57 protein-coding genes and 5 pseudogenes (2 of these 62 cut by a window edge) are annotated in these 56,849 nt (G+C 69.8%); 35 read left to right on the plus strand and 27 right to left on the minus strand.

The genetic code is table 11. The annotated features are described in order from the left end of the window. From OG948_RS02040 to OG948_RS02050, 3 genes are all read right to left on the minus strand, one after another. Nucleotides 1–22 carry the beginning of an RNA polymerase sigma factor gene (locus OG948_RS02040; RefSeq protein WP_406293297.1) on the minus strand. It extends 578 nt beyond the left edge of the window, so the window shows 22 of its 600 coding nt (coding positions 1–22); its start codon is at nt 20–22; the stop codon falls past the left edge of the window. A gap of 5 nt (nt 23–27) precedes the next feature. Beyond that, complete coding sequence (locus OG948_RS02045; RefSeq protein WP_406293300.1) at nt 28–273, minus strand: hypothetical protein; 246 nt, start codon at nt 271–273, stop codon at nt 28–30. A gap of 404 nt (nt 274–677) precedes the next feature. Then, nucleotides 678–1,559 (minus strand): hypothetical protein, encoded by an 882-nt coding sequence (locus OG948_RS02050; RefSeq protein ID WP_406293303.1) that lies wholly within the window; start codon nt 1,557–1,559, stop codon nt 678–680. Nucleotides 1,560–2,082: 523 nt separating this feature from the next. Here OG948_RS02050 and OG948_RS02055 point away from each other — a divergent pair. From OG948_RS02055 to ltrA, 9 genes are all read left to right on the plus strand, one after another. Further along, nucleotides 2,083–2,526 carry a hypothetical protein gene (locus OG948_RS02055; RefSeq protein WP_406293304.1) on the plus strand — a complete coding sequence of 148 codons (444 nt, stop codon included), beginning with the start codon at nt 2,083–2,085 and terminating at the stop codon, nt 2,524–2,526. 215 nt (nt 2,527–2,741) lie between these two features. Next, the gene (locus OG948_RS02060) at nt 2,742–3,416 is read left to right on the plus strand and encodes a transporter substrate-binding domain-containing protein (protein ID WP_406293306.1); all 675 of its coding nucleotides are present in this window, start codon (nt 2,742–2,744) and stop codon (nt 3,414–3,416) included. Between the two features lie 986 nt (nt 3,417–4,402). Beyond that, the gene (htpX, locus tag OG948_RS02065; RefSeq protein WP_406293308.1) at nt 4,403–5,323 is read left to right on the plus strand and encodes a zinc metalloprotease HtpX; all 921 of its coding nucleotides are present in this window, start codon (nt 4,403–4,405) and stop codon (nt 5,321–5,323) included. Then, the gene (locus OG948_RS02070) at nt 5,323–5,883 is read left to right on the plus strand and encodes a hypothetical protein (protein WP_406293310.1); all 561 of its coding nucleotides are present in this window, start codon (nt 5,323–5,325) and stop codon (nt 5,881–5,883) included. The genes htpX and OG948_RS02070 overlap by 1 nt, the downstream gene beginning before the upstream one ends. 128 nt (nt 5,884–6,011) lie before the next feature. Beyond that, nucleotides 6,012–6,398 (plus strand): hypothetical protein, encoded by a 387-nt coding sequence (locus tag OG948_RS02075; RefSeq protein ID WP_406293311.1) that lies wholly within the window; start codon nt 6,012–6,014, stop codon nt 6,396–6,398. Nucleotides 6,399–6,878: 480 nt separating this feature from the next. Beyond that, on the plus strand, nt 6,879–7,403 hold the full coding sequence (locus OG948_RS02080; RefSeq protein WP_406293313.1) for a hypothetical protein: 525 nt from the start codon (nt 6,879–6,881) through the stop codon (nt 7,401–7,403). A gap of 704 nt (nt 7,404–8,107) precedes the next feature. Then, nucleotides 8,108–8,272, plus strand: a complete 165-nt coding sequence (locus tag OG948_RS02085; protein WP_331772767.1) for a hypothetical protein — start codon at nt 8,108–8,110, stop codon at nt 8,270–8,272. Between the two features lie 495 nt (nt 8,273–8,767). Then, nucleotides 8,768–10,519, plus strand: a complete 1,752-nt coding sequence (locus OG948_RS02090; protein ID WP_331772768.1) for a reverse transcriptase domain-containing protein — start codon at nt 8,768–8,770, stop codon at nt 10,517–10,519. 80 nt (nt 10,520–10,599) lie between these two features. Then, nucleotides 10,600–11,940, plus strand: a complete 1,341-nt coding sequence (gene ltrA / locus OG948_RS02095) for a group II intron reverse transcriptase/maturase (protein WP_406292930.1) — start codon at nt 10,600–10,602, stop codon at nt 11,938–11,940. A gap of 130 nt (nt 11,941–12,070) precedes the next feature. On the opposite strand, the pseudogene OG948_RS02100 reads toward ltrA, so the two are convergent. Together OG948_RS02100 and OG948_RS02105 are read right to left on the minus strand one after the other, a co-directional pair. Beyond that, nucleotides 12,071–12,184 (minus strand): annotated as a pseudogene (locus tag OG948_RS02100) (IS5/IS1182 family transposase); the annotation flags it as partial. A gap of 448 nt (nt 12,185–12,632) precedes the next feature. Continuing rightward, nucleotides 12,633–13,259, minus strand: a complete 627-nt coding sequence (locus OG948_RS02105; protein ID WP_406300164.1) for a TIGR03086 family metal-binding protein — start codon at nt 13,257–13,259, stop codon at nt 12,633–12,635. Nucleotides 13,260–14,019: 760 nt separating this feature from the next. Between OG948_RS02105 and OG948_RS02110 the strand changes: the two genes are divergently transcribed. After that, complete coding sequence (locus OG948_RS02110) at nt 14,020–14,607, plus strand: hypothetical protein (RefSeq protein ID WP_406293315.1); 588 nt, start codon at nt 14,020–14,022, stop codon at nt 14,605–14,607. Nucleotides 14,608–15,276: 669 nt separating this feature from the next. Then, a complete protein-coding gene (locus tag OG948_RS02115; protein ID WP_406293317.1) occupies nt 15,277–16,260 on the plus strand; it encodes an LLM class F420-dependent oxidoreductase in 984 nt (327 codons plus the stop codon). Between the two features lie 38 nt (nt 16,261–16,298). Here OG948_RS02115 and OG948_RS02120 read toward each other — a convergent pair whose 3' ends face one another. The 5 genes from OG948_RS02120 to OG948_RS02140 all read right to left on the minus strand — a co-directional run bounded on the left by OG948_RS02120 (nt 16,299) and on the right by OG948_RS02140 (nt 21,323). Next, nucleotides 16,299–17,372 carry an LLM class flavin-dependent oxidoreductase gene (locus tag OG948_RS02120; protein WP_406293319.1) on the minus strand — a complete coding sequence of 358 codons (1,074 nt, stop codon included), beginning with the start codon at nt 17,370–17,372 and terminating at the stop codon, nt 16,299–16,301. Beyond that, on the minus strand, nt 17,369–18,259 hold the full coding sequence (locus tag OG948_RS02125) for an ABC transporter permease (protein ID WP_406293322.1): 891 nt from the start codon (nt 18,257–18,259) through the stop codon (nt 17,369–17,371). The genes OG948_RS02120 and OG948_RS02125 overlap by 4 nt, the downstream gene beginning before the upstream one ends. A gap of 26 nt (nt 18,260–18,285) precedes the next feature. Beyond that, nucleotides 18,286–19,272 (minus strand): ABC transporter permease, encoded by a 987-nt coding sequence (locus tag OG948_RS02130; RefSeq protein ID WP_406293325.1) that lies wholly within the window; start codon nt 19,270–19,272, stop codon nt 18,286–18,288. Further along, nucleotides 19,269–20,903: an ABC transporter substrate-binding protein gene (locus tag OG948_RS02135; protein ID WP_406293328.1), complete on the minus strand. Its 1,635-nt coding sequence runs from the start codon at nt 20,901–20,903 to the stop codon at nt 19,269–19,271. Before OG948_RS02135 ends, OG948_RS02130 begins: the two co-directional genes overlap by 4 nt. A gap of 291 nt (nt 20,904–21,194) precedes the next feature. Continuing rightward, nucleotides 21,195–21,323: a hypothetical protein gene (locus OG948_RS02140; RefSeq protein ID WP_406293330.1), complete on the minus strand. Its 129-nt coding sequence runs from the start codon at nt 21,321–21,323 to the stop codon at nt 21,195–21,197. A gap of 253 nt (nt 21,324–21,576) precedes the next feature. Between OG948_RS02140 and OG948_RS02145 the strand changes: the two genes are divergently transcribed. The 16 genes and pseudogenes from OG948_RS02145 (at nt 21,577) to OG948_RS02220 (ending at nt 36,787) form a co-directional block, all read left to right on the plus strand. Continuing rightward, complete coding sequence (locus tag OG948_RS02145) at nt 21,577–22,401, plus strand: helix-turn-helix domain-containing protein (RefSeq protein WP_406293333.1); 825 nt, start codon at nt 21,577–21,579, stop codon at nt 22,399–22,401. A gap of 149 nt (nt 22,402–22,550) precedes the next feature. Next, a complete protein-coding gene (locus OG948_RS02150) occupies nt 22,551–23,321 on the plus strand; it encodes an alpha/beta fold hydrolase (protein ID WP_406293334.1) in 771 nt (256 codons plus the stop codon). Between the two features lie 139 nt (nt 23,322–23,460). Further along, complete coding sequence (locus OG948_RS02155; RefSeq protein ID WP_406293336.1) at nt 23,461–24,300, plus strand: IclR family transcriptional regulator C-terminal domain-containing protein; 840 nt, start codon at nt 23,461–23,463, stop codon at nt 24,298–24,300. Between the two features lie 31 nt (nt 24,301–24,331). Next, a complete protein-coding gene (locus OG948_RS02160) occupies nt 24,332–25,195 on the plus strand; it encodes an alpha/beta fold hydrolase (RefSeq protein WP_406293337.1) in 864 nt (287 codons plus the stop codon). A gap of 170 nt (nt 25,196–25,365) precedes the next feature. Then, nucleotides 25,366–26,148, plus strand: a complete 783-nt coding sequence (locus tag OG948_RS02165; RefSeq protein WP_406293339.1) for a sugar phosphate isomerase/epimerase family protein — start codon at nt 25,366–25,368, stop codon at nt 26,146–26,148. 77 nt (nt 26,149–26,225) lie between these two features. Continuing rightward, a complete protein-coding gene (locus tag OG948_RS02170; protein ID WP_406293341.1) occupies nt 26,226–26,837 on the plus strand; it encodes a nuclear transport factor 2 family protein in 612 nt (203 codons plus the stop codon). Continuing rightward, a pseudogene (locus tag OG948_RS02175) lies at nt 26,830–27,834 on the plus strand (maleylacetate reductase); the annotation flags it as partial. The gene OG948_RS02170 and the pseudogene OG948_RS02175, both read left to right, overlap by 8 nt. Before the next feature lie 109 nt (nt 27,835–27,943). Next, nucleotides 27,944–28,189, plus strand: a pseudogene (locus tag OG948_RS02180) (dioxygenase); the annotation flags it as partial. A gap of 108 nt (nt 28,190–28,297) precedes the next feature. Next, entirely contained in the window at nt 28,298–28,813 is a 516-nt protein-coding gene (locus OG948_RS02185) for a hypothetical protein (protein ID WP_406300165.1), read from the plus strand. Nucleotides 28,814–28,958: 145 nt separating this feature from the next. Next, on the plus strand, nt 28,959–30,665 hold the full coding sequence (locus OG948_RS02190) for an FAD-dependent oxidoreductase (protein ID WP_406300166.1): 1,707 nt from the start codon (nt 28,959–28,961) through the stop codon (nt 30,663–30,665). Continuing rightward, nucleotides 30,662–32,029: an amidase gene (locus tag OG948_RS02195; RefSeq protein WP_406293343.1), complete on the plus strand. Its 1,368-nt coding sequence runs from the start codon at nt 30,662–30,664 to the stop codon at nt 32,027–32,029. Before OG948_RS02190 ends, OG948_RS02195 begins: the two co-directional genes overlap by 4 nt. 47 nt (nt 32,030–32,076) lie before the next feature. After that, nucleotides 32,077–33,129, plus strand: coding sequence for an ABC transporter substrate-binding protein (locus OG948_RS02200; protein WP_406293345.1), 1,053 nt, complete (start codon nt 32,077–32,079; stop codon nt 33,127–33,129). Nucleotides 33,130–33,140: 11 nt separating this feature from the next. Beyond that, nucleotides 33,141–33,818, plus strand: coding sequence for a hypothetical protein (locus OG948_RS02205; RefSeq protein WP_406293347.1), 678 nt, complete (start codon nt 33,141–33,143; stop codon nt 33,816–33,818). Next, nucleotides 33,815–34,627: an SDR family NAD(P)-dependent oxidoreductase gene (locus OG948_RS02210; protein WP_406293349.1), complete on the plus strand. Its 813-nt coding sequence runs from the start codon at nt 33,815–33,817 to the stop codon at nt 34,625–34,627. The genes OG948_RS02205 and OG948_RS02210 overlap by 4 nt, the downstream gene beginning before the upstream one ends. A 94-nt stretch (nt 34,628–34,721) precedes the next feature. After that, nucleotides 34,722–35,660 carry an ATP-binding cassette domain-containing protein gene (locus OG948_RS02215; RefSeq protein WP_406293351.1) on the plus strand — a complete coding sequence of 313 codons (939 nt, stop codon included), beginning with the start codon at nt 34,722–34,724 and terminating at the stop codon, nt 35,658–35,660. Then, the gene (locus OG948_RS02220; RefSeq protein WP_406293353.1) at nt 35,657–36,787 is read left to right on the plus strand and encodes an ABC transporter permease; all 1,131 of its coding nucleotides are present in this window, start codon (nt 35,657–35,659) and stop codon (nt 36,785–36,787) included. Before OG948_RS02215 ends, OG948_RS02220 begins: the two co-directional genes overlap by 4 nt. Before the next feature lie 14 nt (nt 36,788–36,801). Here OG948_RS02220 and OG948_RS02225 read toward each other — a convergent pair whose 3' ends face one another. From OG948_RS02225 to OG948_RS02255, 7 genes are all read right to left on the minus strand, one after another. Next, the gene (locus tag OG948_RS02225; RefSeq protein WP_406300167.1) at nt 36,802–37,410 is read right to left on the minus strand and encodes a PHP domain-containing protein; all 609 of its coding nucleotides are present in this window, start codon (nt 37,408–37,410) and stop codon (nt 36,802–36,804) included. Between the two features lie 94 nt (nt 37,411–37,504). Continuing rightward, the gene (locus tag OG948_RS02230) at nt 37,505–37,717 is read right to left on the minus strand and encodes a hypothetical protein (RefSeq protein ID WP_406293354.1); all 213 of its coding nucleotides are present in this window, start codon (nt 37,715–37,717) and stop codon (nt 37,505–37,507) included. Further along, nucleotides 37,714–38,109, minus strand: coding sequence for a hypothetical protein (locus OG948_RS02235; protein WP_406293356.1), 396 nt, complete (start codon nt 38,107–38,109; stop codon nt 37,714–37,716). The genes OG948_RS02230 and OG948_RS02235 overlap by 4 nt, the downstream gene beginning before the upstream one ends. Further along, nucleotides 38,106–38,552 (minus strand): hypothetical protein, encoded by a 447-nt coding sequence (locus tag OG948_RS02240; RefSeq protein WP_331773002.1) that lies wholly within the window; start codon nt 38,550–38,552, stop codon nt 38,106–38,108. Before OG948_RS02240 ends, OG948_RS02235 begins: the two co-directional genes overlap by 4 nt. 224 nt (nt 38,553–38,776) lie before the next feature. Continuing rightward, nucleotides 38,777–39,664, minus strand: a complete 888-nt coding sequence (locus tag OG948_RS02245; protein ID WP_406293358.1) for a sigma-70 family RNA polymerase sigma factor — start codon at nt 39,662–39,664, stop codon at nt 38,777–38,779. Next, a complete protein-coding gene (locus OG948_RS02250; RefSeq protein ID WP_406293360.1) occupies nt 39,661–40,044 on the minus strand; it encodes a VOC family protein in 384 nt (127 codons plus the stop codon). Before OG948_RS02250 ends, OG948_RS02245 begins: the two co-directional genes overlap by 4 nt. Before the next feature lie 418 nt (nt 40,045–40,462). After that, on the minus strand, nt 40,463–40,597 hold the full coding sequence (locus OG948_RS02255) for a hypothetical protein (RefSeq protein ID WP_406293362.1): 135 nt from the start codon (nt 40,595–40,597) through the stop codon (nt 40,463–40,465). A gap of 548 nt (nt 40,598–41,145) precedes the next feature. Between OG948_RS02255 and OG948_RS02260 the strand changes: the two genes are divergently transcribed. Then, a complete protein-coding gene (locus OG948_RS02260) occupies nt 41,146–41,778 on the plus strand; it encodes an ATP-binding protein (RefSeq protein ID WP_406293364.1) in 633 nt (210 codons plus the stop codon). Between the two features lie 666 nt (nt 41,779–42,444). On the opposite strand, the gene OG948_RS02265 is transcribed toward OG948_RS02260, so the two are convergent. From OG948_RS02265 to OG948_RS02275, 3 genes are all read right to left on the minus strand, one after another. Next, nucleotides 42,445–42,711 (minus strand): hypothetical protein, encoded by a 267-nt coding sequence (locus tag OG948_RS02265; protein ID WP_406293365.1) that lies wholly within the window; start codon nt 42,709–42,711, stop codon nt 42,445–42,447. After that, nucleotides 42,704–44,596 (minus strand): transposase, encoded by a 1,893-nt coding sequence (locus OG948_RS02270; RefSeq protein WP_406293366.1) that lies wholly within the window; start codon nt 44,594–44,596, stop codon nt 42,704–42,706. Before OG948_RS02270 ends, OG948_RS02265 begins: the two co-directional genes overlap by 8 nt. 77 nt (nt 44,597–44,673) lie before the next feature. Next, nucleotides 44,674–45,741, minus strand: a complete 1,068-nt coding sequence (locus OG948_RS02275; protein WP_406293368.1) for a Kelch repeat-containing protein — start codon at nt 45,739–45,741, stop codon at nt 44,674–44,676. Nucleotides 45,742–45,946: 205 nt separating this feature from the next. Between OG948_RS02275 and OG948_RS02280 the strand changes: the two are divergent. Further along, a pseudogene (locus OG948_RS02280) lies at nt 45,947–46,054 on the plus strand (LysR family transcriptional regulator); the annotation flags it as partial. Between the two features lie 144 nt (nt 46,055–46,198). On the opposite strand, the gene OG948_RS02285 reads toward OG948_RS02280, so the two are convergent. Then, entirely contained in the window at nt 46,199–47,065 is an 867-nt protein-coding gene (locus tag OG948_RS02285) for a LysR family transcriptional regulator (RefSeq protein ID WP_406293370.1), read from the minus strand. Nucleotides 47,066–47,194: 129 nt separating this feature from the next. Here OG948_RS02285 and OG948_RS02290 point away from each other — a divergent pair. The 4 genes and pseudogenes from OG948_RS02290 to OG948_RS02305 form a co-directional block, all read left to right on the plus strand. After that, nucleotides 47,195–47,506 (plus strand): annotated as a pseudogene (locus tag OG948_RS02290) (protein-L-isoaspartate O-methyltransferase family protein); the annotation flags it as partial. A gap of 86 nt (nt 47,507–47,592) precedes the next feature. Further along, nucleotides 47,593–47,751: a hypothetical protein gene (locus tag OG948_RS02295; RefSeq protein WP_406300399.1), complete on the plus strand. Its 159-nt coding sequence runs from the start codon at nt 47,593–47,595 to the stop codon at nt 47,749–47,751. Nucleotides 47,752–47,762: 11 nt separating this feature from the next. Continuing rightward, nucleotides 47,763–48,017, plus strand: a complete 255-nt coding sequence (locus tag OG948_RS02300) for a hypothetical protein (RefSeq protein ID WP_406300400.1) — start codon at nt 47,763–47,765, stop codon at nt 48,015–48,017. 681 nt (nt 48,018–48,698) lie between these two features. Then, complete coding sequence (locus OG948_RS02305) at nt 48,699–49,160, plus strand: hypothetical protein (RefSeq protein WP_406293372.1); 462 nt, start codon at nt 48,699–48,701, stop codon at nt 49,158–49,160. Nucleotides 49,161–49,188: 28 nt separating this feature from the next. Here OG948_RS02305 and OG948_RS02310 read toward each other — a convergent pair whose 3' ends face one another. Genes OG948_RS02310 through OG948_RS02335 form a run of 6 tightly spaced genes read right to left on the minus strand, consistent with a single transcriptional unit; the run spans nt 49,189 to nt 55,798 of the window. Further along, nucleotides 49,189–49,743, minus strand: coding sequence for a helix-turn-helix domain-containing protein (locus tag OG948_RS02310; protein ID WP_406293373.1), 555 nt, complete (start codon nt 49,741–49,743; stop codon nt 49,189–49,191). Beyond that, nucleotides 49,744–50,358, minus strand: a complete 615-nt coding sequence (locus OG948_RS02315; protein ID WP_406293374.1) for a helix-turn-helix domain-containing protein — start codon at nt 50,356–50,358, stop codon at nt 49,744–49,746. Between the two features lie 11 nt (nt 50,359–50,369). Then, on the minus strand, nt 50,370–51,626 hold the full coding sequence (locus tag OG948_RS02320) for an amidohydrolase family protein (RefSeq protein WP_406293376.1): 1,257 nt from the start codon (nt 51,624–51,626) through the stop codon (nt 50,370–50,372). After that, nucleotides 51,623–53,341, minus strand: coding sequence for a hydantoinase B/oxoprolinase family protein (locus OG948_RS02325; RefSeq protein ID WP_406293378.1), 1,719 nt, complete (start codon nt 53,339–53,341; stop codon nt 51,623–51,625). The genes OG948_RS02320 and OG948_RS02325 overlap by 4 nt, the downstream gene beginning before the upstream one ends. Beyond that, nucleotides 53,338–55,392 carry a hydantoinase/oxoprolinase family protein gene (locus OG948_RS02330; protein WP_406293379.1) on the minus strand — a complete coding sequence of 685 codons (2,055 nt, stop codon included), beginning with the start codon at nt 55,390–55,392 and terminating at the stop codon, nt 53,338–53,340. The genes OG948_RS02325 and OG948_RS02330 overlap by 4 nt, the downstream gene beginning before the upstream one ends. Beyond that, nucleotides 55,385–55,798 (minus strand): antibiotic biosynthesis monooxygenase family protein, encoded by a 414-nt coding sequence (locus OG948_RS02335; RefSeq protein WP_406293381.1) that lies wholly within the window; start codon nt 55,796–55,798, stop codon nt 55,385–55,387. Before OG948_RS02335 ends, OG948_RS02330 begins: the two co-directional genes overlap by 8 nt. 311 nt (nt 55,799–56,109) lie before the next feature. Between OG948_RS02335 and OG948_RS02340 the strand changes: the two genes are divergently transcribed. Both OG948_RS02340 and OG948_RS02345 read left to right on the plus strand, forming a co-directional pair. Further along, nucleotides 56,110–56,508 (plus strand): hypothetical protein, encoded by a 399-nt coding sequence (locus OG948_RS02340; protein ID WP_406293383.1) that lies wholly within the window; start codon nt 56,110–56,112, stop codon nt 56,506–56,508. Beyond that, nucleotides 56,505–56,849, plus strand: the beginning of a protein-coding gene (locus OG948_RS02345) for a zinc-binding dehydrogenase (RefSeq protein ID WP_406293384.1). The gene runs 663 nt beyond the window's last position; the window shows 345 of its 1,008 coding nt (coding positions 1–345); its start codon is at nt 56,505–56,507; its stop codon lies off the right edge, out of view. The genes OG948_RS02340 and OG948_RS02345 overlap by 4 nt, the downstream gene beginning before the upstream one ends.

The raw sequence follows: 56,849 nt of genomic DNA on the forward strand, positions 1-56,849 counted from the left end.
GTCTCCGCCGCCCCCCGAACACGGGAATCAGCCGTCCACCACGACGGCCGCCACCGCCGCCACCGGCGCGCCCACAGGCGCGATCAACAACATCGACCCGTCCCCCCGACGCTCCAGCACCAACGTCCCCCCGGCCGCGGCCTGCGCCGCGACACCCCGAATCGCCCTCGCCCGGGTCAACTCGCAGACGACCGCCACGATCCCCCTCGCCACCACGAACAACACCGGCACCAGCACGTACACGACGCTCCCCGAAACGACCACCGTGACCACCCCGCTCCTCTCGACGGCGAAAATCGCTCGTCGACAAGAGGGATCCATCGTGGCGTCAAAACGTCCAAGTGATCGCCGGAACACCGAAATTGCCGGCTCCGTCGACGCGCTGCCGTCAACACCCCCGTGATCGCTGCGCACACGCTCCGGCGCTCGGCACCCTCCCCATCCGATCGCCGGATCACGCCCCACCCCGCCGGTCCAGCGGGCCGGCGTCGACCGCCGCGCGAGTCCCTACAACAGCTTCTCGATGGCGGAGTCCTCCCCCAGCTCACCGGCCTGCATATAACCCCGGAACACTGGGAAGTTCGCGACGGATCCGGGCCGATCGCGCAGCTACTCGGCGCGCTTGCCCTGCCCGCGGCCGGCGTTGATCAGCCTGGCGCGCAGAGTGACCGGTCAGGCTACGTCCAAGCTTGCGCGCTCGGCGGTACTGGAGACCGGTCGACACGCTCCGGCGGGTCCGTCGCCGGCAGGTCCACGCACGCGATGCCGCCGAGGCTGTGCCCGAGCAGCGTAACCGGGCCGTCGCCGGGCACGTCGTCCACCGACCGCGCGATGAGTTCGTGCAGCCCTTCGCCTCGCGCCTGGTATCGCAGGATGTCCCCCAGCATCGGGGTGATCCCGTCGATGTGCTTGCCGCGGCGTGCCCGCAGATACAGGGTGCCCAGGTTCTGCACCCATCCCGGGACCTTCTTGCGGATCGCGTCCAGGTCCCGCGCGACCGCCTCGAGCACCACGTTGCGACCGGCACCGGTCGGCGCCGGCACCTCCCCCAGGGACACGATCGCGCACGCGACCAACGCCCGCGCCACCACGTACCGGTGGGCGTGCGCGTCGATCTCCGCGGTCTTCGCCGCCGCCCGCAACTCCGCCGACGCCCGCACCCGCACGAGCGCCTCGTCGAACGCGGCCGAAAGCCCGTACCCGGTCAGCGTCTTCCGCAGTTCCGGCGACGGTTCCCACTGCCGGATCCCCCGCAGGAAAACCTGTTCGGCGGGTTCGGCACCGGGGCTCGCACGCCTCGTGGTCGCCTTCTGCAGACCCAGGAGCCGCAACTCCCGCCAGGGGTCGGTGTACAGCACCCGCCATATCGCCAGTTGCTCGTCCTCGGGATCCGCGGTCCCGCCGCCCGAGGTCTCGCAGCCCGGCACCGAGAGCCGGCTCGCCGGACGCGCGCCCTCCGCCTCCGCCCAATGGCAACCCCTGAACCGCACGTCCCGGAAGCGCCCCGCGAAGACCCCGGACAACACGCCCATGGTTTCGTCGAAACTCTTCGCCCTCACCCCGGTCCCCGTGCACGAACAACACCGAACGCGCCATGCGGACCTCCCCCAGGTCGGCGATCGCGCCACCGCACCGACCGCGGCACCGCCCCCTGATCGCTCCGCGATCGTAGAGTCACGGACCAGCCCGCGACGCCCGAAGACCCGAACTCGGCGGCCGAAAACAAACCCGCAGTTCACTTCGATCACCGAACACACCGGGCCCGATGGCCGCCCAGGACGGTGGCCGTGCACACCCTCGGCGGGTCCGAGAGCGTCGGCGCCGCGGCCCGGCGGTCCTTCGAGGCGCTCCCGACGCCCCACGGACGGACCCTCGGCGAGCCGAACCCGATTCGCGGCGGGCATTTTCACGAATTCCGCGCGGCAGACTTTCGGATCCCTCACGCTCGACACCACGGGTGACGATCCGGTTGACGCACGGCCGGCCGAGGCCGCGTTCGTGATCAGCACGACGAATGAAGCGGGCGAGCTCGAGAAACCGTCCGACCCGGCACGGGAACCCCCAGCACAGGAATCAACCTTCGTGGGGTCGGAACGGGCACGCGTGCTGACCACCGTGCTCTCCCTCACCTGCGCCGTGGCCGCCCTCGTGTGGACGCAGTACCTGCGCTCCCACGGCGAAGTCGACGTCACCGGCCGGGTCGCGGTCTCACCCTCGGGCCCAATCTCGAACGGCGGTCGCATCGACGTCGTCATCGACGGCGCACCGCGCCGCACCCATCTGCGGCTGACCCTCGCGATTGCCGACGCCGACCCCCGGACCCAGTCCTGCGTACCGGAGACCACGCTCGACCTGGTCCTGACCGGCCGAGGGCGCCCCGTCGTGGTGGAGCGCGTTGTCGGAGGCACCGCCGTCGAACTTCCGCTCGGGGGATTCCGCAGCGTCGTCGGCGCCACCGTGACGGTGCACGCCGACAAGGGCTGCGCCATGAACGTGTCCGTGGCGACCGCGATCCTGCACGACTGAGGGAGACGAACGAATCGGATGAACGGAAAGACCCTTCGACGCCGGCCCGCGGCCCTGCTGCTCGCCGCACTGATTCTCGTCGGCTGCTCCACCGATCCCTCGGACCCACGATTCCTCGGCAAATCCACGATCTCGGTGGGCATGCACAACGACCTTCCGGCGTCTCCCTCCTCGAGAACTACCGCCGATCCGGCACCGACTACCTCCTCGAGCAGATGATCGAGAAGGAGTTGCGGATCAAGTCGATCGTGCCCACGGAGGTGTCCTCCGCCGACCGGATCCCCAAACTGGTCGCCGGCAAGGTCGACATGATGGTCGGATCCTTCTCCATCACCGCCGCGCGCATGAAGGACATCGACTTCGTCGGCCCCTACCTCACCACCCGCCAGGGATTCCTGGTCGGCCGGGACGGCGCGAACGTCCGGTTCGTGTCGGACCTCAACGGCAAACGCGTGTGCACCTGGGAGGGAACCACCTCCGGAGACGCCCTGGACCAGTTGAGAAGTGCCAACATCGACGTCCTGACCGTCGCCGACGCAACCGGATGCGTGGAAGCACTGAAAGCCGGCCAGGTATCGGCGATCTCGACGGATCAAACCATCCTGTACGGCTTCGCCAACCTGAAATCCGCCGCCGGATTCCGCGTGGTCCCCGACCTGACCATCGGGGCCCCACAGCACTACGGCATCGGACTCCCGAAGGGACATCGCAGCGACTGCCGACACCTGAAGGAGATCGTCAAGTGCTACGTGGAAAGCAGCACCTGGATCGCGGACGTCCAACTCTCGCTGCCCCAGATACCCGCCCAGGACCCGGGCTGGATCAACCACTACAAGCCGAACTCCGCAGCCATCGACGCACGCTCGTGCCGCGACACCGCAAGCCCGTGACCCTGTCCGATATCCCGTGGGTTTGCGTCGGGCAGCGATTGCCGCAGCAGGGATCCGACCATGGGTCCAGCGGTCGCGTGCCCGCATTTCCACGTGGGGATCATGACGGTTCCTCGGGATTCCCGAAGAACCGTCATGATCCTTTCCGGCGGCCCGATGCCTTCACCCCACGCCGACATGGGACGACACGGCCGATCGGAGGGATGAACACCCAGGCGAACCCACGGGATTTCGCACAGTAGCGCCCGGCCGGGTAGTCCACGTCCGGGGTGAGGTGCGGGCGGCCGGTCTCCAGGTCGACCGTCCAGTCCCCGGAGGCGCCGGTTGGAATCAGCGGCGGCCCGTCACCGATTCCGCACTCGGTGCTCGGCCCCGTGGGCACCACGACCTCGATCGGTGTCGAGTCGTCCAGCCCCGTGACCCGGAGCGATAGACGACCGACGGTCAGCGGTTCCGGCGGCGCGTGCTCATAGCGGTAGACCATCGCTTCTGACGGCCCGAGGAGGCCGCATGGGCGGGCACCTTCCCGGGTACCGGGGCGGCGTGTCCGGGTCCGGGCGGTGTCTTCGCGCGTTCGCCCCACGCGCGAGCGGGTGACACGCCCCGACCCGGACCGCTTGCGCCGTTCGCCGCCCGGGACCGACGGCGGCCTCGAACCGGATCGATGATCTCCGCGGCCGATCCCGCCTGGACCGTCGTCCGCGAGTTGCCCGAGGACCGGGTCCGCTACGTCTTCCCGCCCCAGGGCGCCGAGGAGGGGCGGGGAGCCCAGACGTGTTCCACGACGCAATCCGCGCATCGTCGACGAGGTCGGCGCCACCCCGGCACTCCACTCCCTCGACGCGAACGCATCCGCGCCGCCTCTGCCGCCCCCGCTGCGCCCGCCGGCGAGGCAGAATCAAAGTAGGACCCGATTCGTCACCCTATCCACCCACCCGGGCCGCCCGCGAGGCCCGCCACCAGGTCCCCCCACGAGGGAGGAATCGATGACCAGGACCAGCGCCGGCACCCGATTCGGCACCGATCGCGGCTTGGTGGGCCGCATGCTCGCCACCATGTTCCTGCTCGGACTGCTCTATGTGGTCTTCGTGGGCGTGCTCGTGGTGATGCTCGGCCGGGCCTGGCCGCTCGCGGTCGTGCTGATCGGCGGTGTCTTCGTCGCACAGTTCTGGTTCAGCGACAAACTCGCGGCGTTCGCCATGGGCGCCCGCGAGGTCACCCCCGAGGAGCAGCCGGAACTGCACGGCGCGGTCGACCGGCTGTGCGCCCTCGCCGACATGCCCAAGCCGCGCGTGGCGGTCGCCGACTCGGATGTGCCCAACGCCTTCGCCACCGGCCGCAACCGGAGGAACACGGTCGTGTGCACCACCACCGGGCTGCTCCGCCGACTGGAGCCCGCCGAGTTGGACGGCGTCCTGGCGCACGAGCTCTCGCACGTCGCGCACAAGGACGTCGCGGTGATGACGATCGCATCCTTCCTCGGCGTCCTGGCCGGGCTGCTCACCCGCGTCGGCGTACAGTTCGGCCTCTTCGGCGGGATGCGCCGCGACCAGAACACCGCGGTCCTGATGCTGGTGGTGACCGCGGTGAGCGTGGTGGTGTACACGCTGAGCTTCGTCCTCATCCGGACCCTGTCGCGCTACCGCGAGCTGTGTGCCGACCGTTCGGCCGCGCTGCTCACCGGTCGACCCTCCGCGCTCGCCTCCGCACTGACCAAGATCAGCGGCACCATGGCCCGGATCCCGACCCGCGATCTGCGCCGGGCCGAACCCTTCAACGCGTTCTTCTTCGCGCCGGCCATCGCCTCCAAGGACAGCCTGGCGAACCTGTTCGCGACCCACCCGACGCTCGAACGGCGCCTCGAGCAGCTCGGCCGGATCAGCGCGGAACTCGGCGGTGCCGCCTGATGGGGCTGTTCGACTCGGTCTTCGGCCGAAGCAGGCCGGTGAAGCCTGATCTCGACCAGTTGTTCGGCCTGCCCTCGGCGGCCATCACCCTGGAGATCGCCGCCGGGTTCCGCCCCACCGGCACCGGGTCGGTGTGCTTCGCCACCGTCGAGGGCGGCGCGTTCGACCAGGTGCTGCGCGACCTGAACGATCTGGTCGAGGGGTTGCGGAGCAGCCGGGACGAGTACGGGTACACGTGGCTGCTCGCCGAGCGCCCGCCCGAGGACGTGAGCGCCCTGGTGATCGATCTGCACGCGATCAACACCGCGCTCGAGGATGGCGGTTTCGGTCCGCAACTGCTTTGCTCACTGGCCGCGTTCGGGCATCCCGACGGCCGCCGGCTCGCCTTGGTCTACCTGTACAAACGCGGCACCTTCTACCCCTTCGCGCCGGTGCCGGGCGTGCACGAGAAGCGCGACACCGCGCTGGAGATACAGGTGAACGCGTCGGTTACCGACGATCTGCGGCTCGAATCCGACCTGTCCCGGTGGTTTCCGGTCTGGGGCGCGCCGGGTCTGTGACCGTACGCCGGGCAGGTCACGGTCGCGGTCGCGGTCGCCGCGCCGACGAACGGACGGCAGATCCACGGCCCCGAAACGAAAAGCACGCCCTGCCGGCGGCTCACGGGCGGTCGTGACCCACCCACCGGATGGCCGAGGCCGGGTTGCGCGGCTTCGGCGAGAGGCCGCGGGACCCGGGTCGGGGCGGTCAGCCGAGCAGCGCGCAGGTCGGCGGAGGTGGTGTCCAGGTCGGCGGCGGCCGCGGCGATGACGCGGCGGTGGGAGCACCACACGACGTGGGCGGCGCCGTAGTGGGCCTCGCGCAGCCGGCGGGTACGGGCCCCGGCGGTCGGGACCCCACCATGCGCACCGCCGTCGACGCGATGCTCACGAAGGCCCACACCCTCTCCACCCACAACCTCTCGGTCGAGGGCCAATTCCTGCGGGCCGCCGCCACCGCGGCCGCGAGCGGCGCGTACCTCGACGGGCTGCTCGGCAAGGCCGGGTACCGGATCCTGCACGCACCCCGCGACTGACACCGCGATCCGGGTGGCGTTCGCGTCGCACTGTGGACACCGAAGACCTGACCCGCGACTGGCCACCCTTCGATGAATGGCCAGGGCCGATAGGCGCCGTCACAGGCACAACCCGCGCACCATCACAGCGGTTGAGGGCGAGGAACAGGGAGGGAACTGCTCAAAAGCAGAAGATCCGCCCGTCTCTGTCGGTCCGGAAACCGGTCCGATCCCGCTGGTCGGCGGCGGGGAGGCACGGGCGGGCGGGCGGCGCGGGGTCCCGAGCCGTCGCTGCCGACGGGACGCGGCGACGCGTGTACACCGTTCACACCGCAGGGTGACGGCGCTCGGCCGGGCGGGTGACGGAACGCCTCTCGGGCTGCGGCGCGACGAGCCGGCGTTCGAGTATCGATCCCGCCGCCAACCGAGCGGCAGGTGAGTCCGTAACGGCTTCGCGCCGCGCAATCGGCTCGCCCACGACTGTCCGAGGAGTCCCCAACCGTGCGTTCTCGTTTCGTCGCTGTGACAGCCGCTGCCCTGGCTGCGGTTGCCGCTCTTGCCCAGCCCGCCCAAGCCGCCCCGCTGATGGACGGTGTCTATCGATTCCCGGCACTCAGCGACGGAAAGTGCCTGACCTGGCCCAAAACCGGCGGGGGCGTCGGGACGGTATCCCTCGGCGCCTGCACGGATACCGCATCGACCTCGGCGAACTGGCAGGTGCGGCAACGCTCCAACGGGACGATGGAGGTCTCCGCCCAAGGCTCCGGCCGGCACGCGTGCCTGCGAGTGACGGACTCCTACCACGTGGTCGTCAGCGACAACTGCGGTGACATTTACGCGGACTGGACCGTCTCCGTCGGCTCCGACAGTCCGGGAAGCCCTGTGTACGTCGACATCGAGCACACACCCGGCGACCACTCCGCGTCCTGGGGCAGTCTGGTGGACAGCCCCGGTGTCACAGGCCGTCTGGTCGTGCAGAGGGTCCCCGTCACCTCCCATTACTGGACGGTGGAGCAGGTCGGCTAGGCCTGTTTCAGAAGTTGATCCTGCTTCACAACCATTCGCCGATGGCGGCGATCGTGATCGTGGCTTCGAATCGGACGGCGAGTTTGTCGTACCTGGTCGGTGCGCCACGAGGCGCCATGGAATCGAGTGAGGTGAGAGACCTTCACCGCCGGGTTGTCGCAGCAATCCGGCTGAAGCTGGGGGCAGTTCGGCCCAGGGGATGCTGAGCCGAGCGGTAAGCAGCCCCGACAACGTCGGGACGGGCTGGCACTGCCAGACAGCCCGGGTCAGGCTAGCGAGACGGGAAGGTGCACGCGAGAAATCAGTGCTTGACGCCCCGTAATTACGACACCGGCTCGAACCTGGCGGATCTGGGCCGGACGCAGTGCACGACCACCAGCGCTCGTCGGTGGTCGACTCCGAAGCCGACTCGACTTATCGGTGGGGAGGCCACGCCGAAAGCCTGCGGCGTAAGCGTGGCGATGCTGCCGGGGTAGAGCTGGGCATCTCACCCGTCGATCGATTTCGTGGTGAACGTGGGAACTGTCCGCGGTCGCCCTTGCGTCGGGCATCCAGTCCGATCGGGGGCAGGCTCATCGCCGGCTCATGGCCGTCGGGCAGGACGGAGGTTCCGTAGTACTCCGAGGCCGGGAGAGCCGGCCACATGGGGAAGGGAGCCAGCAAGTCAGCAGTAAGGACACTGGAATGCCAGGAGGTTGTCGCCGGTGAATACCGACGAGCTGGAATGGGCCTTGATGAAGGCCGAACGCCGGGTACTGGAGATCCAGACCAAGCTGCACCGTTGGGCTGCTGATGATTCTCATCGCAGGTTCGACGACCTGTTCAACCTCGCTGCGCCACGAAAGCGCCCTGTCATATCCCCGGTTTAGCCGGGAGGAACTCGGAGGAAGGTTCCTGGGTCCGATGGCTAACCTGAATCCGAAAGGTGCAGGGAACAATAGCATGCCAGAAAAGTAACGCTCGTGTTCAGGCGCATGAAACGAGGCGTTGCGGGACCCGCGCGATATGGATAAAGCTTGATTGCCTAGACCTCAATCTCCAGATGGTGCAAGAACACGCCCGCCGGAAATCGCGCCTGATACCGGCGCCACAACCTGCATCGGCATTACGAGGTGGCCGATGCATCCTCCGGGATGTGGAGCGATGCCCAACGAGGGCATTCAAGGAGATGAATGAGGATCCTAAGTCGCACTATTACGTATGACAGGGACGAACGTGGGATCGCCTAAGGGACGCGAGTCCTAAGGTGACAGAGGCCCCGTAGTAGTCGTAGGAGTAACGCCCTACCAAGGGGGACGGGAAGGCCGTCCGCAGGGCCAAGGGGGCCAGGTGATCGGATATTCGAAGACTGGGAGGCATGCGAAATGCAGAGCGCCGAAACAGTACTGGGTATCCTCCGTGATCGCGGTAGGCGTGGCCTGCCGTGCAATGAAATGTTCCGTCAACTGTTCAACCCGCAGATGTATTTGATGGCCTACGGGCGCCTGTACTCCAACCATGGAGCCATGACGCCCGGGGTCGATGGAGAAACCGCAGATGGCATGTCGCTGGCGAAGATCGAAGGCATCATCGATGCTCTGCGTCACGAGCGCTTCCGGTTCAAGCCGGCAAAACGCATCTACATCCCGAAAAAGAATGGGAAGCAGAGGCCGCTCGGCCTTCCTCCGTGGTCGGATAAGCTCGTCGGTGAAGTAATCCGCCTCTTACTGGAGGCATATTATGAGCCACGGTTTTCCGACCACTCACACGGTTTCCGTCCCGGCAGGGGTTGTCACACTGCGCTCAGCGAAGTGGCAGACCTTTGGACCGGCACGGCATGGTTCATCGAGGGTGATATCTCAGACTGTTTCGGGAGCCTTGACCACGAGGTCATGCTCTCGACGCTGGCGGAGAGAATCCACGACAACCGGCTCCTCCGGCTGATCAAACAGATGCTGCAAGCCGGATATCTGGAGGATTGGGTATGGAACGCAACGCTCAGCGGGGCTCCACAGGGCGGTGTCGTTTCGCCGATCCTCTCCAATATTTACTTGGATCGGTTGGACAAGTTCGTCGAAACAGTTTTGATTCCGCAGTACACCCGAGGAGCGAGCAGGGCACTCAATCCTGCCTATGCAAGGGTGCGAATGGCGGCGGTGCGCGCTCGAAGACGCGGCCATACGACCGCGGCACGCGAGTTGCGTGAGCAGTTGCGGGGAACGCCCAGCAGGGATCCTCAGGATCCGGGCTACAGGCGACTCCGCTACTGCCGGTACGCCGACGACACCCTCCTCGGATTCGCCGGACCGAAGGCCGAAGCCGAAGAGATCAAACAGCGTCTGGCGCAGTTCCTTCGAGACGACCTCAAGTTGGAACTGAACCCGGACAAGACGCTGGTCACGCAAGCCCGAACCCGAGCAGCGTCTTTCCTCGGCTACGAGATCACTGTCCAGCACAGCGCGACCCGCCCGTCTGTCAACGGCAGCGTCGCACTGCGTGTCCCACGGCAAGTGATCAAGGCCAAGTGCGTCCCCTACCTGAAGCACGGAAAACCCGAGCGCCGCTCCGAGTTGTTCAATCGTGACGACCTCACGATCGTCAGCACATACGGGGCGGAATACAGGGGGCTCGTCCAGTACTACCTGCTGGCCGGTGACGTCTGGAGACTGAGCCGGTTCAAATGGGTCGCACAGACCTCGATGCTCAAGACACTTGCCGCCAAGCATCGTTCGACGGTGTCGGCGATGGCTCGCAAATACAAGGCCAAGATCTCGACACCGGATGGACCACGGACATGCTACGAGGCCAGCGTCCAACGGGCAGGCAGGAAACCACTGGTCGGAAGGTTCGGCGAAACCCCGCTGAAGCGGCAGAAGAAGGCGGTGCTACAAGACCGCCCGGTAGTCCGGCCCGTTGCCCGCAAAGAGCTGATCACACGGCTCCGCATCGGCAAGTGTGAACTATGTGAGCGGAAAGATCAGGTGGAAGTGCACCAGGTCCGAAAACTCACCGACCTCACCGAGCCCGGACGACCACAGCACCCGTGGGCGCAACACATGGCCAAGAAGCGAAGAAAGACCCTCGTGGTCTGCACCCGCTGTCATGAGGCCATCCATGAGGGGCAACCAACCGCGTAATTCACGGAGTAGTCGCTGGAGAGCTACGTGCACCGAAAGGTGCCCGCGTGGTTCGGACCGGGGGCCGCCGGAGCAGGACCGTGGTGACACGGCACCTCGCCGGCGGCCTACCGGTGTTGGCCGACCCCGCCTTCCTGTTGGTGGCGTGGGACCGAGTCCGGGGAAACAAGGGTGCCCGCACGGCCGGAGTGGACGGGAAGACCGCACGCTCCATCGAGGCCGGGCAGGGAGTCGAGATGTTTCTCGGCAGGCTGCGCACTCAGATGAGAGATCGCAGCTTCCGACCGGTTCCCGTCCGTGAGCGGATGATTCCCAAGGCGAACGGCAAGCTTCGTCGTCTTGGGATTCCGACCGTGGCGGACCGGGTGGTCCAGGCGTCCTTGAAACTGGTGCTGGAGCCGGTGTTCGAAGCGGATTTCCTCCCGTGTTCCTATGGGTTCCGCCCGAACCGCCGGGCTCATGACGCGATCGCCGAGACTCGCTATCTCGCCAGCCACGGATATGAGTGGGTGGTGGAGGGCGACATCACGGCGTGCTTCGACGAGATCTCGCACCCGGCTCTCATGGAACGGGTGGGGAATCGAATCGGGGACAAGCGGGTGCTGTCTTTGGTGAAGGCGTTCTTGAAGTCTGGGATCTTGTCCCGGGACGGAGCCTTCACGGACACACGCACTGGAACCCCGCAGGGCGGGATCCTGTCGCCGCTGCTGGCCAACATCGCGCTCTCGGTCCTGGACGAGCACATCGCCCAGGCCCCCGGAGGACCTGACAGCACCTCCGAGGATCGGCGCAGGAGACGGCGTCGGGGATTGTCCAACTACCGGCTGGTCCGGTATGCGGATGACTTCCTCATGCTCGTCTTCGGGCGCCGTGAGCATGCCGAGGAATTACGCGATGAGGTCGCGGAGGCGTTGAAGCCAATGGGCCTTCGCCTGTCGGTGGAAAAGACAAGGATCACGCACATTGACGAGGGCCTGGATTTTCTCGGATGGCGCATCCAGCGTCACCGTAAGCTGGGCACTGACCGGCAGTACATCTACACCTATCCCGCACGGAGATCAGTGCGTTCCGCGACGGGCAAGGTGAAAGAATTGACCGGACGGCAGAACGTCGGCTTGTCGCTGGAGTCCTTACTCCACCGGCTGAATTCGGTGTTGCGAGGATGGTGCGCGTACTTCCGCCCCGGAGTGTCGAACGTCGCTTTCTGTTACCTCAGTCACTATACGTGGATGAGGGTGACACGATGGATCCGACGCAAGCATCCCGGGATCACTTGGAAGCAGCTCCGCCGACGCTATTACGGCGGTGGCTGGTGGCCTGCCACGGAGGAAGCGGAACTGTTTAACCCGGCAAAGGTAAGCACGACCAGATACCGATACCGGGGAACACTCATTCCGGCCCCGTGGTCCACTACGGCATGAGGAACTGAACACCCCGAAACGGGATTTGTGGAGAGCCCGGTGCCCGGAGACGGGCACGCCGGGTTCGGGAGGCGGCTCGGGGAAACCCTCTGGTGGAAACACCAGCAGGGCGCCCTGAGTCGACCTCACCGACGGCCCGGTTTCGCTTGAGGCGGTTGATACCGCACTCGACCGCGTGGCGTGCCTTGTAGTCCTCGCGGTCGAACGCGGGCGGTCGACCGCCCTTGTGGCCGCGTTTGCGGCGCCCCCTCGTGCACGACCCAACAATTGCATCGGGCTTCGTCGAGGAAGAACATCCCGGGCTCTCGAAGCGCTTCGGTCGGGGCCGGGCGCCGGCCTGTGGCCGGTGCGTGGGTGCCATGGACGACAGATCGCACACGGTGACCAGAGCAGCCCGCAGCGTTCGCGGCGATCGGCCGGGCGGGTCCTGGGCCAGACGCCTGGTTCGGATGTGGTGGTCCTGCCGTCGCAGGTGACGTTCCACCGATCGGTGAGAATTCCGGACGGTTCGGCGGGACTTCGCGAACCGCCGGCGCGGGCCGTCACAGCTCCTGCGTGGCGTTCCCGCTTGCGGTGGTGCCGCAGTCGGGTGAGCGGTCCGGGTCGACGGCACCGGGTCGTATGCCAGGGCCGTTCCGCTCTGCGGCGTTCGGCCGGTCGGCCACCGTGTCGCATCCCGCGACATCGACGACTTACGGAGAGGGTTCGCCGGCCGCGGGTGTTGTTCCGGGCTTCCTGCCCATGCGCAGCAACAGCAGATCCTGCCGTGACGTCCGCTCACCGGGTGCTCCCCCCGGCGCGGCGAAGAATCGGTGCGTCGAGTCGACGTCGGTGGGACCCTCGGCCAGACCGGCGTAGATGCCGTCGATGTGGTCGCCGATCCACACGACCATGTCGGCGTCCAACTCGTCGTCGGCGCCTACCGCTCGGGCGAGATCCCACGTGTGGATCGTGCTGTCGGCGATCCGGACGGCAAGCGCCTGAGGGGCGCCCATCCGCCCCAGGGGATAGTCCAGCCGACATCCCGCGACCCCGGGCCGCGCGAAGGCCTCGGCGCACTCCTGAGCGGAGCGGACGTAGGCGCCCACCGGATCCGCGCCCAACGCGTCGACATCACGCAGCCGCATGAATTCCTCGGCGGTGCCGCCCTGGAGCAGGCGTATGTAGTTGAGATTCCCCCTGGTCATGTGATTCACCAACGCGCGCACGTCCCACTCCGTGCAGGGAGTCGGCCACGCCCACTGCGCGGAACGTACCGTACTCAACCTCCGTTCGAAATCCCGGCTGGAGCGAACGAACCGATCGACGAGTGCCTCCATGGAACCGATCACGACACAAAGCCTGGCACGCGCCGGTGGCCCTGGCCGGCGGCTATCGGTCACCGCGTTCGGCCGAGTCCCGACAGGTCCTCACGCGGTGACCTGCCACGAAGAGACCCCGAACACCTCGGCGACGAAGCGCGTTGTGCGTACGGCGGGCGCCACGGCGATGAAGCGCGGTCTGCACGTGCGGCTCGCCATCCCGGATCATCGCCGAGCATCTCGACGACAGCGTCGACGCGCGTGGGGTCGCCGTCCGCCCCGCGCCCGAGCCCCCGGCTCACTCCCGAAGTCGCCGGCGGCCACAACCGCCCTGGTCCGGTAAGGGCATGCGGCATTCCGCCCGAGGAGGGCGGCACAAACGACACGGCACCGGCCCCGCACCCGACGCCGGATCACCGCGGTTGCCTGGTGCCCGCAACGAACCCAACGAACATGCCGAGGCAACACCTCGAGAACCGCCGCGGGTTGTTCCCGATCGTCTGCGATGGCTGGGCGACCCGCAGGATCGAGGCCGCGCTGGTGCGGGCCGGTCACCACCCACAGTGGTGCTCCGCAGTCGATGCGTGCGACGGTCGGCCCGATGACTGTCACGTCGTCGCGGCCCGGCCTGCTCCGGCGGACGCGCTGATCGCCCGGCACGCGTACCGACCCCACCCGGATCCCGCGCAGGGGTCACACTGTGCCGGCTGCGTCCGGTGGGGGTGTACCTTCGGGCGCAGCCGGCGAGGTGCTCGAAGCGGCGAACGGGGGAAGTGGCATGCCTGGATCGGCCGTCTACTTTTTCGGGCTCGGTGGCTTGGCGTTCCTGCTGAGCGTGATCGATATTCCTTGGCTGTACCGAAGGTTCGCCGGCCCGGGTGACGGCGCGGCGGCCGCGCCACGCTGGGGGAAGTCGTTCGGAAAGGGTCAGGTCGGCGGAATCCTGACCGCGCTGTGCGGTTTCGGGATGGGCCTATTGATGGTGAACCTGCACGATCGGTCGACGTGGGATCGGGACTCCGTCCGATCGGCGGCGGACAAGTTCGCGGCGGAGCTGTCGAGTGGGTCGGTGCTGGAAGGGTTCGCCGGGTCGATCGACTACAACACACTTGTGGGGACCAGACTCGATTCGCCGAACGGTTCGCGGCCGGCTTTGCGGATCGAAGGTGTCTCGGGGACGACGGTGGCCGCGCGGTTCACGATCGCGACGGACAACGGGCGCTACGCGGTGTGTCTGACCGTGGAGAACGGTGGACGCGATCCCGCGGATGTCCCGATACAAATACCCAACGCGCCGGAGGGTCGGACCTCGCACCACGACCTCATCCACGCACGGGTCGACAACGGACCTTGCCGGGCAACCTGACCGCTGCTGTGGCGAAGCATCTCGGCGGTGGGTTGGTTGGGTTGGTGGCGCGTCGGATTCGTCCGCCGGTTGAGAATCCGGCGGGTTCGGTGGTGGTTTCGGGTTGTGGCTATGGGGATTTCGCGGGGGGTGGGCCTGGAACCGACCCATGGCACAGAGCCGCGCGGTGAATTCCGGCGCGGAGGGTGGGGCGAGCCGTGGTGTCGACGATGCTGTGGGCGACCGGATGCCGGGTGGTATCTCCCAGTTCTCGGGGGTGGGAACGGCGAAGGTGCCGTCGGGTGTGGCGGTGAAGGTGAAGGCGGCCCGGCGGCCGGTTCCGTGGTCGTAGAAGGCGGTGATGTCGCCGCGCCCGTCGCCGTTGGTGTCGCCGGCGAGAGGACGGCAGCTCGCCCAAGCCGTTCTCGTGGTGCGTCCACAACACCATCGTCAACGCCGCCCGCGGCAACGAATTCCACTTCGTCGGCAGCACCGACACCACCCTCGTCGACTGTCAGGCACGCATCGACTGCGCCATGCTGTGAGTTGGGGTAACACGATGGATCGGCTCCTGGCTGCGGATGCCGGCGCGCGGCACGCTGGCAGGTGCGCCGGGCGGGGGTCGCCCGCGCGGCGCCCGTCGGCCACGACGGTACGGGGTGTCGACGACGACGAGAGGTGCCATCGAAAATGACCGTGACGTGGGGAATCACGCTGCCGTTGCCCGAGTTGCCGCTCCGCGGACATCGCGCACTGGTCGCCGGATTGTCCGAACTGGGATGGACCGACGTGTGGACGGGCGAAGGTGGCGGCGCGGACGCGTTCACTCCGCTCGCCGCGGCCGGGGCCTGGGCGCCGGAACTGCGCCTGGGTACCGGGATCGTGCCCGTGCAGACGCGGGGTCCGGCCGTACTCGCGCAGACGGCCGCGACACTTGCCGAGTTGACGGGCAGCCAGGTCCTGCTCGGCATCGGCTCGTCGGTGCCCGCGCATGTCACCGCCATCAACGGGCTGGCCCACGGCCGCCCGTACGCCCACGTGCGCGACATGCTGCGATTTCTCTCCCGCGTGCTGGCGGGCGAAATGGTGCGGGAGCGGTACGAGACCTTGGAAGTCGACGGATTCGGCCTCGCGCGCGTGCCTGTCGTACGTCCCAAGGTCGTCGTCGGCGCCCTGCGGCCGGGCATGTTGCGCCTCGCGTTCAGCGAGGGGGACGGTGCGATCACCAACGTGTTGTCGGCGGCGGACGTGCCTCGGATCGTGGCGGCCGTCGGCCCGCAGCCGGTCGGCAAGGAACTGGTCGTCAAGGTGTTCGTCTGCCCGACCGACGACGCCCGGTACGCGCGGGCTCGCGGACGGGAGTTCCTGGGCTGGATCCTCAACCAACCGCCCTACCGAGCATTTCACGACTGGTTGGGACGCGGGCCGGACCTGGCCGCCGCGCACCGTCGATGGGACGAGGGGGATCGGCGGGGCGCGGGCGCGGCGCTGCCCGACCATGTCGTCGACGCCCTGTGGGTGCACGGCAGCCCCGAGGAGTGCCGGGCCCGGCTGTCGACCTTCGTTCGGCCCGGTGTCACCGGGCTGCTCGTCTACCTCGCGCCCACACCGGAGACGACGCGTGATCCGGCGGCGCTGACCGCTGTCCTGCGCGCGCTCTCGCCCGGGGCTTGAGGCGAAGGCGCGCCGGGGCGCGGTGCGGGGCCGAAGGCTCAGCCGGCCGCGGCACCCGCGCGCAATCGCGCGATCAGTTCGCGGTGCAGCGCTCGATCCTCCTCGCTCTCCAGGGGCGTCGAGACCTGGAGGATGTCGATGCCCAGGTGGTGGAAGCGCAGCGCCGCGGCGGCGGCCGACTCGGGCGTGCCCACGAACGCGGCGTCGAGGTTGGCCCGCACCCGCACGGCCACGTCGTCCGGATCGGCGACACCACCGGTCGCCTCGCGGTCGCGCAGGACCTGCACCGACCCGGCGAACGCCTCCGGCCCCTCGCGTTCGGCGTGGGCACGGGCCCGAGCGACGATGTCCTCGGCCCGGGCTCGCGCCTGCTGCTCGGAGGCGGCCAACACGTACGTGCCGTGCCGCCAGAACCGCAACTCCCGGCCGTGCGACGCGGCTTCGGCGCGGGCCCGGGCGACCAGGGTCGCGGTCTCCTGGTAGGGGCGGATCGCGAGCCCGTAGACGTCCGCGTACCTGCCGGCAAGTGCCACGCCGTCGTGTGACGAGCCGCCGAAGGACAGTTCGGGCCGCGGGCGTCGCACGGCGCGCAGGCCCGACCAGGCTTCGCGGACCCGGTAGAACTCACCGTCGAAGTCGAAGGGTTCGCGCGCGGACAGCGTGCGGGTGAAGACGGCGAGGTATTCGTCGGCTCGTCGATAGCGCTCGGCCTTCGGCAGGAAATCACCGTCTCGCCGCAGGTCCGCATCGCTCGAGCCGATGATCACGTGGACGCCGGCTCGACCGGCCGAGAGACGATCCAGGGTGGCCAGTGCGCGGGCGGCGGCAGTGGGGGCGGTGGTCCCCACCCGGTGCGCCACCGTGACGTGCAGTCGCCGGGTCGCGGCCAGCGCCCATCCGGCGACCAGCCACGGGTCGGGCCAGGTCGCGGACTGGGTGACGAGGACACTGTCCAGGCCGGCCTCCTCGGCCTCGCGCGCGGTGCGCACGACGTGCTCCGGGTCGGCGTCGCGGGCGGGCGGGTCGGCGACGAAGCGCAGGGCCGCGCGTTCGTGCGGGGTCGTGCCCGGTACGGGCGCCGCACGGACACCTCCGCGCAGGTGCAGCGTCATTTCGTGTCCTTCGTGTGATGGGTTTGCAGGTGGCGGCCCAGCACGGTGATCGACATCACCGTCGCGGCGATGGCGGCGCCCGGGAACACCGAGGTCCACCAGGCGATCTGGAGGAAATCCTGGCCGGAGGCCAGCATCGCCCCCCATTCGGAGGCGGGTGGTCGGGGTCCGAGGCCGAGGAAGCTCAGGGCGGCCCCGGAGACGATGGCGGTGCCCGTACCGATGGTGGCCAGGACCAGTACCGGGCCGATCGCGTTGGGCAGGACGTGGCGCAGCAGCAGGGCCGGGCGGGACACGCCCGAGCCGACCGCCGCCTCGACGTAGTCGGCACGCCGTACGATCCGCGCGCGTGATCGGGTCATCCGGGCGTATCCGGGCACCCCGGCGACGGCGATCGCCAGCAGGACGTTGCCGGTTCCCGGACCGACGATGGTGACCACGAGCAGGGCGACCAGCATCTCGGGGAGGGCCAGGAGGGTGTCGAGCGCGCGCATGAGTACGGCGTCGCCGACTCGCCCGCCGAACGCGGCGGCGAGACCGAGCAGGACGCCGGCGGTCGTGGCCGCGAGCGTGGCGCCCACGCCGACGCTCAACGACGCGCGGGCGCCGTGCACCACACGCGAGAACACGTCGCGGCCGAGTTGATCGGTGCCGAACCAGTGCGCGCCGCCGGGTGGTTGCAGGGCCGACACCGGATCGGTGGCGTCCGGCGACCGGGTGGCGATGAGATCGGGCATGAGCGCGGCCACGACGAACAGGCCCAGGACCAAGGCGGCGAGGGTCGGCCCGAGACGCGGGCGCACGTCCCGCGACGGTTGCGGGATCGCCCGCAGGCGCGCGAAGATCGGCCGCAGGACGGCGAATCCCGCCCGGATGAACGTCGACACCGGTCGTAGGAAAGCGAACACGGTCCTCACTCCTCCCGCAGCCGGGGATCCAGTGCCACGCACAACACGTCCACGGTGGTGTTGACCACCACGAACACGCCGGCGACCAGCAGCATCACGGCGGTGATCACGGGTACGTCGCGGCTGAGCGCCGCGTCCAGCATCACGCGTCCCAGGCCGGGGCGGCCGAAGACGGTCTCGGTGAGTACCGCACCGCCGAACAGGCTGCCGACGACCCATCCGGCAAGCGTGAGGAAGGGGCCCGCGGTGACCCGAAGCGCCTGGCACAGCACCCGGATCCGACCCGCTCCGCGAGCCCGGAGAGCGGTCACGAACGGTTCGTTCAGGGTCTCTTCGAGGCCGTCGCGCAGGACCTGCGCGAGCACCCCGGCAATCGGCAGAGCCAATGTCGCCGCGGGCAGGACCAGTGCCATCAGCCCCTGATCGCCGGCCACGGGGAAGATGTGATGGCGAAAGGACAGGAACGTCAACGCGACCAGGCCGAGCCAGAACGAGGGGACGGACACCGCGACCAGTTCCAGCCCCGACGCGATGCCGCGGGCGACGCGCCCACGACCGGCGGTGGCCGTCGCGGTGAGCAGCGCGACGACCACCGCCGCCGCGGTCGCCGCCGCGGCCAGTTGCGCGGTCGGCCCGATCTGATCGGACAGCACCCGCCGGACGGGAAGTTGCAACCGGAACGAGCGGCCGAGGTCGCCGGTGACCAGTCGGCTCAGCCACGTCAGGTATTGCTCCAACGGCGAGCGGTCCAACCCGTATTCGCGACGGATGCGATCACGCAGGTCGGCGTCGGCGACGGCGCCCGGTCCCAGGATCGCGTCCACCGGGTCGCCGGGCAGCAGTTGGACGGTCACGAAGGCCAGCGTGGCGGCGGCCCACATCACCCCCACGATGCCGGGGATCCTTCGGGCGAGGAAGCGGGTCGGCCCGGCCAGGCGTGCCGCGGCGCGGAGCGGGCCGCCGGGCCGAGGGGGCCGGCGGGTGGGGGTCAACGCCGCTCCACCCACGCGTCCAGGAACAGCGGCCACGCGTTCGCGTCGAGCCGGAGCCCGTGGACGCCGCGGCGGGCGGCGATGTCCTTCGACAGGACCGCCGTGGGCAGGACGAGGCCCTCGCGGGCCAGCTTTTGTTGGACCTGGGCGTACAGCCCCTTGCGCGTCTCGAGGTCCGAGGCCGTCGAGGCCCGGGTGAGCCATTCGTCGATCTGCGGGTCGCGCAGGCGCGTCGCGTTGGCCCCGCCGTCGGTGAACTGGTTGTCGGAGGCGAACAGCACGCGCAGCAGGTCGGGTTCGGCGCCACCCCATGCGAAGCCCACCATGTGGTATTCGCCCCGGTTGCGCTTGGGTGTGTATTCGGCGTTGTGCAGGGGCACCAGGCGCAGTTCGATGCCGACCTTCTTCAGGTCGGCCTGGAGGGCGGTGTCCAGGCTGGTGCGGTCGGCGCTGGTGTATTCGGGCTGGAAGAGCAGATCGACCGCGAACCGTCGGCCGTCCTTGGTGCGGAAGCCGGCCGAGTCCCGGGCCGACCACCCCGCCTCGTCCAACAGCCGATCGGCGGTCGCCCGGTCGTACGCGGGGGCGTTGGAGGTCGCCGGGTCGTAGCCCGGGGTGGAGGGGCTGAGCACGCTGAAGGCCTGCTTGTACTGGTTGAAGTACACCGCCTTGACGATGTGTTCGAGGTCCACGGCGGCGCGCACGGCCAGCCGGGTTCGGCTGTCGTCGAAGGGCGGCGACGAGGTGTTGAAGAACCACGTGTAGCCGACGCCCGGCGCGTCCTTGCGCAGGAGTTGGACGGTGCGATCGGCGCCGAGGGCTTGGAGGTTGGCGGCGGGGATCTTCTCCGCGACGTCGACCTGTCCGGAGGTGACCGCACCCACCCGGACCGCGTCCTGCGGCAGGAAGCGCACGACGAGCTTGTCCAGGTAGGCGGGTCCGGTGTGCGCGGCGTCCGCCGGTCCCCACGCGTACGCCTGGTTGCGGGCGAAGACCGCCTGCTGCCCCTTGGTGTACGAGGTGAAGGTGAACGGGCCGCTGCCCACCTGGCCGGTTCCGCCCGCGCACAGTTGGTCGCCCGCGCCGCCGGCGAACGTGGCGGGCGAGCGCAGGCCCAGGTAGGTCGTGGAGATCCCGTGCAGGAACGGCGCGTACGGCTCCCGCAGTCGGACCACCGCGGTGCGCGCGTCGACCACGTCGGTCCCCGCGTAGGGCCCGAGGAGTTGGCGTGCGTACAGCGACTTGGTCTCCGGGGCCGCGATCCGGTCGAGGTTGGCCTTCACCGCGGTCGCGTCGAGCGGCGACCCGTCGCTGAACAGCACGTTCTCCCGCAGTGTGAAGGTGTACGACAGACTGTCGGGTGAGACCTTCCACTCGCTCGCCAGCCACGGTTTGAAGGTGCCGTCGGACGTCTCGGAGACGAGCGAGTCGAAGACGTTGCGCATCAGCACGGCGGTGATGTCGGCCATGCTCACGTGCGGATCGAAGCAGTCGGGCTCGATGCTCGCGGCATAGGTCAGGGTGCCGCCCCGCGTCGGCGGGCCGGAGGCGTCGTTCGCGGCGGATCCGCCCGAAGACGCGTCGGCCGAGCAGGCGGCCGTACCCAACGCCAGCAGGAACGAGGCCGCCACCGCGAGCACACGGCGCCGGCGGGCGGGTCGGGGCGATCGGAGGAGCCCGGGAAGGGGACCGGAGCGCGAGCGGGTTCGGACGAAGGGCGGGAACTGGGTGGGCGGCATGGCGTGGTTCCGTTCGGAAGGTCCCGGAAGGTCTCGGGAGGTCTCGGGAGGAAAGGCGGGGACGGCCGGACCCGGCGCGGGGCGACCCGATCCCCGAAGGTGGGTCGACGACAACGTGCGGGCGGTGTCGCGCGGGATGTCGTCGGCAGCCGGCCGGCCGAGTGGGCCGGGATGTCGGCGGCGTCAGACCGCCGGGTGGGTCGAGCGTCGACAACCGGCGCTGCATACGCGCAGGAGGTCGATGTGCCGCCGGGCGTGGAAGGGCACCGCGACACGCGCGCCGCACAGGGCGCTCCGGCGTGTCGGGTGCATCGACGTCTCCTCGCGGCATCAATCGAGTCGACCGGCCGCATCCGGCGGCCTGCCGGGTCTCGACGGGTCTCGGCGCAGAGCCTGTGGCATCACCGGGACCACAGCCAGGGGCCGGTTTATGGTGTTACCCCCACTCACAGCCTCGCGCGAGGAGCCCGCGCCGCGAGATCGCGTGCCGAGTGGGGGCGGCGAACGGCGGAACAACCGGCTGCCGCGTCCGGTTTCCCGCCCAACGACAAGGAAGCGGTGCCCGATGACAACCCTGGAGCCGAATGCGGCCCCGAATCCCGGACGTCGCGAGTTGGGTGCCTTCCTGCGCGCGCACCGGGCGCAGATCCGGCCCGAGGACGTGGGGCTTCCCGCCGGCACCCGGCGGCGGACGCCCGGACTGCGCCGCGAGGAGGTGGCGGTGCTCTCCGGCGTGGGCCTGACCTGGTACGTCTGGCTGGAGCAAGGACGCGTGGACGCCTCGCGACAGGTCCTGGACGCGTTGGCGCGCACCCTGGGCCTGGACGCGGACGGGTACCGGCACCTGCTCGAACTCGCGGGCCTGCATGCCGGGGAGCCCGACGAGACGCTCTCGACGGATCGGATCTCGGTGCTGCGTCCGCTGCTGGACGCGTTCGCGGGGGCGCCGACGCTGCTGATGGACCAACGTATGGACGTGCTGGCCTGGAACGCCGCGTATCCGCGGTACTGGCCCGATCCCGCGGAGGTGCCGGTCGAGCGCCGCAACCTGATGTGGCTGACCGTGGCGCACCCGCCGACCAGAGCCGCGCTGGAGGACTGGGAGCCGTACGCGCGCGCGGTGTTGGCCCAGTTCCGAGAGCGCGTGGGTCGCCGGCCGGGGGACGCCCGGGTGCGCGAGGTGCTGGACCTGCTGCGGGGGGACGTCCCGGAGTTGGACGCGTGGTGGGAGTGCCGCGGGGTCGCCTCGCTCACGGCCCGCGAGGTCGGGGTGCGCGGGTCGTGGGGCCGGGCGCGGTTCGCGGTGCGGGCGATGCGGCCGGCGGACGCTCCCGAGGCGCTGATCCTCACCTTCCTTCCGACAACGGACGATGCGGCGATGTGCGCATAGTGCACATGTGTGCGCTCTGGTAACGTGCCGGTCAGTGGGCGAGCGGCATGCGGCCGCCATCGTCGGATCGACGCGTCCCACTTCGGCGATCGCGGCGGAACGGCACGCCCCGCCGTGCGCCGGCCATCGACGAGACGATCGGGACCGCCATGTCCGACACGCATTCCCCCAACAGCGCGCCTGCGGGCTCCGTCGCGAGACTCGACCCCGCGCCCACTCTGGTGCTCGTCCACGGTGCCTGGCATGGGAAGGCGGGGTGGGACCCGCTGCTGCCGTACCTGGCCGAGGCCGGCGTTCCGGTCGCCGTCGTGCAGTTGCCCGGCGTGGGACGCGCGCCCGGCGGGCACGACCTGGCCGGCCACGTCCGCTTCCTGCGGTCCGAACTGGCGGCCTTGCCGGGGCCGTTGGTGGTGTGCGCGCATTCCTACGGTGGCGCCGTGCTCACCGAGGCCGCAGCCGACTCGAGCAACGTGGTCGGTCTGATCTACCTCGCCGCGTTCCAACTCGATGTGGGCGAGTCGTGCGCCGACGTCAACACCCCCGCCCCCGAGTCGGAGCGGCAGGGCCTGCGGGCGGTCGTCGACGGCGACTACCTGCGGGTGCCGCCGTCCGCCGCGCCGGGGATGTTCTACGGCGACTGCTCCGCGGCGCGGATCCGCACGGCGCTCGCCGAGTTGACGCCCGAGCACGTGCGCACGGTCACCGTGCCGGTGGGCGCGGCGGCCTGGCGGCGGATTCCGTCCACGTACATCGTCTGCGCCCGGGACGCGGCCATCTCGCCCGAGGCGCAGCGCGCGCTGGCCCGCCGGGCCGGGCGGGTGCACACCCTCGACAGCGCGCACTCGCCGATGTTGAGCGTTCCGGGCGAGTTGGCCGCGCTGCTGGTCGACGAGGTGCGACGCTTCGACCGGGCGAGCTGAAACGCCGTGGCCGACGCGCGTGGGCGGCCGTCCGGTCGCCTGCTTCGGCGTCCTATGCTGAGGGCTCCGCCGCGTGACCGCACGCGAACGCGGACCACAGCGGCCCGGTGGGGCCCGGGAACAGGGGAGTGTGGAGTCGGTGGCGCGTATCGACGACGCGGACGGTACGGAACGCGAAGGCAAGGACGCCAAGCGTCCGGCCTACTTCGTCCAGTCGCTCGAACGCGGTCTGTCGATCATCAAGGCCTTCGACGAGAGCCGGCCGAACCTGACCTCGACCGAGGTCGCGAAGATCACCGGCCTCGATCGGGCCGCGGCACGGCGTTTCCTGCTCACGTTGGTCGACTTGGGCTACGTGGTCACCGACGGCCGGCTCTACGCGCTCCGACCGCGCGTCCTCGAACTCGGCTACGCCTATCTCTCCAGCCTGAGCCTGCCCGACGTGGCGCTCCCGCACATGGAGCAACTCGTCGCCGAGGTCCACGAGAGTTGCTCGCTCGGTGTGCTCGACGGCGACGAGGTGGTCTTCGTCGCGCGGGTGCCGACCAAGCGACTGATGAGCGTTCCGATCATGGTGGGAAGCCGGTTCCCGGCCTACGCCACCTCGATGGGCCGGATCCTGCTCGCCGGACTGGACGGCGACGCCTTCGAGGACTATCTCGCCCGGGTGACCCTGGAGCCGTTCACCCGGCGCACGGTGACCGACCCGGCGAAACTGCGTTCGCTCGTCGAGCGGACCAGGGCCCAGGGCTGGGGAATAGTCGACCAGGAACTCGACGACGGCTCCCGCTCGGTGGCCGTGCCCATCCACGACGCCTCGGGCCGGGTCGTCGCCGCACTCAACGTGTCCATGTTCGCGGGGCGGGGCACCACGCAGTCCATGCGTGACTTCCTGCCCGCGATCAACAACACCGCCAGGCAGATCGAAGCAGACCTGCGCCCGAGCGCTCGCGGTCAGGACATCGGACTGATCGGGTAGCCGGACCGGGCGGGGTCGGACAGGACCCACGATGACGATCACCGCCCACTACGCCGACCTCGACGCGGCCCGACTCTTCTATCGCCGCAGCGGATCCGCGGACCGCCTGCTCGTGCTGTTGCACGGCTGGCCGCAGACCGGCCACTGCTGGCGCCACCTCATGGGCCCGCTCGCCGAGCGCTACACGGTGGTGGCCCCCGATCTGCGCGGCTACGGGCGCTCGACCGCCGCAGCCGGAGCCTTCGACAAGCGCGACACCGCGGCCGATCTCGCGGGGCTCGTCGAGCACTTGGGCTTCGCTTCGGCATCCGTGGTCGGGCACGACCGCGGCGCCCGGGTCGCGCACCGATGGGCGCTGGACCGCCCACGGGACGTCGACCACCTCGCACTCCTGGACGTGCTGCCCACGCGCGAGGTGATGAACTCCTTCGACCGGCACTCGACCGCCGCGATGTGGCACTGGTTCTTCCACCTCCAACCCGACCTGCCGGAACTGTTGATCGCCGGCAACGTCGAGGCGTACCTGCGGTTCTTCTTCGAGCGGCAGTCGTTTCTGCCGGACGCGATCGACGCGCCGGCCGTGGCCGAGTACGTGCGCGCGTTCGAGAACCCCGCCGTCCTGCGCGCGTCCCTGGAGGACTACCGCGCGGGTTTCGGTGCCGACCTCGCCGCCGACGAGCACGATCACGACGCCGGACGGGTGGTCACCTCTCCCCTGCTGGTCCTGTGGGGCGCGCAGGGCGGCCTCGGCGACCGTCCCGTACCCGAGATCTGGACCCGCTACGCCGAACGTGTGACCGGCGCGCCCATCGAGCGGTGCAAGCACTTCCTGCCCGAGGAGCAGCCGGAAGCGGTGGCCCGGCACCTGCGCGCCTTCATGCCCGGCTGGGACTGATCCGCAGGCCCGGGCTCGCCGGGCAGATGGCGACATCCGAGCGCCGGTACGCCCCGCGGGGGCTTGCCGGCGCTCTCTCGTCGCGTTTACTATGCGCACATGTGTGCGCAGAGCGCACAATAGAACGGAGTCAGCCGATGCGGACCGGACCATCCCTCACCCTTTGCGCGATGACCCTGCGCGGCGCCACGCTGCGCGAGCGCGTCGACGCCGCCGCCCAGGCCGGCTTCGACGCGATCGGACTCACCCTCGACCACTACCGAGCGGCCCGCCGCGAGGGCACCGACGACGCGGCGATCCGTGGCCTGTTGGCCGAGCGCGGGCTGCGCATCGCCGAGGTCGAGACGCCGTGGGACTGGGCCGCGGACCCCGCCGACGCACAGGCCGCGGCCGACGGCGAGTTGCTGTTCCACGTACTCGACGCCTTCGACTGCCGCCGGTTCAACGCCGTGCAGTTCACGGCGCACCCCAGGTCTTCGCTGGTCGGGGCCTTCTCGGCAATGTGCCGCCGCGCCGCCGACCACGGGGTGACCGTGGCCCTGGAGTTCATGCCGTTCAGCCGACTGCCGGCCCTGGCCGACGCGCTGGACGTCCTGGACGCGGCGGCGGAACCCAACGCCGGTGTCCTGTTGGACGTGTGGCACTTCCACCGCACCGGCGGCACTCCCGAGGAGCTCGACCGGCTTCCCGTCGACCGTGTCGTCGCCGTCCAACTCAACGACGCGGGACCGGACACCGGTCGGGACCCGCGCGAGGAGGCACGGCACCTGCGACGGCTGCCGGGCGACGGCGAGATTCCCCTCATCGAACTGTTGACCGTACTGCGCCGCAACGGCTCGCGCGCGCCGTTGTCGGTCGAGGTGTGGTCGGACGCCCTTGAAGCACTCGCGCCGGCCACCGCCGCCGCGCACGCGTTCGAGGCCACCAGGCGGGTCCTGGACCTGGTGCCGTGACCGGACCGAACGACGCGCGCCGCGACAACCGTGCGACGGCAGCGCCCACACCCGACGAACACGAACGGGAGCGGATCATGTCCATACGGGACCGGCAGGAAATCAGAGAACTCGTCGAGAACTGGGCGGTATGGCGAGACGCCGGAGACTGGGACCGGTTCGCCGATGTGTGGCACCCGGACGGCGTCATGCAGGCGACCTGGTTCCAGGGCGGATGGGCCGAGTTCGCCGAGGTCAGCAGGGCGGGTTTCGAGCGCGGCGTACGCATCACGCACTTCCTCGGCGGCAGTTCCGTCGAGCAGGTCGGCGATCGCGCGATCGCGCAGACCAAGATGACCATCACCCAGCGCGCCGACGTCGAGGGCGTCCCGTGCGACGTGGTCTGCACGGGACGCTTCTACGACTTCCTGGAACGGCGCGACGGACGATGGGGCCTGGTCCTGCGTCAGCCCGTCTACGAACGCGACCGCCTGGACCCCGTCGACCCGGGCAGGCGGCCCGCGCTGGACCGCGAGCGGCTGGACGCGCTCCCGGAGGGCTACCGCCACCTGGCCTATCTCCAGGAGGGTTTGGGCTACACGGTCAAGCCGGACATGCCGCAGTCGACCGGCCCCGCGCTCTCGGCGTTGTACGAGCGCGGACGGGCGTGGCTGGACGACGCGGCCTCGCGGGAGGTGCGCGATGTCTGACTCGGTGACGTCCGACTTCGAGCACGAACAGGCCCGCGGTCGCGTCGTCTTCGCGGCCGGCGGCCTGGCCCGCGTAGCCGATGAGGCGGAACGGCTCGGCGGCGAGCGGGTCCTGGTGATCGGCGACCGGCGCAGCACGGGCCACGTCGACGTCGTGGCCGGCACGCTCGCGGGGCGGGCCGCGGCCCGCTTCGACCGCGCCGTCGCCCACGTGCCGTACGACCTGGTCCGGGAGGCCGTGACGGTGGCCGAGCGCACCGCTGCCGACCTGCTGATCAGCGTGGGCGGTGGCTCGGCCACCGGCCTGGCGAAGGCGGTCGCGCTGCGGACCAAGATCCCGATCCTGGCCGTGCCCACCACCTACGCGGGCAGCGAGATGACGCCGGTGTGGGGCATCACGCGCGATCGCCACAAGCAGACCGGTCGCGACCGGTCGGTCCAACCCGTGTGCGTGGTGTACGACCCCGACCTCACGGTCGGACTGCCCGCCGCGCTGTCCGCGGCGAGCGGCATGAACGCGCTGGCCCACCTGGTGGAGGCCGCCTACGCCCCCCGGGTGTCCCCGATCGTCTCCGTGATCGCGGCGGAGGGCGTCCGGATCCTGGCCGACGCGCTGCCACGCGTGGTCCGCCGACCCGCCGATCCGGCCGCGCGCGCCGACGCCCTGCGCGGCGCCTGGTTCGGCGGCATGGCGCCGGCCGCTGCTGCCATGGGTGTGCATCACCGTGTCTGTCACGTGCTCGGCGGTGCGCACGACCTTCCGCACGCGGCTACCCACGCCGCGATCCTGCCGTACGCGGTCGCCTTCAACCGGGCGGCGGCACGGAGGGAACTCGCGCCGATCGCCGCCGCGCTGGGCACCGACGACGTGCCGACCGGCCTTTGGGACCTGGCCCGCGCGCTCGACCTGCCGACCGGCCTGCCGGGCCCCGCGCCGACCGAAGCCGATCTGGACCGGGCCGCAGTGCTGGTCGCCGCGCACGGCGCGACCGGCCCACGCCCGGTCGACGCGGCCGGCGCGCGCGAGATCCTGCGCGCCGCCGTCGAGGGCACCCGCCCCGAGATCACCTCGACCACCATCGGGGGGACCGAATCAGGAGCAAGCCATGACCACTACCACCGCTCCCGTATGCGATCGACAGATCGACCCCGTGACGCGGGAGGTGCTCGATCGGATCGCCGGCACACCCGACCCCAGACTGCGGGAGGTGCTGTCGTCCCTGATCAGGCACCTGCACGCGTTCGCCGCGGACGTCGGGCTGGACCGGGAGGAATGGCGACGAGGCGTCGAATTCCTCACCGAGACCGGACGCGTGTGCGACGACGACCGGCAGGAGTTCGTGCTGCTGTCGGACGTGCTGGGTCTGTCCACCCTGATCGAGGACCTGACGCGCGCGCGGGAACACTCGGCGGCCGGGCCGGAAGAGGTCACGGAGTCCACGATTTTGGGGCCCTTCTACGTGCCCGGCGCCCCGTTTCGCGAGTTCGGCGCATCGATCGCGCTGGTCGACACCGGGGGTGAGCCGCTCCTGGTGCTCGGGACCGTGCTGGGCGCGGACGGCCTGCCTCTGGCCGACGCCGTGGTCGACGTGTGGCAGACCGCGCCGGACGGCCGGTACGACGTCCAGGACGTGGATCAGCCCACCCACAACTTCCGCGGCCGGTTCCGCACCGCCGCCGACGGGCGGTACTGCTTCGCGACCGTGCGTCCGGTGAGCTACCCGGTGCCCGACGACGGACCCGCCGGGCGGCTGCTGCGGGCCACCGGCCGACATCCGTGGCGCCCGGCGCACATCCACGCCATCGTCTCGGCTCCCGGCCACCGAACGGTGACCACCACCGTCTTCGACGCCGCCGACCCCTACCTGGACTCCGACGCCGTCTTCGGGGTCAAGGACAGCCGGATACGCGCGTTCGCCGCCGCGAGCGACGGCACCTCGCGCCTGGTCGAGCACTTCCGGCTGCGCCGCGCGTGAGCCTCGTGCCCGTCGCGGGCATCGAGGTCGAACGGTGATCCGGCAATCCCTTGACCGACGGCACCGCTCAGATATGATCGCTATACGCACATCGGTGCGCATAGCGCACGACAGTGACACCGTCACCGACCTGGGAGCGATCGACTTGTCCGGACCGACACACTTCGATCTCGTCGTCATCGGCGGCGGTCTCGGCGGCATCGCCGCCTCGCTCGCCGCCGCCCGGCTCGGCCTGCGCAGCGCCCTGGTGTGCGAGAGCGACTGGATCGGCGGGCAGGTCTCCAGCCAGTGCATCCCGCCGGACGAGCACCCGTGGATCGAGTCCGTCGGCTGCACCCGCGCCTACCGCGAGTTCCGCAACCGCGTGCGCGATTTCTATCGGCGCAACTACCCGCTGAACTCCGTCGCCCGCGCCACCGCACTGCTCAACCCCGGATCGGGCAACATCGGCCCGCTCAGCCACGAGCCCTACGTCGCCCACCTGGTCCTGGAGGAGATGCTCGCCCCCTGGATCAGCCGGGGCCTGATCACCGTGCTCCGCGAGCACCGAGCCGTGGCGGCCTCCACCGACCACGACGCGATCACCGCGGTACTCGTGCGCGGCGCCGACGGGTCCGAACGCGAACTCACCGGCCACTACTACCTCGACGCCACCGACCTGGGTGACCTGATCGACCTCGCCGGCGCCGAACACGTCGTCGGCGCGGAGAGCGCCGCCGACACCGGCGAACCGCACGCCCTGCCCGGCCCGGCCGACCCGATGGACCAACAGGCCATCACCTGGGCCATGGTGCTCAGCCGACACCCCGGCACCGACAACACCGTCGAGCGCCCCGCCGAATACGACATCTGGCGCACCTACCAGCCTCCCGAGTGGCCCGGCCCGCTGCTCAGCTGGGAACTGAGCGACCACATCACCCACCGCACCCGAACCCGGCCGCTGTTCGTCGACCACGTCTCGGACCAGGGCATCCGCTACGACCTGTGGCACGCCCGACGCGTGCTCGACGCCGGACACCTGGACGCGCACCTGCCCGGCGAACACCAGGACGGCGGCGCCCCGAACGGGTCCCTCGCGTCCGCCCATCCCTGGTCCGACGTCACCGTCGCCGCGTGGCCGATGATGGACTATTCACGCCTGCCGCTGGTCGGCGTCGACGAGGCCACCGCCCGCGCCGCGCTGGCGAGCGCGCGTCAACTCTCGCTGTCGTTCCTGTACTGGATGCAGACCGAGGCCCCCCGGCACGACGGCGGCGTCGGCTACCCCGAGCTGCGTCCCCGAGGCGACCTCACCGGCACCGCCGACGGCCTCGCGAAGATGCCCTACATCCGCGAGAGCCGGCGCATCCAGGCCGAGTTCACCCTGTTGGAACAACACATCGGCGTCCGGGCCCGGGCCGGTCTCGAAGGTGCCGAGACCTTCCCGGACACGATCGGGGTGAGCGCCTACCGCATCGACGTCCATCCCTCCACCACCGGCCGGCCCACCATCGACATCGACACCTGGCCTTTCCAGATCCCGCTGGGCAGCCTCCTCCCCGTGCGTCTGCGCAACCTCCTGCCCGCGGCCAAGAACCTCGGCGCCACCCACATCACCAGCGGCGCCTGCCGCGTACATCCGGGCGAGTGGACCGTCGGCGAGTCCGCCGGCGCGCTGGCGGCCTTCTGCGTCCGGCGGGGGCTGCGCCCCACCCAGGTACGCGCCCGGGACACCGCGCTCGCCGAGTTCCAGTCGATGCTCACGCACACCGTCGGCATCGAACTCCACTGGCCCCGCTACGAGGCCCTGGCCCCCCGCCACCGGTTCGGCTACGTGACCCCCGCCCCCGCGTTGAACGGGACGCCGTCATGACCTCGCCGCCCACACCCGGCCGCGAACCGGGCACGCCCGCGCTGCGCCGGCAACGACTGGCGCACGGCGGCATCGCCGGACTGGCCGCCGCCGTCCGCGCCGGCGACATCGACCACGACGAACCCTCACGCGCAGCGCTCGCGCGCATCGCCCGGCTGGACGGCGAACTGCACTCCTTCACCCAGATCTTCCCGGCGCCCCATGCGCCGGGCCGGCGCCGCGGATCCCTCGCCGGCCTGCCGGTCGCGGTCAAGGACAACATCGACGTCGCCGGTCGGGTCACCAGCCTGGGACTGCCGCTCGGCGTCCGCCCGCGGGCGGACGCCGACGCCCGCGCCGTCACCCGGCTGCGCGACGCCGGCGCCGTGATCGTGGGCAAGACGAACCTGCCGGAGCTGGCCAGTTCGGCGATCACCCACAATCTCCATTACGGCCACGCCCGCAACCCGTGGGACCGTGAGCGCACCGCCGGCGGCTCCAGCGGGGGGTCGGGATCGGCCGTGGCCGCCGACATGGTCGTCGCCGCGCTCGGCACCGACACCGCGGGATCCGTCCTCGTGCCCGCCGCCCTCAACGGCGTATGCGGCCTTCGGCCCACACCCGGGCGCATCGACACCACCGGCGTGACCCCGCTCAGCCCGTCCCTCGACACCGTCGGCATCCTCGCGTGGGAACCGGCCGACGTGCACCACGTGTTCACGGTTCTGGACGAGAAGCGGCCCGCGGCCGACTCGGTCCCCGACCCGTCGACGGGCCTGCGAATCGGGCTTCTCACCGGCTGGTTCCGCGACGCGGACCGCGTCGTGCTCGACGTGCTCGACACCATCACCGATCGTCTGGCCCGGCTGGGCGTCGACCTTCGACCGGCAGAACTGCCCTCGGCGGAGCGGGTGTTGGATCAGGCACGGATCATCTACGCCGCCGAGGCCGCGGCGAGTCTGGCGGTGCTCCTGGACCCGGGGGTCCGCTACGCCGCCACCGTGGAAAAGCGACGCTCCGCCGACGCCGTACCCGCACCCGACGTGCTGTCCCGGGCCCGAAGCTTTCGCGCGTCGTGGCGCACGGAGGTGAGCGCCGCGTTCGCGCACGTGGACCTGCTGCTGTGTCCGACCACACCGATCACCGCACCGCGGATCGACACCGCCGACGAGCAGACGATCTCCGCTCTGCTGCGGTTCACCTATCCGTTCTGTCTCGCCGGCACACCGGCGATCTCACTGCCCGGCGCCGCCGGTCGGGGTCTCCCGGTCGGCATCACTCTCGCGGCCCCACCGGGCCACGATCATCGCCTGCTGACCGCGGCGACGACATACCGAAACAGCGGGCTGTTCGAGCCCGTTCCACCACCCGTATCCGTCCGGTGAGCCACCACCCACGGACAACGGGACAACCTCCCGAGAAAGGCACGGCCATGTCGAGACGCACGACATCCGGCAACACCCGCATCCAGAGCCCCTTCAGACCCACCCGTAACATTACCAGCCTTGTCGGCTGCGCCGCAGCAGCGGTCCTGGTCACAGCCTGCGCCGGCTCGACAACGCCCGGATCCGACTCCGCCGGCGGCAGCCCCAAGGACCCGGGCACCGTCACCGTCGCCTACGTTCCGGGCGTCTCCAATCTGCCCTACTTCGACACCGCCTTCCGCGGCGCCGTCGGCGCGGCCAAGAAGTACGGATACAAGGTCGAGTACGTCCCGGTCCCGGAGTACGACGCCACGACCCAGACCAACGCGCTGAACGCCGAACTCGCCGCCCGCCCCGACTTCCTGCTGCTGTCCGCGGTCGACGACGTGTCGCTGCGCCCCGCCGTACAGCGCTACCTCGCCGCCGGGATACCGGTGATCGCGGTCGGCGGAACGCTCAAGAACAGCGACGGCCTCTTCGCCCAGATCGCCACCGACAACTACCAGGGCGGACGCATCGCCGCGCAGGCACTGGGCAGGCAGCTCAACGGCAGCGGCACCATCGCGACGCTCAATATCGCACCCGGCAGCGCAACCATCGAAGACCGCGTCAAGGGCTTCGCCGAGACGATGCGCCAGGAGTTCCCCGGCATCAAGGTCTTGGACGAGGAGTACGGCGGCGGCACCGTCCCCTCCAACCAGCAGGCACTTCGTGCCCTGATGCTCGCCCACCCCGACATCGACGCGGTCTTCGGCGCGACCGAGGTCAACACCGAGGGCGCCGCCGCGGCGGTCGCCGCGCTCGGCAAGACCGGGACCATCCGCGTCGCGGGCTTCGACGCCTCGCCGGAACAGGTGAAGCAACTCAGGGCGGGGCGCATCGACTTCCTGTCGGTGTCCCAACCCGCCGCGCAACTGACCCAGGCCATCGACCTCGTGCACGCCTACCTCGGCGGCGACCGGACGGCCAAGCCCCTGGTCACGGTCCCCAACGTCGGCGTCACCCGCGACAACGTCGACGATCCCGCCACGACGCCCTTGCTGTACACGTCCGGCAACTGAAGGAGAACCCGATGCACGTCTACCTGCACGAGACGATAGACCCGGTCAGGGCCCCGGGAGCGCACCAACGCTATCTCGACGAACTGGGCCGGATCGTCCGGACCGAAGGCAACGCCGAAGGCTCGGCCGGAGGCCGCTGTATCGCAAACTGGGTCCCGATCTTCCTGACCGGCCAGTGGCCGCAGATCATCGGCTTCTGGCAGATGCCGGGCGGCTGGGACGGCTTCGCCGAACACTTCGACACCCACCCCGAACTCTTCCACCGGCCGCTCGACCGCTGGTACGGCGAACGCTCGGGCGGCTTCGACCGCGTCCTGATCGGCACGGACTGGACCCCCACACTCGACGACATCGTCGCCGACGGGACCCGAGCCCCGGTCGTCCTGCACGAAACGATCCGCGTCGCCCCGGGCGGCGCGCCCGACTACCTCGAGCGACTCGGCGCGTTCCGGGAACAGCTCGGCGACACCCACGACTTCCGCATCCTCGGCGGCTACGAGGTGGCCTTCCGCAATCAGAGCGAAGTCATCGTCGTCTGGTCCTTCCCGGACGTGCGTACGCTCACCCGCACCCAATCGGCGCCCGAGCGGTTCCCCGAACTCGCGCACTGGCACGCGCGCAGCGCCCGCCTGGAACTCGAACACACCGGCGTGGTGGTCCGGCCCACCGACTGGTCCCCGCTGCGATGACCGGCATATCGGACCACCGCGAGACCGGCCCGGACGCCACGGACCTCCCGGAGGGCCCCCGCGTGGCCCTGGTCACCGGTGGCGGTGGCGACATCGGCGGTGTGACGTGCGAGCGGCTCGCGCGCGACGGATGGACGGTGGCGGTCACCGACCTCGACCCGGACGCCGCCGAACGCGTGGCCGCCCGCATCGCCGCGTCGGGCGGCTCGGCCCGCGCGACCCGGATGGACGTCGCCGATCCCGACGACATCCGCACCGCGGTCGATCTGATCGGGCGCGAGTACGGCCGGGTCGACGCGGTCGTGTGCGCTGCCGGCATCGAACCGCCGCAGGATCTGGCCGCCATCGAAGTGAGCGCCTGGGACCTCACCCTGGACGTCAATGTGCGCGGGCCCGCGCTGTTGGCCCAGGCCGTCCTCCCGTGGTGGCGGCGGCAACGATCCGGCTCCCTGGTCACCATCACCTCACGCACGTGGTTGGGCGGCGCCCATCCCGCCTACGCCGCGTCGAAGGCGGGGCTGGTCGGACTCACCCGCTCGCTCGCACTCGAACTCGGTCCGATCGGCGTCACCGCGAACGCCGTCGCGCCCAGCTTCGTACGCACCCGATTCAGCGCGCAACGCGGAGACGAACGTCTGCTCGACGCCTACGCGGAACGGGCTCGCGCGGCGACTCCCCTGGGCGTACTCGTGCGACCCGAGGACGTCGCCAATGCCGTCGCCTTCCTCGCCTCCGATCAGGCCGCCCGGATCACCGGTGAGGTCCTGCACGTGTGCGCCGGATCGCAACTGCCGCTGTTCGTCCGCTGATCCCCTGGCCGCGGCCCCTGCAACGGGCCGCGGCCCGTACACCCCGCGAGAGGTCGCGTCGTCACTCGCAGGATCGTCCCGAAAGGCCCCAACGATGATTCCCACCCCAGGCAACGCGGCGCCCGACCGCGAGCACCCCGAGCTCGGCGCCGGTCCCGGAGCCGATCTCGGGCCCGACACACCCGACACCGCGCGGTCGTGCCCCGCCCCGGGGACCGGCGCGGTCCTTCGCGCCCGCAACCTGACAAAACGCTACGGATCCGTCACCGCACTCCAGGACGTCACGCTCGACCTCTTGCCGGGCCAGGTACTGGCGCTGGTCGGCGACAACGGGGCCGGCAAGAGCACGCTGCTGAAGATCCTGTCCGGAAACACCGTCCCCTCCGACGGCACCCTCCTCGTCGACGACGAGCCCCGCGTCTTCCGCGGACCCGTGGACGCCACCGAGGCCGGCATCGCCACCGTCTACCAGGACCTCGCGCTCGCCCTCGATCTCGACGTCACCGGCAACCTTTTCCTCGGCCGCGAGATCGTCCGGTCCTCGTTTCCCGGCCGCCACATGGGATGGCTCGATCGACGCGAGATGCGCCGCCGGACCGAGACGGCCCTGCGACGCGTGCACATCCACGTCCCGGACATCAACCGCGAGTGCCGCGACCTGTCCGGCGGCCAGCGCCAGGCCGTCGCCATCGCACGAGCCGTCACGTGGTGCGAACGGGTCCTGCTCCTGGACGAGCCCACAGCGGCACTGGGCGTCGAGCAGCAGCGCGAGGTCCTCAACCTCATCGACCACGTACGCACCGCGGGTACCTCGGTCGTCCTGGTCAGCCACCAGCTGCCGCACGTCATGGAGATCGCCGATCGGGTCGCGGTGCTTCGCCGTGGTCGCCTGGTGGCGGTGGTGGACCGCGAGGCGGTGACGGTCGAGCGCCTGGTCGCCCTGATCACCGGTCTGGAAGGCGAACCGGACCACCCGTCACAGCCGAGGCCCGCCTTCCGAGACAAGTCGGCGACAACCGGAGACCAGCGATGAACCACCCCCAGCCGAGCGCCACGGAGACTCGAACCCCCGCACCGTCGTCCGCGATCCCGCCGGCCGCGTCCGCCGACCCCGTCGAGGACGCTGCCGATCGCGCAGTCGGCGGCGACCACACCCGATCCGCGTCGACCCCCGGCGGACGCCTCGCGCTCGTCGGCGAACGTGCCGGAAGCCTGTGGACACTGGGAGTCCTGCTCCTGATCGTGGCCGTGTTCTGTGTCGTCGTGCCCAACTTCCACAGCAAGGCCGCGTGGGTGGCGACCGCACTGGCCGCGACCGAGGTGCTGCTGCTCAGTCTCGGACAGGCCTTCGTCGTGGTCGGCCGCGGCATCGACCTGTCCGTGGGCGCGACCGTGGGACTGTCGGGCATCGTCTCCGGATGGAGCATGTCGCGGATGCTAGGCGGAACCGACTGGTCCCAGCCCGTGATCCTGGGCGTCGGAGCGCTGGTCGCGATCGGGGTCGGCACCGGAGTCGGACTCGTCAACGGCATCGTGGTCACCCGACTGCACATCACCCCGCTCATCGCCACACTGGGCATGATGGGCGCCGCCACCGGAGCCACCGAACTCGTCAACGACGGCCAGGACATCTCCGACCTGCCACCGGACATCTTCCGCATCGGCAACACCGCGCTGCTCGACGGTTGGCTCCCGATCCCGGTCCTGATCGTCGCCGTCGTCGCCGTCGGTGCCGGCGTGCTGCTGCACCGCACGAGGTTCGGCCGACACTCGTACGGCATCGGCAGCAACCCCGAGGCATCGGCACGTACCGGCATCCGCGTGGCGCGCCACACCACGACGGTGTACGGCCTCGCGGGCGGACTCGCCGGTGTCGCCGGCTACCTGGTGATGGCCCAACTCGCCTCGGCTTCGGTCACGGCCGGCCGCGGCTCCGAGCTCTCCGCCGTGGCCGCGGTCGTCATCGGCGGGATCAGCCTGTTCGGCGGCCGAGGCAACATCGCCGGCGCGATCATCGGCACGCTGATCATCACGGTGCTCCAGACCGGCTTGGTGGTGGCCGGGGTCAGCTCCTCCTGGCAGACCATCGCGGTCGGAGTCGTGCTGGTCGCGGCGGTGTTCGCCGACCGGCAACGCCTGCGCTTGGCCGGGCGGACCTGACCGAGCCACCGCCGTCACGGTCGACGGGGAAGCGGCACGTGGTCCAACGGTGGGTGGTGCTCCGCGAGCATGCCCCGGCGGCGCACCGCGGCGATGTCGCGTCGTTCGAACTCGGCGACCACCGCCCACCTGGCCCACGTCGGCGCCGGAGACCTCACCGGATGCCAACGCGCCCGCGAGAGCGGCCTCGCCACCGTCGCCGACGCCCCACCGACGCGGGCGAGGAGGGTCACCCGCGGCGGTGCTTCGACCACGTGGGCGCCTCCGCGTGCGGGCGTGCGGCGCCGCCTCGCGCGGGGAGTGTCCGGCGAGGTGGGAGCAACGGCCGCGTCGACGCCGAGGATCGGGCGTACGCCGTGGGCAGCGCGTGCCTTCGCGAAACGAACGGTCCCGGCGATCGCGTCGCGGTCGGTCTGCGCAAGAGCCGACATGCCGCGCTCGGCCGCGCTCACCGCCGGATCCTCCGGGTGCGACGTCCCGTCCCGGGCGGAGTAGCCCGGAGCTTGAGGAGCGGATTTGAAACCGCCGCCGCGCGTCGCCGGGCAGGTTGAACCTCGCGACCGGGCCGGACCCGGCCTAGGTTCGTCGGAGGCCGCCGGCCTCCCACCGGGAACACGACCCATCGCGCCGTAGTCCACCGATGCGAGGCCGCGGTCTCCGGGTGTGGGGTTCGGGTGGATCGTCGCCGGCGTGTTGTGTCGGAAGTGATGGCGGGCGTCACCAGGCGGTGATTTGGAGGATGTAGACGCGTTCGTGTCGTGGCACGACCTGGTAGACGAACATGCCGTCCGCGACCAGTGCGGTCCCGCCCTGGGGTGAGAGTCCCTCGTAGGCTTCGCCGTGGACGTAGAGTGCCTCGGCTGCGCGGACGAGTTCGGCGGCCTTGTCCTCGACCTGGACGACGAGGACCGGTGGGGTGCCCGCGGTCACGTACGGCTCGTCGGGTTCGTACTCCCAGGCCCAGGTCGCGTGGTGGCCTCGCGGGCCTCGGTGAGGACGGCGAGGAGTTCCGCGCGTGCGGCCTGCCAGGCGGGGTCGTGGCGTTGCAGGGTTTGCAGGGTCTGCTCGGCGGCGTGGCGGCGGGCGAGGAGGTCGGGACGGCGTTCGATCTCGACCTCGCCCGCCCACACCGTCAGCCAGCCCTGGATCGGGCCCAGGTGTGCGGTTTGGGCGGCGAGTTGGAAGGCCTCGTTCTTCTGGCGTTCCATCTCGGGCAGGCGGTGCGGCGCGACGCGTGCGAGGGCCACGCGCAGGGCGTCGGGGTTGCGCTCGGGGCGGGGCAGCCGTGCGCCGCCCGGCAGGGGTGCGGTGGGCTCGGTCATGCCGCGTCGTCCTCTCGGTGGGTGCGGGGTACGTGGCCGGTCGCGGTCAGCGTGGTGGTCAGGTGTCCGTCGACGTAGCCGCCGAGCAGCAGCTCGCACAGCACGGGCATCGACTTCATGCCCGCTGCGGCGCGCCGGTGGTCGGCGCGCGACCACACGTGGTGCGACAGCGGGCCCGTGCGGCAACCGGTGCGGGCGGTGCCGTCCCGGGTCGGGCCCAGCGAACGGCCCGCGGGCGGGGTCACCGTCACCCGGCCGTCGGCGTAGGCGTCCAGGAGGGCCTCGAGCACCGGCGTCAGACCCAGGGCGTCGTCGGCCGCGCGGGCGCGGGCCCGCCGCCACACGGCGACGTCCATCCACAGCAGGCGCTCACGCGCACCGTCCTCGGGATGGTTGGCGTCCTTGCGGCGCGCACGGACGTGGGTGTCGGTGGCGTCCGACATGGCGTCGTCTCCCGTCTCGTGACAGGTCCCTCTCGGACCGACCACAATCCTAGATGTGGCGCATCGAGCCCCGCAAACCCTGTGCGCCCGGACCGCACGGCGATGGGCGGAGCACCGGAGTGTGGTTGCCGGTCTCCGGGCAGATCGACGGTTGGTAACCATGGCCCGGGCGGTCGAGCGCGCAAGCCCGGGAAGCCCGCACACGGGCAGGCCCTGACGATGACTCAGGCCGGGGCGGGCAGATGGATCGAGGCGAGCTTGGCCGGGTCGACGACGATGTGGATACCGGTGATCCGGCCTCCGGTGACGGTGAAGGCGATGACGGAGAGAGGGGTTCCGTCGGGGCGCCAGGACATGTGGCCGGGAATGCCGTTGACCAGCACGGATCGGACGCGCGCGACCTCGCCGGAGAACATGCGGGCGCCGGCGGCGACCCTGGTGGCGCCGAGGGTGACGACCACGCCGTCCGGGGTGTCGACGGTCAGCTTCACGTTCGGGTCGAGGACACGCAGGAGCGCTTCGAAGTCGCCGCCGCCGGCGGCGGCGCCGAACGCCCGGACGACCTCGCGGTGTTCGCGGCCGGGGCCTGCCGGCCGGTCCGTGGCTTGGACCTTCCGGCGGGCGCGGCTGGCGATCATCTTGGTGGCGTCGGCGGATTTGCCCAGGATCCGTCCGATGTCGTGGAACCGCACGGCGAACATGTCGTGCAGGACGAACGCCAGGCGCTCGCTCGGGGTGAGCGAGTCGAGCACAACCAGCAGGGCGAGGCCGACCGAATCGGCAAGTGCCAGCTGCTCGTCCGGCGTCGGGTCGTCGTCGGGCATCACCACGAGCTCCGTAGACTCGTGCCCGTAGGCGGTTTCGGGGCGGGCCCGGCGGGATCTCAGGAGGTCCAGGCTGATCCGGCCGACCACGGTGGTCAGCCAACCCGCCAGGTTGCCGATGGCCGCCTCGTCCTGGCGGACCAGGCGCATCCAGGCTTCCTGGACCACGTCCTCGGCGTCGGCGTGCGAGCCCAACACGCGGTACGCGACGGCGCGCAGCCGATCGCGCTGGGCCTCGAACGCCTCGGTCACGAGAGCGAACGGGTCGCCGGACGGGTGGGCTGTCACGGCTGTCCCGGCTGCCGGAGCGAGACGCGGTTGCCGTCCGGGTCCACCGCCTCGATGCGGAGCCCGAACGGATACTCCTGGGGTTCGGACTCCTCGAAGACGACGCCGCGCCCGCGCAAGGTGGCGAAGTCCTTGCGCAGGTCGTCGGATTCGAGGATCAGCGGACCGGGTGCGCCCGCGTCGCCCGGCTGTCCCGCTGCCGCCGCATGCGACCACAGGATGATCTGGACCGGGCTGTCGGGAACGCCGACGGTGAGGAAACGTCCGTCGGGCCCCGGGAAGTCGAGGCGCTTTTCCAGGCCGAGTGCCTCGGTGTAGAAGTCCAGTGCGCGGTCCTGATCGGTGACGTAGACCGTCACGTACATGATGTTGCTCAGCATCGTGGTCTCGATTCACTCGTCGGTACGACGACCCTTCGTTTGTGGTCGTCGTACCTATGACGGGTGCCGGCGGGAGAAGGTAACAGGACCGGTCCGCCGAAGCGGACTCCGGGCACATGATCATCGGTGCGGGCCCTCACCGCGGGTGCGGGCTCGATGCGGGCCCTCGACCGCGAAGGCACCCTCGCACAGCGACTCCGGCGGGCACCCGACAGCATGCTGTCCCTCACGTCCCGCCCCGCCATGACCCGGCGGACCGCCGAAGGGCCCGTACGGGTAGGTGCGCACGATCGCGGAGCGCAGCGCGGCCGGGACCGAGGCCCGCGTGGGGTGGCCGGGGGTGACGGACAAGGGGAAGAGGTTGGTCGGGTGAGGGGCGGGGATGAGGCCGGATCCACGCCCCTTCGGCGTTGGAGTCTTACGAGTGCGGGTCGGGGTCGGGGCCGGGGTCGAGGTCGCGAAGGTAGGTGTATTGGCCGGGGCTGTGGAGGGTGGCCAGGACGGGCTGGGGGGCGTTGGCCCAGGTCCAGGGCGACTTCGGCGGGTCGGGCACGGGTGTCTCGCCGTCGTCGCCGTCCCACAGCCGACCGTAAGGGTCCGGGATCGAGCCCCATCCGAACCGAAGTAGGGGAGCGGTCGGTCCGGGACCATCCCCACATTCCTCTCCAGTCCACGGGTTCGTCGACGCCCGAGCACCGGCGCGGGTACGGCGCCCTCGACGACGCAGTCGACCACGGCCGGATCGACGTCGACCGACTGCGGGACGCGCCGGTCCGGCTGCCGTCGCCGCGCGCGGCGGACCGGCGGATCGTACTCGCGGTGGACGTGCCGCCGCGCCCGCACCGGAGGGGCCACCCGCACCGAACAACGCCTCCTCGCCCGCGGCACACCCACCCGAACCCCGCCACCGACACCCTGCGCACAAGAGGAACAGGACCTCGGCGACACGGTCGGGACAGGCGAGGACAGCCTCGACGAACTCGACGACGGCCCCGACGAGTCACCGCTCCCGCGGGCGGACGCCGGCGACGACGAGTCCGACTCCCCCGCCCCGCCGTACACGGGGTACGGGCTCTACGACGCCCACGAGGAGGCCCTGAAATGGTGAGCCTCGGCGTGCACTCGGGCAACGGCCCGAGTGGCGAGGATGCGGACGCGACGGAACAGTCCCGGCCGGTGACCACCTGGCAGGGTTGGCAGAACTTCGTGGCCGAGGCGCCCCCGACGCCACCCGAGCCCGATGCACCGCCGCGCAGCCGGGAGGAACGCCTGGCCTACCACTCCGCGTTCGTGACCGTCCGCACCCCGACCATCGACACCCTCGCCACGAACATACGCACACTGATGATCCTGGGCCGCCACCAACAGACCACCGCCCGACCGTCCCTGATCGTCACCGGGCCCGCCGCGGCCGGGAAGACCACCGCCCTGCTCCACGTCGGACGCACCTGCCACCTCGCCCACACCCGCCGCACCCCGGCGCCGCCCGGGCAGGCCCACCCACGCGTACCGGTCGCGTACGTCCTCGTGCCGCCGGGCGCGACCGCGAAGGCCCTCGCCGCCGAGTTCGCCCGCTACCTCGGCGTGCCCGCCGGCACCCGCATGACGCAGGCCCAGATCACCGAGGCCGTCTGCCACACCTACGACCGGGCCGGTGTCCGCCCGGTCCTCATCGACGAGAACCCGCCGCCCTCGACCCGCGCACCACCGGCGCGGAGACCGCGGAACTGTTGAAAGACCTCACCGAACGCATCGGCGCGACATTCGTGCACGCGGGCATCGACGTGACCGCCACACCGTTGTTCGCGGGTGCACGCGGCGCGCAACTCGCCGGACGGGCCTCGCTGGTCGAGTGCGGGGCCTTCCCCGCGCGGCTCGGGAAACACGAACCCTTCACCGAATTGATCACCGGTGTGGAAACCGCCCTCGACCTGAACGCACACCGCGCCGGGACACTCCCCCGCCTCGCCGCCTACCACCCGCCAACGCACCGCCGGACGCATCGGCAGCCTCACCCGCCTCATCCGCCAAGCCGCCATCACCGCCATCGACGACGGCACCGAACGCATCACCAAAGCCGGCTTCGACCGGATCCGCTTCGACCACCTCGCCGAGACACACCACCGCCCCACCACCCGGCCACACACGCCGGCGGTAGGCCGCCGCCCTCACCCCTGCGACCCAGATCAAAACGCCGCGACCAGCACAAACACGATCCGGGCCTTTAGACGGAGAAGGTATGTGCAACACACCCGCGAGTTCTCAACGAAACCGTGATATCCCCAGGTCAAACCCCTCATGCCCCCACCCGGACAACCACGAAACGTTCTCAACCAACCCGCGACACCCCAGCCCACACCACCACCCACACACCAACCAACCAACCACCCCCCAGGCTCATCAGGGTCCGAGCCAGGTGACCTGGGTGATGTAGATACATTCCTGGCGAGGGACGGTGAGGTATTCGAAGAGGAGATTACGGGCCGGGTCGCTGTGGGTGCGAATGCCCGGGCCGGTGCCCTGGAAGTCGACACCGTCGAGATAGACCATGGAGTTGACCGTGGCCAGGTCCGCGGCCGCCTTCTCGACGGCGGACAGCACCTCGGACGGCAGACCCTCCGCGACCTCTTCCAGGCTGGGCAGCCATTCCCAGGACCAGTCACTCACCGGCGATCTCGCGGTGCGCCTCGGCGCGCAGGCGAGCGATCTCGGTACCCGCGTCCCGGATCTCCTCGGGATCGTGCGACCGCGCCACGACACGCTCCAACTCGCGCAGACGCCGCGCGAGGGCGGGGCGGCGCTCGATCGCCACGAACACGGCCCACTTGCGCAGGAACAGACGCACCGCGTTCGGCTGGAGGTTCTCGGCAACCCAGTCCAGCGCCTCGTCCTCCTCCTGTTGGAACTCCGGCAGAAAGGTCGGACTCAGCACGGCCACCGCCTCCCGAAGCGCCCGGATCTTCAACGGCGGCATCGGGATCAGCGGCTCCTCGCCCCAGTCGGCGTGCCGTGCGGTCATGATCTCCTCCTCCACCGCCCAGTCGACCAGAACCATCCGACCCACACCCCCATGAGCCACGAACCCGCCGGACCGCGGCAGGCCCGGCCAGGCCAAGCCGGTGGGCCGGCAGAACGAGTTGGGGGCGATGCCGCCATCGAAAGCGGGCCCGGCACCCGGTGGCGCAAGGGGGGTAAGTATGGGTACCACCGCCGAATCCTCTCGTGACACAGGCGACCTTCGACGGACTCGAGGACTGCCCGTGAAAGTTCCGCAGTTCGTCGACGAGCGCTTGGCCTCCGTCCTCAAGTGCCGGCACACCGCCCCCGGCGGGCGCCCGGGAACGGTCGCCCTCACGCGGTCGGCAGTTCTTCGCCGCAGTGAAGCCGTAGCGGCCCAAGGACCTTCAGGTGCTTGAGCTTGAGCGGAGAAAGCCGACCACGTCCTCCGGTCCTGTGATGTGCTCTGTGGTCGTCTCCGGTCCGGGTACGTGGAGCGAGTGAAGTGCTCGCGCTCACCTGGCCGCGGCCGCGCGGGCGATCCTGCGCTACGGCGCCCGGCGCCTTGAGCGTGTGGGTTGTCCGCCGCGCGTGGTCCGTCGGGTCGAGGCAGGTCGGTGGCCAGGTACCACGTGGATTGCGCGGGCAGGGTGGCCGGTTCGGTGGTGGCCACCACCAGGCGGGTGGTTCCGTCGGGGCCCCACCAGCCCAGCCGGGCGTCGGCGGCCCACCAAGTTGCGGTGTGCCCGTCACGGAAGGTGCGTGTGATCGAGGTCCAGTCGCCGGGAGCCTCGGGGCCGCCCCAGGCCAGAGCGCGGGCGGCGTCCACCGGCGTGAACGCCTCGTCACCGTAGGCCCATGCTCCCCGACGGGGCTTGAGCGCCATCACGAACGGCATTCCCGCGTCGTCCAGTTCGCGGCGGAAGGCATCCTGATCACCGTAGGCACAGTCGGCGGCCACTGCTCGCAAGGACACTCCCGCGGCCAGGGCGTCGCGGGCCAGGGCGGCCCCGATCTGCAGTTTCGTGCGGAAGCCGGGGTCGTTCTTCCCCTTCGCGAAGTGGTGGGCCGGTGTGTAGGGCACGGCGTGCAGGGGGTAGTAGACGCGCTCGTCCGCCCAACACGTGGTCACCGTGACGACACCACGGTCGATCTTCCCGACCGAGCCCAGGTACTGCTTGCCCACGTGCGCGGTCGCCGAGCCGTCCTTGCGGTCGCCGGAATCATCGATCACCAGGACCCCGCCCGCGTGTGGCGCGGTCTCCGGATCCGCCGGCAGCAGTTCCACGCGACGGGCGTTGATCCGCTCGTGGTCCCAGGTCGACTCGGACAGGAAGAACTGCAGCCGCTGCACCGCCGGATGCTGGGCGCCGACCACGGGTTCCGTACCTGCCAGGCAGGTCAGCGTCTTGTTGCGGTCCCTCGGAAGCAGGAGCCCGGCCAGGTACTCGCGGAACCCACAGCGCTGTGCCAACGTCGAGAAGAGGTCGTCGAACCGCGCGGCGTAGGCTTCCAACGGTCCCGGAGCAGGCGGACAGGGCACACGCTTGGTCATCGCACCCCCCGAGGGACAGGCGAAGTTCCTCTGCTACCGGCATACCGCAGCCCTGACCCGCCGTCAACAAACCACCGCTAGCGCAGTCTCAGCTTCAGTGTGTCGTTGCTCGCGCCTCCACCGCACGTGGATGCTCCTCCGATGAAGTAGGCCCGGCCGCCGACTTGAGCGGCACCGAACGCGTGCTTGGCTTGCGGCAAGGAGGTACCGGTGGTCCATCGGTCAGTGCGGGGGTTGTACACCGTCACGTCATCGAAGGCGTCGGTTCGGCTGCCCGGCTTGCACTCTCCACCCGCGTACACGATCTGGCCGTTGAGCACCACGGAGGCGCCGGATGACCGGGGAGTCGGCAGGGGGGCCGCCTGGGTCCATCGCCCGGTTCGGGCGTCGTAGACGTCGTGACGGTCCAGGTTGTCGCCCACGTCGGCCACGCGGCCACCGAAGACATGGATGCTGTGGCCGAGAACGGCGATCCCTGCGTGGTCGCGAGCCAGGGCCGGCAACGGCTTGGCCGTGGACCAGCTCCGGTGTGCCGGGTCGTACACCATGTGCGTGCGGACGGTGCCGAACCCCAGGGAGAACGGGGAGCCGGGCGGTGTCACGATTTCGTGGGAGTCGCGTCCGCCGATGAGGTGGAGCTTCCCGTCTACGGCGGCGACGGTGACCGCCCCGAGGTTCGCGGGCATGTCGGGCAGCTGGTTCCAGTGGTTGCGCCGCGGGTCGTAGACGTAGGCCGCGGACTGCGGGTTCATATGCACCGGGCTGGTGAAGCCGCCGAAGGCGTACAGCCTGCCGCCCAGCGCGGCCACCCCCACGTGGGTCAGCGGCTCGGGCAGCGGCGCGTGCTGCGACCAACGGTCGCGGTGCGGGTCGTAACTGGTCACCGAGGTGGTCGCCCAGGTCGTCGGCTCGTCGCCGTGCTGCAACGTGCCTCCCACCACATACACGCGGCCTCCCAATGCGGCGACTCCCACTTCGGCGCGCTTGTCGGGGCTGGGTGTTCTGCCCTGCCACACAGCCTTGACGTCGGCCACGGCGGTTGCCGCCTGTGCGGTGGTGGCCACGGGCACCGGCCCCAGGCCGGCGAGGGCAACGCCGCCTGCCAGGGCTGCTGCTACGGCAATGGCACGCAAGTACTTCAACATCCGGTCCCATCTTCCTGCTCGGGCCGACATCGGTCGGAATCCACGACGCCCGGCCTTGAACCCAGCGGCGAAAGTAATTTCGTCAGCGTCGAAATTGCCGACGGGTGACTCGCAGTACGCCCAGGACACCGGAGTCGATCCGGTCTTCGACGTTCATGGTTCCCATCAGAGCCAGGAGCCGCCCCGGCTGTCCAAGACCCATTCCATGACCTCGATACCGTGTGGGTATCGTTGCTGCATGGAGTTCCGGACGCTGTGCTACTTCGTGGCGGTCGCCGAGGAACTGCACTTCGGTCGGGCCGCCGGGCGGCTGGACGCGGGTGTGAACGTGACGGTGTTGCGAGGCGAGACGACGTGGTCGTTCGGGATCCGGATCGCCGGACGTTACGGAATGGAACCCCAGAGGACCATGGGCACTTGGGCACTTGAGTGCTCGAGCGCTTGGGTTCTCGGGGGCTCAGTGGCGGTATGCGGTCGTTGCGATTTCGACGAACGAGCGGATCAATGGGTTGTTGTCGCCGGCGTTCCACACCGAGACCACGCGGCTCGGTGCCATGTCGGCCAGCGGAACCACGGTCAGGTTCTCGGGCAGCAGGTTCTCCGGCAGGCCGTGTCCGAGCGGAGCCAGGCCGACCGTGCTGTTCCAGAGCACGGCCTGTAGGCATTCCTGGACGACCCGCACCACCGGGCCCTCGCGCGGCTCGCCACCGTTCCAGTACGACTGCCAGATCGGGTCGGTTCCCTGCGGGAACTGGAACCAGCGGCGGTCGGCCAGATCGGCCAGGTCCAGGTGGTCGCGGCGAGCCAGCGGATCGTCGGTGCGCAGTACCGCACCGACCGGATCGGCGCGCAGCTCGCGCACCGTCAGGGCGGTCTCGTCGAACGGTGCACGCGTCAGGGCGACGTCGACCAGCCCGGCGCGCAGCCCACAGGTCGGATCGGTCAGGTCCGTGTCGCGGATGCGGATGTCGACGCCGGGGTGGCCGCGGCGGAAGGCGGCGGCCAGCCTGGTGATGCCGGGATCGGTGCCGTTGCCCAGGATGCCCACGGTGATGCCGGCCAGGCCGGCCGCCGCGGCCACGCGCGCGCGGAGGAGGTCGGCCTGGTCGAGCAGCGCACGCGCCTCGTCGAGCAGTACCGCCCCCACCGGAGTGAGCGCGACGCCGCCGGACGAGCGGGCGAACAGCGCGGCACCGGCCTCTGCCTCCAACTGCTTGATCGCCCGGCTCAGCGGCGGCTGGCTCATGTGCAGCCGGGCGGCGGCCCGGCCGAAGTGGAGTTCCTCGGCGACCGCCACGAAGTAGCGCAGGGTACGTAGCTCCACGCCGCAACGATACCCGCGCGGTATCGACGTGCCGGAATGGGTCTTGGACAGCGGCCGAGCCCCGGCGGCGCACTTGGAGCATGTCCGACGAGAGCACATCCGAGAGCACACCCGATGAAGCGACACCCGATGAAGCGCCGGCCCCACCTCGGCGTTTCGGTCGTCGTCCCCGAGATCGGCACCGGTCCCGGCTGGACCGCCGCCCTCCTCGCCCGACACCTGGGCGACAAGAACGTCGTCTCGATCGAGATCGACCCCACCCTCACGGCCGACGCCCGCGCCGCCCACGCCCGACTGGGCCTCGCGCCCACGGTGATCACCGGCGACGGAACCCTCGGCGCCCCCGACCACGCACCCTTCGACCGAGTGCACGCCACCGCCGCCTTCACCCACCCGGTGCCGTACACGTGGATTGAACAGGCCCGCCCCGGCGCGGTGATCGTCGCGCCCTGGTCGCCCGGCTTCGGCGCCGGCGCCTCCTGCGCCTGGTCGCAGACAACGACGGCCGCACGGCGTCGGGGAAACTCGTGCGCAGCGTGGCGGTCATGGAGTTGCGCGGCCAACGCTGCGACGGCGGCGGGCTGGAGGCCGCGCGTGAGGCCGAGCCGGCCACGGGCGAGGCGGAGGTGGAGTGGGTCCTGGAGTCGCTGTACCGGGATGGGAACTTCCCCACGCCGTCGCGCTGAGACTGCCCGATGTGCAGCTTCGGACACTCGTCGGGGGAACCGTGTGGCAGTTGTGGGACACCGAGCGTTCCTGGGCGCTGGTCGACAACCGGCCCGGGATCGGCAAGGCCGTCCAGGGCGGGCCGCGCCGACTGTGGGACGGGGTCGACGCTGCCCTGCAATGGCAGGACGAACACCACATTCACGGCTACGACTTCGGCATCACCGTCGAACCCGACCGGCAATGGGCCTGGGCCGAACGACCCGAACGACGCTGGGAGATGTAGTCCACCCAGGCGGGTGAACCACAACAGTGACAGGGGGACCGCCGCTGCGCAGCGGCGGATGGACACTGTGTTCCCGTGGGCGCGGGTCCGTCGTGGAGTTCCCGTTCGCATGTGGTGATCCGCTGGTCGATCCCGCGGTCACCGGCGGCGATCCGCGCCGGCCGGTGGCGCAGCAGGAGTTCGTCGTGGTGTCGGTGCGGCCGGCGGCGGCCGCTGGGGTTCCGTGGGCCGAAATCGTTATTGCAGCTCCCCTCGAGCACGGATCGCACGGGTCCGAAGGCGGGCGCGGGTCAGTTCGTCGACGGTCGGCACACCGTGCCGCGCAAACACGTCGAGACCGTCGAGGCGGCGAGTGAGGCGCATGCGGTGAAGTTGGGTGTGGTGCTGGCCAACGCACCCCAACGACAGGCTTCTTGGGCGCAGGAGCCTGTCGAGGCCCCTTACCGCGATCGGGATACGGTGTGAGCGTAGGGCGAGGTTGTCTCGGCGGGGTTTGTGAGTTCTCGGGGTTGCCCGCGGCTGAGAGCCCTCGGCGACGACCTCGACTGAACCAGCCACACCGCCGCGCAGCCGCCGGTCGATCGATGTGACGTCGCGGCGAGAGCCTTCGTCCGACGACGGCGTTCGTCTCGTTCCGGTGAACCGCCCGCAACGGGGTCGGGTTGGTGTAAGGGTGGCCGGGTGCCCTTCGCGGGGTCCACACGTCTCGCCTCGTGGCGTGCTGTGGGGCTGTGCCTCGCGGAGGTCGACGGGGAAAGGCTCCGGCTGCGGCGACGCGCGGTCGGAGCCTTTCCCGTTCGTCGCGCGGACGACGCGGTGGAGCCGTTGGGCAACCTCGCGTTCCACCTCGCCGACCACACCGGAGCCCGGGCGCACCCGGCCGCGGCCGTGCTGCTGGGCGAACGTTGCGCGGCCGACGACCTGCGGGCGTGGAGGTTCGGCGCGGCGTCCATGGTCGCCCGCGCCGACCGGCGCCACGACGCCGCGCTCGTGTACGCCAAACGCGGCCTCGCCAAGGCCCGCTACGCGGCCCGCTGTCGAGGAATCCCGCTCGTCACGACCGCCTACCGCCTTCCGAATCGAATCTTCCTGGACCAACCCGGGACCCCCACGTCGCGGTCTTGGCGAACCCTCGGCACCTGATGTCGACCGATCCAGGAAGCCCGACAAGTCAAGCCGAGACGTGACCACTGACCCAGAGCATGTACGAGCGAGCCGAGACGCCGTCCCACGAGATGCTGCGTGCCCGGATGGCGTTGAGGCCGTCTCCGGCGCCCAGTAGGACCCGCGTCCCATCGACGGTGATCCCCGCTTCTCCGTCGACTACGTAAATGAAGACTTCCCGGTCCGTGACGGATACCGGCGCGGTTCCTGTTTCATGCGCCGTGGCGAGAATTCCTGCGATGCCGAGTTCCAGGTCCTCATGGCCCAGATCTGTAATGCCAGGGCGGTCCGGCGCATTACGCGTCAATCGGCAGGGCACGGGAGCGGACTCGGCGAGCAGATCGGCCGGCGGGACCTCAAGGGCTTCGGCGAGCCGCAACAGGATGGGCAAAGAGGGTGTGTTCTTTCCGGTCTCCACCGCGGACAGATAGGAAACGGAGACCGACGCCGCGAGAGCGGTGCTCTTCAGCGTACGGCCTCGCGAGATCCGGGCATCGCGAAGACGTGGACCGATGGATTCCAGGTCGATCAGGCCGGCTGCCGGCTCGTTCGCTTCGGACATTCAGATGATCGCAGGATAGGTCAGCCAGACCATGACGGCACCATCCTGATCATCTACGCTTCGTTGATGAGGAGTCGTGGCGCGGTAATGCAAAGCATCGCCGGCCTGGAGATGGCAGGTGCCACCACTCGCCGGCAATGTAATGGTGAGCGTCCCGTCCAGCATCAGCACAAAGCGCTCTCCCTGGAACTGGAAGGTCTCGCTCAACGCGGCTTGTGGGGCCTCTTCGATCATCGCACTGAACGTGGCACGCGTACCGCGAGCCGAGAAAAGACGAAAACGTGAACCCGACGCGGACCCCAACGTCAACACGGGTGCATCGGAGCTCCTCGTGAGCGTCAGGGCCGCGCCTGGTGTGATATCGAGCAGATCACGCACGTCGGTAGCCGTGATCGATGCAATGGCAGCGAGGGCGCTGAGAGAGGGAAGAGCCGCGCCGGTCTCGATCTGGGAGAGAAAGCCGACGCTGTAGCCGGTCGCTTCGGCAAAGGCAGCGAGGGACATTCGACGTTTTTTGCGAGCGCTGCGGATCCGCTGACCCAATTCAGATGCGATAACATCTGTTTGAGGTGTTCCAGTTCGGTTTTCGGTACCGGACTGATCTTTGTCGCTCACATTTCCGGACTCTACCGGTTGCCCGGCCCGGTTTCAACCGACTGTGATAGCTCCGCGAGTTCCGGTCCGGAGATGACACGACCGCTTTGGAACACCGAGCGCGGGATCATGTTATCCCAGAGGAGCGCCGGATTCTCGCAGGGGTCGCCGGGTAGGAACACCAGGTCGGCGACGCTGTCTCGCCGAAGTCGGCCCGTATCGGGTCGCTGGATGGCATCAGCGTTCACCGAGGTCAGCGAGCGCAGAGTGGCCAGTGCTCCGAGCGCCTGGACCTGCAACCGAATGCCGTGAGACTGCTCGTCCTCCAGTTCGCCCATCAGATCTGTGCCGAAGCCGATCGGGACGCCGGCGTCTGCGGCCAGTGCCAGGGATTCGAGGCCCTTCTCCGTCACGATGCGGTTCTTTTCGCACGTGGCGGCGTCCAGGCCGAGCCCGGCGCCGCGCCGGCTCATCGCGTCGTAGGTGATCAACGTCGGGATGAGATAGGCGCCGGCGGCGGCCATGTGATCGGCGGTCTCCCTGTCGATCAGATTCCCGTGCTCCACGGTGCGGACGCCGTTGTCGACCGCGTGGCGGACCGCGGCCGAGCTGTAGGCATGGCCCGCCACATAGCTTCCCCGTCGTTGCGCCTCCTCGACGACCGTACGCACCTCCTCGGGCGAGTACTGAACCGTGTCAAGCCGATCGTTCGGGGTGATGACGCCGCCGGACAGCAGCATCTTGATCGCATGCGCGCCGCGGTGAAAGCGTTCACGTACCGCGTGCCGGAGCGGATCGATGCCGTCGACGACTTCTCCCAGGCATCCCGCCGGATGGCCGCATTCCGCCTCGGGGGACCGCAGATCGCCGTGGCCGCCGGTCTGGCTGAGCGCTCGCCCGGTGTAGAGGTAGCGAGGCGCCTCGATCACGCCTTCTCTGATCGCCTTGCCGAGTCCGTGATCACCTCCCGCAACGTCGCGGACTGTGGTGAATCCTCGCGCGAGGACGGCCGAGAGCCTCTGGGCGGCGATGATGCCGGTGAAGGTCGCAGGAGTGGACTCCAGCGAGAAGATGTCGAGGTGGGAGGCGAAAGCGTGGAAGTGGGCGTCGATCATCCCCGGGATCACAGTGCCTCCGGCACCGTCGAGAAGCAGGTCCCCTTCCCGTGCCGGTTCCCCGACGGACAGAACCTTTTCGCGGGTGAACCTGACGGGGCCTTCGCGCAGTTGCTCGCCGTCGAAGACTCGGCAGTCGACGATCGCGGTCGGCCGAGTGGTCTCTTCGCTCACCGTGTGCCGCCCCTCAGGGAAGCGGTCGCCTGTTCGTCGACCGACGACGTGGCGGGGTCGATCACCACTCCGTACCGCTCCTTCGCGGCAGCCGGCGAGACGAATCCGTTGCGGACGTCGTCTGCGACTCGCTGCGGTGACCTCTCGAGTGGATCTCCGTATCCACCGCCACCGCCGGTGTTGTTCACGATGATGTCGCCGGCCGCGACGTCTCGGGTCGAGTTCGCGAATCGCATGTTCGCCGACCCGGGATTCAGGATGAGGTGGTTGTGCGTGCCCTCGTGACCGTCGCCGATCGCCCATGGGGCCGTGTCGGACTTGTACAGCAGGGAGATGGCCGTGCTCGGAGCGAGGAAGCGGTACCGCCGACTCACTCCGACTCCCCCGCGGTTCGTGCCGGGACCTCCGCTGTCCTCACGGTAGCCGTAGGCTTCGATGAACAACGGAGCCTTGCTCTCGATGACCTCGACGGGCGTGTTGCGACATCCGGGCTCGGACAGGTGCATGATCCCGTCCTCGCCGTCCGCGGCGGCGTTCCCTCCGAAACCGACCGCCTCGTTTCCTGCCTGAACCCAGGGCAGGCCGGTCTGGGAATGCGTTCCCAAGGTCATCAGCGAGGAGATGTCTCCGCCCGAGCAGGCAGGCACGTGATCCGGCATGCCCTGGGCCAGCGCTTTCAGAATGACCTCGCCGGCGAGCAGGCCCGGCCACATCGTGAAGGTGGGCTGCGGGGGCACGGCATGCATGACCGAGCCCGGGTCGGTGACGACCCGCAGCGGCCGGAAGTTGCCTGCGGTCACGGGCGAGTCGGGGGTGGTGAGCGACTTGAAGACGAGACAGCTGATCGACTCGGTCAGCCCTCGAGGGATGTTGATCGGGCCGCGGACGTCCCGCTCGCTCCCGGTCCAGTCCACGATCATCTCGTCGTCGGTGACGGTCACGGTGACCTGGAGGCGGATGGGGCGGTCACGGTCGACTCCGTCGTTGTCGACGAAGTCGTGGGCACTCCAGGATCCGTTGGGAAGAGCACGAAGGCCGGCCAGCGCGAGTTGGGCTCCGTGCTCGTGGATCTGCCCCATCGCCTCGAGAACGGTGTCGACGCCGTACCTGGCGGCAAGCTCCTGTGTACGGCGCACGCCTGTGATGCACGTGGCCACCTGTGCCTGCATGTCTCCGATCGTCGCTTCGGGCATGCGGCTGTTGAAGCGGACGATGTTCCAGATGTCCTCGTTCGGGACGCCCTCGGAGTACAGGCGTGAGACCGGGAAGAAGATTCCTTCCTGGGCCATGTCGGTGGAATCGAGGACGTAGCCCGGATCCTTCTGTTTGAGGTCGAGCAGGTGGACACGACAGGACGAGTAGCCGATCAGCCGGCCGCCGTGATGGATGGGGGCGAACATCAGGGCGTCCAGGGTGTGCGCCGAGGACCAGTACGGGTAGTTCAGCAGGAAGACGTCGCCCGGCCGCATCGCGTCCCGGCCCACGAAGTCGACGGCGTGCTTGATGCCGACGTCGTTGGCCCTGGTGAACGCGGCGATGCCCGGGACATCGGCAACGACATCGCCGGCGGCGTCGTGGACGCCGACGCCGTAGTCACGGATTTCGTACACGACGGTGTTGTAGGCAGTGCGGCACAGTGTGCGGGCCATTTCGTCGGCAACCGCGATGAGTCCGTGCCGGATCAGCTCGGTGACGATCGGGTCGGGGTCGGTCATCGCTCCTCCTTGTGGTCGGTAGTGGCGGCGATCGATACCGTCAGCTGGCCGTAGGCGCCGACGGACACCGTGTCGCCTTCGTGCACGACGGTGGTCGCGGTGTGTTCGTGGATGATCGCGGGCCCGGCCAACGCGTCGCCTGCTCGCAGGTCCTCCCTGGCATAACGGGAGTACTCGACGAATCGTCCGGCGCGGTACACCTTGCGGCGGCCCACGGGAGCGGGTCGCCGGCTCGCCGGCCGGGCCTCGGCGCGCGGGAGGTCCGGCTTCGGCACCAGACCCGTCGCCCGCACCCGAACCGTGGTGATCTCGATCGGGCCCGACTGCGTGTGACCGTACTTCTGCTGGTACTCCCGGGTGAACGCGCTCTCGAGCCATCCGCCGTCCGCTCCCTCGGTCGGAGACGCGACGGTCACGGTGTGCTCCTGGCCGACATAGCGCGCGTCCACCGAGCGTGCCAGCACCTGGCGGTCCGCTGCGAAGCCTTCGGCGACCAGGACTCGGCGGGCATCGTGCTCCATCTCGCCGAACCGGGCTTCGGACTCCGCGCCCCCCATGGCCGACGACGGGATCAGCAGAGTCCGCGCGAAGGAGTGCTGTACGTCGGAGAGAAGCATGCCGAGGGCGGAGAAGGCACCCTGGCCGGGAGGAACGAGTACCGTCCGCACGCCCAGTTCGCGTGCCACGTCGGCCGAGACAAGGCCGCCTCCCCCGCCGAAGCTCAGCAGCGCGAAGTCTTTCGGATCCCGGCCGGCCTCGACGGTGATCGTCCGGACGGCCCCGACGATCTTCGCCGTGGAGATCCTCAGGATTCCCGCCGCCAGATCCTCGACGGTCATGGCGAGGCTGGTCGCGATCGGGGTCAGGGCCTTTCGGGCGAGATCGTCGCGAAGGGCCAACGTCCCGCCCAGCGGAGCGTCGGTACCGAGGAAACCCACACACAGTGCCGCGTCGGTGAACGTGGGCTCTTCCCCGCCCCGGTTGTACGAGGCGGGCCCGGGAGCGGCGCCGGCGCTGCGTGGGCCGACCTGCAAAGCGCCGGCGGCATCCAGGTAGGCGACCGAACCGCCGCCTGCGCCGATCGTGTGAATGTCCAGCGACGGCATGTTGATGGGCATCTGCTCGAACTCGCCGCCGACGAGCACCACGGGTTCGTGTCCGACGATGAGCGAGGCATCCAGGCTCGTCCCGCCCATGTCGATGGTGATGAGGTTCGGCTCCTCGATGAGACGGGAAAACGCCGAGGCGCCGATCACCCCGCCTGCCGGGCCCGACAGGATGAGGTTCACCGGCTGTTCCTTCGCCGCGGCAGCGGTCATCGCGCCGCCGCCGGAGTGCGTCATGAGGAACTTGCCGGTAAAGCCCTGCCGGTCCAGCGCGCCGGACAACACGTCCAGGTAGCGGCCGACCAAGGGTTTCGTATACGCGTCCAGGACCGCTGTGCTGGTTCGCTCGTACTCCCGGTACTCCCTGGAGAGTTCGTGGGAAAGCGACACCATGATCCCGGGTGCCTCCTCCAGCAGCACCTCACGCATCCGCTGTTCGTGCCCGGGATTCGCGTACGCGTGGAGAAAACCGACGGCGACGGCATCGTAGCCGCGCTCGGCGATCACGCGGGCGACCTCTCGTGCGCTCTCGATCGAGAACTCGGTTTCGACCGAGCCGTCGAAGCGCAGTCGCTCCACGACCTCGAAGGTGTCCGCTCGCTCCAGCAACGCCGGCGGCTTTCTGTAGGCGATGGCGTAGTTCATCGGGCGGTCGGTTCGCCCGAGAAGGTAGACGTCGCGGAAGCCGTGGGTCGCGACAACCGCGACCCGTGCTCCCGTGCGTGTCAAGAGCGCGTTCAGCCCGAGCGTGGTCCCGTGGATGAAGGTGTCGACGTCGGAGACCGCAACGCCGGACGCTGCGAAAGCGTCGAGGACCCCGGCGCTCGGATCGCTCGGGACGGTGGACACCTTGGCGAACTCGAGCCGCCCGGTTGACTCGTCCAGGCTCACGACGTCGGTGAACGTGCCTCCGACGTCGACGGCGAGACGAACGGTCTCAGTCATGTGTTTCTCCACTCTGATCTGATGTGTACAGCCCAACCGGCGGTGCGGACGGCCGGAGCGGCCCGTCGCCCGCTACCTGGGACAAGCGGTAGAGGGACGAACTCGGCGCCGACAGCGGATCCTGTGCAGTGTGGACAGCCAGGTCGGGCGCGAGTTCGGCCCTGATCGGATCGTCCTGCCAGCGCCGGTGATCGTCCTCGCTCTTCCACCAGGCCACGACAAGAACGTCGCCGTTCTCGTTCTCCGGAGTCAACACCGCCACCCCGCCACAGTCGGCGCGGCGGACCGCGAGTCCTCCGACGTCCAGACGTTCGATGCAGGCGGCCAGGTCTTCGGCCGCCCCTGGTCGGGGGGTCATCCGCAGAACAGAGATGATCGGGCCCGACCGCACTGGTGATTCCTGCATGGCTAAAAATTGCCCTCCCGTACAGGAAATGTCAAGGTGTATCCAGGCGCTCCGAGACGATTTGCACCCCTTGGGCCCCGGGCTGGTGCCCCGGCGAGACATCTGGCGCCACGGCCCGCCCACCTCGGAACATCCGTCTTGGGCCCGGCACTTCCGGTTGGCAAAGCGGCCGCATCCCGGCCATCATCTGGACACGTCTCGGCTGCCGGTCGGCCTCCACGGCAAGCGCGATCCCGTTCCTGTCTCGCGCCCGGCCCCGCATCGGCGCCGCATGGCTCTCTCACTGCCACCCAGATGGTCGAGGTGACGTAATGACACGACGAACCCTGTGCATCAAGCCGTCGACAACCGGCCCGTTCGACGCGCCGAGGGCCACCGCGTGGCGGGCCGCGGCCGACCCCGCCACCCGCATCGGCCCGGTCCCCCCTCGCTTGCCGAACCCCGCGCATCCCAAGGTCACTGCCTACGAGTTGCTCACCGCCGCACCACCTTCCCGGGTGATGCCGGCCGGAGGATCCGACGGCGCCGCCGCCGCTGCCGTCGACTGCTTCGCCGGCCCGTTCGTCCGCGTGGTACGCAGGGTGACGCATCGGCCGCGGGTCGAAGGGTGGATGGACTCGATGAGGCTTGGATACGACAGACCTCCCGAAAGCAGGTCCTGCGACCTCTTCACGCCGACGACTCCCGACCTCGCGGCGGGTGCGCGATGAACACCCGTGACCACGCGGTGGTTTTCCACGAGCACGGCGGACCCGAAGTCCTGAAAATCGAGCCGGCCGTCGACCGCCCTCTGCGATCCGGCGAAGTACGCTTCGCCGTGTCGGCGTTCGCGTTGAACCGCGGCGACTTGATGTTTTTGCGCGGCGAATATTACACGATTCCCGAATTGCCGTCGCGATTGGGCTCGGAAGCCGCCGGCATCGTGACCGCCGTCGCTCCGGACGTCACTGATTTCCGTGTCGGAGATCGCGTCGGCAGCCTTCCGTTCTTCACTGTTCATCACGGGGTGCAGGGTACGACTGCGACCGTGCCGGCAGATTATCTGGCTCCG

This window comes from Embleya sp. NBC_00888 (genome assembly GCF_045207655.1).
Lineage (GTDB): Bacteria > Actinomycetota > Actinomycetes > Streptomycetales > Streptomycetaceae > Embleya.

What these genes read in the sequence shown, in the direction of transcription:
- OG948_RS02215 (WP_406293351.1), top strand. Translation starts at nt 34,722, where the DNA reads ATGATTCCCACCCCAGGCAACGCGGCGCCCGACCGCGAGCACCCCGAG.
- OG948_RS02335 (WP_406293381.1), bottom strand. Translation starts at nt 55,798, where the DNA reads ATGCAGGAATCACCAGTGCGGTCGGGCCCGATCATCTCTGTTCTGCGG.
- OG948_RS02225 (WP_406300167.1), bottom strand. Translation starts at nt 37,410, where the DNA reads ATGGGTCGTGTTCCCGGTGGGAGGCCGGCGGCCTCCGACGAACCTAGG.
- OG948_RS02070 (WP_406293310.1), top strand. Translation starts at nt 5,323, where the DNA reads ATGGGGCTGTTCGACTCGGTCTTCGGCCGAAGCAGGCCGGTGAAGCCT.
- OG948_RS02160 (WP_406293337.1), top strand. Translation starts at nt 24,332, where the DNA reads ATGACGATCACCGCCCACTACGCCGACCTCGACGCGGCCCGACTCTTC.
- OG948_RS02145 (WP_406293333.1), top strand. Translation starts at nt 21,577, where the DNA reads ATGACAACCCTGGAGCCGAATGCGGCCCCGAATCCCGGACGTCGCGAG.
- OG948_RS02310 (WP_406293373.1), bottom strand. Translation starts at nt 49,743, where the DNA reads ATGTCCGAAGCGAACGAGCCGGCAGCCGGCCTGATCGACCTGGAATCC.
- OG948_RS02260 (WP_406293364.1), top strand. Translation starts at nt 41,146, where the DNA reads ATGGTGAGCCTCGGCGTGCACTCGGGCAACGGCCCGAGTGGCGAGGAT.
- OG948_RS02250 (WP_406293360.1), bottom strand. Translation starts at nt 40,044, where the DNA reads ATGCTGAGCAACATCATGTACGTGACGGTCTACGTCACCGATCAGGAC.
- OG948_RS02105 (WP_406300164.1), bottom strand. Translation starts at nt 13,259, where the DNA reads ATGGAGGCACTCGTCGATCGGTTCGTTCGCTCCAGCCGGGATTTCGAA.
- OG948_RS02090 (WP_331772768.1), top strand. Translation starts at nt 8,768, where the DNA reads ATGCAGAGCGCCGAAACAGTACTGGGTATCCTCCGTGATCGCGGTAGG.
- OG948_RS02195 (WP_406293343.1), top strand. Translation starts at nt 30,662, where the DNA reads ATGACCTCGCCGCCCACACCCGGCCGCGAACCGGGCACGCCCGCGCTG.
- OG948_RS02165 (WP_406293339.1), top strand. Translation starts at nt 25,366, where the DNA reads ATGACCCTGCGCGGCGCCACGCTGCGCGAGCGCGTCGACGCCGCCGCC.
- OG948_RS02240 (WP_331773002.1), bottom strand. Translation starts at nt 38,552, where the DNA reads ATGTCGGACGCCACCGACACCCACGTCCGTGCGCGCCGCAAGGACGCC.
- OG948_RS02270 (WP_406293366.1), bottom strand. Translation starts at nt 44,596, where the DNA reads ATGACCAAGCGTGTGCCCTGTCCGCCTGCTCCGGGACCGTTGGAAGCC.
- OG948_RS02150 (WP_406293334.1), top strand. Translation starts at nt 22,551, where the DNA reads ATGTCCGACACGCATTCCCCCAACAGCGCGCCTGCGGGCTCCGTCGCG.
- htpX (WP_406293308.1), top strand. Translation starts at nt 4,403, where the DNA reads ATGACCAGGACCAGCGCCGGCACCCGATTCGGCACCGATCGCGGCTTG.
- OG948_RS02120 (WP_406293319.1), bottom strand. Translation starts at nt 17,372, where the DNA reads ATGACGCTGCACCTGCGCGGAGGTGTCCGTGCGGCGCCCGTACCGGGC.
- OG948_RS02170 (WP_406293341.1), top strand. Translation starts at nt 26,226, where the DNA reads ATGTCCATACGGGACCGGCAGGAAATCAGAGAACTCGTCGAGAACTGG.
- OG948_RS02060 (WP_406293306.1), top strand. Translation starts at nt 2,742, where the DNA reads ATGATCGAGAAGGAGTTGCGGATCAAGTCGATCGTGCCCACGGAGGTG.
- OG948_RS02220 (WP_406293353.1), top strand. Translation starts at nt 35,657, where the DNA reads ATGAACCACCCCCAGCCGAGCGCCACGGAGACTCGAACCCCCGCACCG.
- OG948_RS02115 (WP_406293317.1), top strand. Translation starts at nt 15,277, where the DNA reads ATGACCGTGACGTGGGGAATCACGCTGCCGTTGCCCGAGTTGCCGCTC.
- OG948_RS02200 (WP_406293345.1), top strand. Translation starts at nt 32,077, where the DNA reads ATGTCGAGACGCACGACATCCGGCAACACCCGCATCCAGAGCCCCTTC.
- OG948_RS02330 (WP_406293379.1), bottom strand. Translation starts at nt 55,392, where the DNA reads ATGACTGAGACCGTTCGTCTCGCCGTCGACGTCGGAGGCACGTTCACC.
- OG948_RS02325 (WP_406293378.1), bottom strand. Translation starts at nt 53,341, where the DNA reads ATGACCGACCCCGACCCGATCGTCACCGAGCTGATCCGGCACGGACTC.
- OG948_RS02140 (WP_406293330.1), bottom strand. Translation starts at nt 21,323, where the DNA reads ATGCACCCGACACGCCGGAGCGCCCTGTGCGGCGCGCGTGTCGCGGTG.
- OG948_RS02075 (WP_406293311.1), top strand. Translation starts at nt 6,012, where the DNA reads ATGGCCGAGGCCGGGTTGCGCGGCTTCGGCGAGAGGCCGCGGGACCCG.
- OG948_RS02205 (WP_406293347.1), top strand. Translation starts at nt 33,141, where the DNA reads ATGCACGTCTACCTGCACGAGACGATAGACCCGGTCAGGGCCCCGGGA.
- OG948_RS02110 (WP_406293315.1), top strand. Translation starts at nt 14,020, where the DNA reads ATGCCTGGATCGGCCGTCTACTTTTTCGGGCTCGGTGGCTTGGCGTTC.
- OG948_RS02275 (WP_406293368.1), bottom strand. Translation starts at nt 45,741, where the DNA reads ATGTTGAAGTACTTGCGTGCCATTGCCGTAGCAGCAGCCCTGGCAGGC.
- OG948_RS02235 (WP_406293356.1), bottom strand. Translation starts at nt 38,109, where the DNA reads ATGACCGAGCCCACCGCACCCCTGCCGGGCGGCGCACGGCTGCCCCGC.
- OG948_RS02210 (WP_406293349.1), top strand. Translation starts at nt 33,815, where the DNA reads ATGACCGGCATATCGGACCACCGCGAGACCGGCCCGGACGCCACGGAC.
- OG948_RS02340 (WP_406293383.1), top strand. Translation starts at nt 56,110, where the DNA reads ATGACACGACGAACCCTGTGCATCAAGCCGTCGACAACCGGCCCGTTC.